This is a genomic window from uncultured Salinibacterium sp. (assembly GCF_963974405.1).
Lineage (GTDB): Bacteria > Actinomycetota > Actinomycetes > Actinomycetales > Microbacteriaceae > Rhodoglobus.
Map to the genome: position 1 here is coordinate 683,707 of NZ_CAXBBH010000001.1, position 54,727 is coordinate 738,433.

The 54,727-nt window shown below is 59.4% G+C and carries 67 protein-coding genes and 1 pseudogene (2 of these 68 running past the window's edge); 64 read left to right on the plus strand and 4 right to left on the minus strand.

The features are described from left to right. The 10 genes from AACZ26_RS03280 to tuf all read left to right on the plus strand — a co-directional run. Positions 1–976 carry the 3' portion of a hypothetical protein gene (locus AACZ26_RS03280; RefSeq protein WP_339619112.1) on the plus strand. The gene continues 770 nt to the left of window position 1, outside the view, so 976 of the gene's 1,746 nt are visible here — the last part of the coding sequence; its start codon lies off the left edge, out of view; its stop codon occupies positions 974–976. Beyond that, positions 973–1,776, plus strand: coding sequence for a prepilin peptidase (locus AACZ26_RS03285; RefSeq protein ID WP_339619114.1), 804 nt, complete (start codon positions 973–975; stop codon positions 1,774–1,776). Before AACZ26_RS03280 ends, AACZ26_RS03285 begins: the two co-directional genes overlap by 4 nt. 19 nt (positions 1,777–1,795) lie before the next feature. Then, positions 1,796–2,836, plus strand: a complete 1,041-nt coding sequence (pilM, locus tag AACZ26_RS03290) for a type IV pilus assembly protein PilM (RefSeq protein WP_339619116.1) — start codon at positions 1,796–1,798, stop codon at positions 2,834–2,836. Further along, positions 2,833–3,600 (plus strand): fimbrial assembly protein, encoded by a 768-nt coding sequence (locus AACZ26_RS03295; RefSeq protein WP_339619118.1) that lies wholly within the window; start codon positions 2,833–2,835, stop codon positions 3,598–3,600. Before pilM ends, AACZ26_RS03295 begins: the two co-directional genes overlap by 4 nt. Beyond that, positions 3,597–4,292 carry a hypothetical protein gene (locus AACZ26_RS03300; RefSeq protein WP_339619120.1) on the plus strand — a complete coding sequence of 232 codons (696 nt, stop codon included), beginning with the start codon at positions 3,597–3,599 and terminating at the stop codon, positions 4,290–4,292. Before AACZ26_RS03295 ends, AACZ26_RS03300 begins: the two co-directional genes overlap by 4 nt. A gap of 117 nt (positions 4,293–4,409) precedes the next feature. After that, positions 4,410–5,267 carry a hypothetical protein gene (locus AACZ26_RS03305; RefSeq protein ID WP_339619122.1) on the plus strand — a complete coding sequence of 286 codons (858 nt, stop codon included), beginning with the start codon at positions 4,410–4,412 and terminating at the stop codon, positions 5,265–5,267. Between the two features lie 350 nt (positions 5,268–5,617). Further along, complete coding sequence (gene rpsL / locus AACZ26_RS03310; protein WP_009773141.1) at positions 5,618–5,992, plus strand: 30S ribosomal protein S12; 375 nt, start codon at positions 5,618–5,620, stop codon at positions 5,990–5,992. Beyond that, entirely contained in the window at positions 5,992–6,462 is a 471-nt protein-coding gene (gene rpsG, locus AACZ26_RS03315; protein WP_100388182.1) for a 30S ribosomal protein S7, read from the plus strand. Before rpsL ends, rpsG begins: the two co-directional genes overlap by 1 nt. A gap of 90 nt (positions 6,463–6,552) precedes the next feature. Next, a complete protein-coding gene (fusA, locus tag AACZ26_RS03320) occupies positions 6,553–8,667 on the plus strand; it encodes an elongation factor G (RefSeq protein WP_339619135.1) in 2,115 nt (704 codons plus the stop codon). 109 nt (positions 8,668–8,776) lie between these two features. Then, complete coding sequence (tuf, locus tag AACZ26_RS03325; RefSeq protein ID WP_339619136.1) at positions 8,777–9,970, plus strand: elongation factor Tu; 1,194 nt, start codon at positions 8,777–8,779, stop codon at positions 9,968–9,970. 105 nt (positions 9,971–10,075) lie between these two features. On the opposite strand, the gene AACZ26_RS03330 is transcribed toward tuf, so the two are convergent. Continuing rightward, positions 10,076–10,924, minus strand: coding sequence for an IclR family transcriptional regulator (locus tag AACZ26_RS03330; RefSeq protein ID WP_339619137.1), 849 nt, complete (start codon positions 10,922–10,924; stop codon positions 10,076–10,078). Between AACZ26_RS03330 and hutH the strand changes: the two genes are divergently transcribed. The 26 genes and pseudogenes from hutH (at position 10,923) to AACZ26_RS03460 (ending at position 28,512) form a co-directional block, all read left to right on the plus strand. After that, positions 10,923–12,467: a histidine ammonia-lyase gene (gene hutH, locus AACZ26_RS03335; protein WP_339619138.1), complete on the plus strand. Its 1,545-nt coding sequence runs from the start codon at positions 10,923–10,925 to the stop codon at positions 12,465–12,467. The genes AACZ26_RS03330 and hutH overlap by 2 nt on opposite strands. 8 nt (positions 12,468–12,475) lie before the next feature. After that, on the plus strand, positions 12,476–14,140 hold the full coding sequence (gene hutU / locus AACZ26_RS03340) for a urocanate hydratase (protein WP_339619139.1): 1,665 nt from the start codon (positions 12,476–12,478) through the stop codon (positions 14,138–14,140). Next, entirely contained in the window at positions 14,127–14,984 is an 858-nt protein-coding gene (locus tag AACZ26_RS03345) for an arginase family protein (protein ID WP_339619140.1), read from the plus strand. The genes hutU and AACZ26_RS03345 overlap by 14 nt, the downstream gene beginning before the upstream one ends. Next, complete coding sequence (gene hutI, locus AACZ26_RS03350; RefSeq protein ID WP_339619141.1) at positions 14,981–16,210, plus strand: imidazolonepropionase; 1,230 nt, start codon at positions 14,981–14,983, stop codon at positions 16,208–16,210. The genes AACZ26_RS03345 and hutI overlap by 4 nt, the downstream gene beginning before the upstream one ends. 514 nt (positions 16,211–16,724) lie before the next feature. Then, positions 16,725–17,033, plus strand: coding sequence for a 30S ribosomal protein S10 (gene rpsJ, locus AACZ26_RS03355; protein WP_100388190.1), 309 nt, complete (start codon positions 16,725–16,727; stop codon positions 17,031–17,033). A gap of 40 nt (positions 17,034–17,073) precedes the next feature. Then, complete coding sequence (rplC, locus tag AACZ26_RS03360) at positions 17,074–17,724, plus strand: 50S ribosomal protein L3 (protein WP_339619142.1); 651 nt, start codon at positions 17,074–17,076, stop codon at positions 17,722–17,724. A 5-nt stretch (positions 17,725–17,729) separates the two neighbouring features. Then, positions 17,730–18,398, plus strand: a complete 669-nt coding sequence (rplD, locus tag AACZ26_RS03365) for a 50S ribosomal protein L4 (protein WP_339619143.1) — start codon at positions 17,730–17,732, stop codon at positions 18,396–18,398. Then, entirely contained in the window at positions 18,395–18,694 is a 300-nt protein-coding gene (rplW, locus tag AACZ26_RS03370) for a 50S ribosomal protein L23 (protein WP_010203832.1), read from the plus strand. The genes rplD and rplW overlap by 4 nt, the downstream gene beginning before the upstream one ends. A gap of 17 nt (positions 18,695–18,711) precedes the next feature. Further along, the gene (rplB, locus tag AACZ26_RS03375; protein WP_339619144.1) at positions 18,712–19,551 is read left to right on the plus strand and encodes a 50S ribosomal protein L2; all 840 of its coding nucleotides are present in this window, start codon (positions 18,712–18,714) and stop codon (positions 19,549–19,551) included. A 15-nt stretch (positions 19,552–19,566) separates the two neighbouring features. Beyond that, positions 19,567–19,848, plus strand: coding sequence for a 30S ribosomal protein S19 (gene rpsS, locus AACZ26_RS03380; RefSeq protein ID WP_009773127.1), 282 nt, complete (start codon positions 19,567–19,569; stop codon positions 19,846–19,848). Positions 19,849–19,872: 24 nt separating this feature from the next. After that, entirely contained in the window at positions 19,873–20,265 is a 393-nt protein-coding gene (gene rplV / locus AACZ26_RS03385; protein ID WP_100388194.1) for a 50S ribosomal protein L22, read from the plus strand. Then, positions 20,265–21,077: a 30S ribosomal protein S3 gene (gene rpsC, locus AACZ26_RS03390; RefSeq protein WP_100388195.1), complete on the plus strand. Its 813-nt coding sequence runs from the start codon at positions 20,265–20,267 to the stop codon at positions 21,075–21,077. Before rplV ends, rpsC begins: the two co-directional genes overlap by 1 nt. 2 nt (positions 21,078–21,079) lie before the next feature. Then, complete coding sequence (gene rplP / locus AACZ26_RS03395; protein WP_339619145.1) at positions 21,080–21,499, plus strand: 50S ribosomal protein L16; 420 nt, start codon at positions 21,080–21,082, stop codon at positions 21,497–21,499. Beyond that, positions 21,499–21,831 (plus strand): 50S ribosomal protein L29, encoded by a 333-nt coding sequence (rpmC, locus tag AACZ26_RS03400; protein WP_339619147.1) that lies wholly within the window; start codon positions 21,499–21,501, stop codon positions 21,829–21,831. The genes rplP and rpmC overlap by 1 nt, the downstream gene beginning before the upstream one ends. Positions 21,832–21,833: 2 nt before the next feature. Then, complete coding sequence (gene rpsQ / locus AACZ26_RS03405) at positions 21,834–22,130, plus strand: 30S ribosomal protein S17 (RefSeq protein WP_009773122.1); 297 nt, start codon at positions 21,834–21,836, stop codon at positions 22,128–22,130. Further along, positions 22,130–22,501, plus strand: a complete 372-nt coding sequence (gene rplN / locus AACZ26_RS03410) for a 50S ribosomal protein L14 (RefSeq protein WP_100388198.1) — start codon at positions 22,130–22,132, stop codon at positions 22,499–22,501. The genes rpsQ and rplN overlap by 1 nt, the downstream gene beginning before the upstream one ends. 2 nt (positions 22,502–22,503) lie before the next feature. Beyond that, a pseudogene (rplX, locus tag AACZ26_RS03415) lies at positions 22,504–22,845 on the plus strand (50S ribosomal protein L24); the annotation flags it as partial. Positions 22,846–22,934: 89 nt separating this feature from the next. After that, entirely contained in the window at positions 22,935–23,525 is a 591-nt protein-coding gene (rplE, locus tag AACZ26_RS03420; RefSeq protein ID WP_339619148.1) for a 50S ribosomal protein L5, read from the plus strand. Between the two features lie 73 nt (positions 23,526–23,598). Further along, positions 23,599–23,997: a 30S ribosomal protein S8 gene (gene rpsH / locus AACZ26_RS03425; RefSeq protein ID WP_100388201.1), complete on the plus strand. Its 399-nt coding sequence runs from the start codon at positions 23,599–23,601 to the stop codon at positions 23,995–23,997. A gap of 6 nt (positions 23,998–24,003) precedes the next feature. Then, on the plus strand, positions 24,004–24,540 hold the full coding sequence (gene rplF / locus AACZ26_RS03430; RefSeq protein WP_339619152.1) for a 50S ribosomal protein L6: 537 nt from the start codon (positions 24,004–24,006) through the stop codon (positions 24,538–24,540). Positions 24,541–24,542: 2 nt separating this feature from the next. Continuing rightward, positions 24,543–24,914, plus strand: a complete 372-nt coding sequence (gene rplR / locus AACZ26_RS03435) for a 50S ribosomal protein L18 (RefSeq protein WP_219950239.1) — start codon at positions 24,543–24,545, stop codon at positions 24,912–24,914. Further along, positions 24,911–25,636, plus strand: coding sequence for a 30S ribosomal protein S5 (rpsE, locus tag AACZ26_RS03440; protein ID WP_100388204.1), 726 nt, complete (start codon positions 24,911–24,913; stop codon positions 25,634–25,636). The genes rplR and rpsE overlap by 4 nt, the downstream gene beginning before the upstream one ends. Beyond that, positions 25,636–25,821, plus strand: a complete 186-nt coding sequence (rpmD, locus tag AACZ26_RS03445; protein WP_009773114.1) for a 50S ribosomal protein L30 — start codon at positions 25,636–25,638, stop codon at positions 25,819–25,821. Before rpsE ends, rpmD begins: the two co-directional genes overlap by 1 nt. Continuing rightward, complete coding sequence (gene rplO, locus AACZ26_RS03450) at positions 25,821–26,468, plus strand: 50S ribosomal protein L15 (RefSeq protein WP_339619156.1); 648 nt, start codon at positions 25,821–25,823, stop codon at positions 26,466–26,468. The genes rpmD and rplO overlap by 1 nt, the downstream gene beginning before the upstream one ends. A gap of 125 nt (positions 26,469–26,593) precedes the next feature. Continuing rightward, entirely contained in the window at positions 26,594–27,916 is a 1,323-nt protein-coding gene (gene secY / locus AACZ26_RS03455) for a preprotein translocase subunit SecY (RefSeq protein ID WP_339619158.1), read from the plus strand. Continuing rightward, on the plus strand, positions 27,913–28,512 hold the full coding sequence (locus tag AACZ26_RS03460; RefSeq protein WP_339619159.1) for an adenylate kinase: 600 nt from the start codon (positions 27,913–27,915) through the stop codon (positions 28,510–28,512). Before secY ends, AACZ26_RS03460 begins: the two co-directional genes overlap by 4 nt. A gap of 99 nt (positions 28,513–28,611) precedes the next feature. Here the strand turns inward: AACZ26_RS03460 and AACZ26_RS03465 are convergent, their stop codons facing one another. Beyond that, complete coding sequence (locus AACZ26_RS03465) at positions 28,612–30,531, minus strand: PTS sugar transporter subunit IIA (protein WP_339619160.1); 1,920 nt, start codon at positions 30,529–30,531, stop codon at positions 28,612–28,614. 126 nt (positions 30,532–30,657) lie between these two features. Between AACZ26_RS03465 and AACZ26_RS03470 the strand changes: the two genes are divergently transcribed. The 15 genes from AACZ26_RS03470 to glmM all read left to right on the plus strand — a co-directional run bounded on the left by AACZ26_RS03470 (position 30,658) and on the right by glmM (position 41,265). Next, positions 30,658–30,990: a PTS sugar transporter subunit IIC gene (locus tag AACZ26_RS03470; RefSeq protein ID WP_339619161.1), complete on the plus strand. Its 333-nt coding sequence runs from the start codon at positions 30,658–30,660 to the stop codon at positions 30,988–30,990. Beyond that, positions 30,983–31,249, plus strand: coding sequence for an HPr family phosphocarrier protein (locus AACZ26_RS03475; protein WP_100388210.1), 267 nt, complete (start codon positions 30,983–30,985; stop codon positions 31,247–31,249). The genes AACZ26_RS03470 and AACZ26_RS03475 overlap by 8 nt, the downstream gene beginning before the upstream one ends. A 57-nt stretch (positions 31,250–31,306) precedes the next feature. Next, on the plus strand, positions 31,307–32,836 hold the full coding sequence (locus AACZ26_RS03480; RefSeq protein ID WP_339619163.1) for a PTS mannitol transporter subunit IICB: 1,530 nt from the start codon (positions 31,307–31,309) through the stop codon (positions 32,834–32,836). Positions 32,837–32,847: 11 nt separating this feature from the next. Further along, positions 32,848–33,285: a PTS sugar transporter subunit IIA gene (locus AACZ26_RS03485; RefSeq protein ID WP_339619165.1), complete on the plus strand. Its 438-nt coding sequence runs from the start codon at positions 32,848–32,850 to the stop codon at positions 33,283–33,285. Beyond that, positions 33,282–34,415 (plus strand): mannitol-1-phosphate 5-dehydrogenase, encoded by a 1,134-nt coding sequence (locus AACZ26_RS03490; protein ID WP_339619166.1) that lies wholly within the window; start codon positions 33,282–33,284, stop codon positions 34,413–34,415. The genes AACZ26_RS03485 and AACZ26_RS03490 overlap by 4 nt, the downstream gene beginning before the upstream one ends. Positions 34,416–34,559: 144 nt before the next feature. After that, a complete protein-coding gene (infA, locus tag AACZ26_RS03495) occupies positions 34,560–34,781 on the plus strand; it encodes a translation initiation factor IF-1 (RefSeq protein WP_010203795.1) in 222 nt (73 codons plus the stop codon). 75 nt (positions 34,782–34,856) lie between these two features. Then, a complete protein-coding gene (rpmJ, locus tag AACZ26_RS03500; protein ID WP_129072182.1) occupies positions 34,857–34,973 on the plus strand; it encodes a 50S ribosomal protein L36 in 117 nt (38 codons plus the stop codon). Between the two features lie 194 nt (positions 34,974–35,167). Beyond that, a complete protein-coding gene (rpsM, locus tag AACZ26_RS03505) occupies positions 35,168–35,542 on the plus strand; it encodes a 30S ribosomal protein S13 (protein ID WP_197106439.1) in 375 nt (124 codons plus the stop codon). A gap of 51 nt (positions 35,543–35,593) precedes the next feature. Beyond that, a complete protein-coding gene (rpsK, locus tag AACZ26_RS03510) occupies positions 35,594–35,992 on the plus strand; it encodes a 30S ribosomal protein S11 (RefSeq protein ID WP_100388216.1) in 399 nt (132 codons plus the stop codon). 163 nt (positions 35,993–36,155) lie between these two features. Further along, positions 36,156–37,151 carry a DNA-directed RNA polymerase subunit alpha gene (locus AACZ26_RS03515; protein ID WP_100388217.1) on the plus strand — a complete coding sequence of 332 codons (996 nt, stop codon included), beginning with the start codon at positions 36,156–36,158 and terminating at the stop codon, positions 37,149–37,151. A gap of 38 nt (positions 37,152–37,189) precedes the next feature. Then, positions 37,190–37,690, plus strand: coding sequence for a 50S ribosomal protein L17 (rplQ, locus tag AACZ26_RS03520; protein ID WP_339619171.1), 501 nt, complete (start codon positions 37,190–37,192; stop codon positions 37,688–37,690). 73 nt (positions 37,691–37,763) lie between these two features. Continuing rightward, entirely contained in the window at positions 37,764–38,693 is a 930-nt protein-coding gene (locus tag AACZ26_RS03525; protein WP_339619172.1) for a tRNA pseudouridine synthase A, read from the plus strand. A gap of 206 nt (positions 38,694–38,899) precedes the next feature. Then, positions 38,900–39,346, plus strand: coding sequence for a 50S ribosomal protein L13 (gene rplM / locus AACZ26_RS03530; protein ID WP_339619175.1), 447 nt, complete (start codon positions 38,900–38,902; stop codon positions 39,344–39,346). 42 nt (positions 39,347–39,388) lie between these two features. Then, positions 39,389–39,877 carry a 30S ribosomal protein S9 gene (gene rpsI / locus AACZ26_RS03535; protein WP_100388230.1) on the plus strand — a complete coding sequence of 163 codons (489 nt, stop codon included), beginning with the start codon at positions 39,389–39,391 and terminating at the stop codon, positions 39,875–39,877. Positions 39,878–39,903: 26 nt separating this feature from the next. Continuing rightward, on the plus strand, positions 39,904–41,265 hold the full coding sequence (glmM, locus tag AACZ26_RS03540) for a phosphoglucosamine mutase (RefSeq protein ID WP_339619178.1): 1,362 nt from the start codon (positions 39,904–39,906) through the stop codon (positions 41,263–41,265). 66 nt (positions 41,266–41,331) lie between these two features. Here glmM and coaA read toward each other — a convergent pair whose 3' ends face one another. Then, positions 41,332–42,288, minus strand: a complete 957-nt coding sequence (coaA, locus tag AACZ26_RS03545; RefSeq protein WP_339619180.1) for a type I pantothenate kinase — start codon at positions 42,286–42,288, stop codon at positions 41,332–41,334. A 46-nt stretch (positions 42,289–42,334) separates the two neighbouring features. On the opposite strand from coaA, the gene glmS reads away from it, so the two are divergent. The 9 genes from glmS (at position 42,335) to AACZ26_RS03590 (ending at position 49,832) form a co-directional block, all read left to right on the plus strand. After that, on the plus strand, positions 42,335–44,185 hold the full coding sequence (glmS, locus tag AACZ26_RS03550; protein WP_339619182.1) for a glutamine--fructose-6-phosphate transaminase (isomerizing): 1,851 nt from the start codon (positions 42,335–42,337) through the stop codon (positions 44,183–44,185). A gap of 8 nt (positions 44,186–44,193) precedes the next feature. After that, the gene (locus AACZ26_RS03555) at positions 44,194–44,565 is read left to right on the plus strand and encodes a holo-ACP synthase (RefSeq protein WP_339619183.1); all 372 of its coding nucleotides are present in this window, start codon (positions 44,194–44,196) and stop codon (positions 44,563–44,565) included. Beyond that, positions 44,562–45,662: an alanine racemase gene (gene alr, locus AACZ26_RS03560; RefSeq protein ID WP_339619184.1), complete on the plus strand. Its 1,101-nt coding sequence runs from the start codon at positions 44,562–44,564 to the stop codon at positions 45,660–45,662. Before AACZ26_RS03555 ends, alr begins: the two co-directional genes overlap by 4 nt. Continuing rightward, positions 45,659–46,210: a tRNA (adenosine(37)-N6)-threonylcarbamoyltransferase complex ATPase subunit type 1 TsaE gene (tsaE, locus tag AACZ26_RS03565; RefSeq protein ID WP_339619186.1), complete on the plus strand. Its 552-nt coding sequence runs from the start codon at positions 45,659–45,661 to the stop codon at positions 46,208–46,210. Before alr ends, tsaE begins: the two co-directional genes overlap by 4 nt. Then, entirely contained in the window at positions 46,194–46,814 is a 621-nt protein-coding gene (gene tsaB / locus AACZ26_RS03570) for a tRNA (adenosine(37)-N6)-threonylcarbamoyltransferase complex dimerization subunit type 1 TsaB (protein WP_339619188.1), read from the plus strand. Before tsaE ends, tsaB begins: the two co-directional genes overlap by 17 nt. Next, a complete protein-coding gene (gene rimI / locus AACZ26_RS03575; RefSeq protein ID WP_339619190.1) occupies positions 46,811–47,302 on the plus strand; it encodes a ribosomal protein S18-alanine N-acetyltransferase in 492 nt (163 codons plus the stop codon). Before tsaB ends, rimI begins: the two co-directional genes overlap by 4 nt. A 47-nt stretch (positions 47,303–47,349) precedes the next feature. After that, positions 47,350–48,411 carry a tRNA (adenosine(37)-N6)-threonylcarbamoyltransferase complex transferase subunit TsaD gene (gene tsaD, locus AACZ26_RS03580; protein WP_339619192.1) on the plus strand — a complete coding sequence of 354 codons (1,062 nt, stop codon included), beginning with the start codon at positions 47,350–47,352 and terminating at the stop codon, positions 48,409–48,411. A gap of 100 nt (positions 48,412–48,511) precedes the next feature. After that, complete coding sequence (locus tag AACZ26_RS03585; protein WP_339619194.1) at positions 48,512–48,796, plus strand: DUF4190 domain-containing protein; 285 nt, start codon at positions 48,512–48,514, stop codon at positions 48,794–48,796. A gap of 82 nt (positions 48,797–48,878) precedes the next feature. Then, positions 48,879–49,832: a DUF4190 domain-containing protein gene (locus AACZ26_RS03590; protein ID WP_339619196.1), complete on the plus strand. Its 954-nt coding sequence runs from the start codon at positions 48,879–48,881 to the stop codon at positions 49,830–49,832. An 11-nt stretch (positions 49,833–49,843) separates the two neighbouring features. Here the strand turns inward: AACZ26_RS03590 and AACZ26_RS03595 are convergent, their stop codons facing one another. Continuing rightward, positions 49,844–51,034: an SAM-dependent methyltransferase gene (locus AACZ26_RS03595; RefSeq protein WP_339619198.1), complete on the minus strand. Its 1,191-nt coding sequence runs from the start codon at positions 51,032–51,034 to the stop codon at positions 49,844–49,846. 123 nt (positions 51,035–51,157) lie between these two features. Here AACZ26_RS03595 and groES point away from each other — a divergent pair, with 123 nt between their 5' ends. From groES to AACZ26_RS03615, 4 genes are all read left to right on the plus strand, one after another. Beyond that, positions 51,158–51,454 carry a co-chaperone GroES gene (gene groES / locus AACZ26_RS03600; protein ID WP_100388242.1) on the plus strand — a complete coding sequence of 99 codons (297 nt, stop codon included), beginning with the start codon at positions 51,158–51,160 and terminating at the stop codon, positions 51,452–51,454. 156 nt (positions 51,455–51,610) lie between these two features. After that, positions 51,611–52,555 (plus strand): EamA family transporter RarD, encoded by a 945-nt coding sequence (gene rarD, locus AACZ26_RS03605; protein WP_339619202.1) that lies wholly within the window; start codon positions 51,611–51,613, stop codon positions 52,553–52,555. A 56-nt stretch (positions 52,556–52,611) separates the two neighbouring features. Then, positions 52,612–53,913 (plus strand): ABC transporter substrate-binding protein, encoded by a 1,302-nt coding sequence (locus tag AACZ26_RS03610; RefSeq protein ID WP_339619204.1) that lies wholly within the window; start codon positions 52,612–52,614, stop codon positions 53,911–53,913. Positions 53,914–54,043: 130 nt separating this feature from the next. Next, positions 54,044–54,727: the 5' portion of an ABC transporter substrate-binding protein gene (locus AACZ26_RS03615; RefSeq protein ID WP_339619206.1), read on the plus strand. The gene runs 573 nt beyond the window's last position; 684 of the gene's 1,257 nt are visible here — the first part of the coding sequence; its start codon is at positions 54,044–54,046; its stop codon lies beyond the right edge, outside the window.

The window sequence follows — 54,727 nt, forward strand, 5'->3', positions numbered from 1 at the left end:
CGGCGGCCAGACTTTCGCTGATCCGCTCTGGCCCCAACCTGTCTTCAGCCCTGTGATCGGTATGCCGGCCACAAATTCGCAACATCTGCGCGAAACGCGCTCAGACCTCGTCACTGACGGCGTTCCTCGCCCCGGCTGCCTCTACACGGGTCCCACGGAAATCACGCTTTTGGCCAACGGCAAGATCAATGTGTACTCGCCTTGGACTATTGCGACCCGAATCACGGGCTCGCCTGCCTCCGGCGGTTCGCAGCCACCGGCCTGTGGAAATGTGAGTCGTATCAATAGTGCGGGCGGAGATACGTTCGATCTACCCGCGAGCAACGTCATCTACGTTCAGGATGTGCCGGCAGTGTACGGCGATCCCAACTATTGGGCGAGCAACGCGCGTCCCAGTGGCCTGAAGTGCGAGAGCATTTCGGGCAACCGCATCGGAAACGGCATCGGATACCCCACGTGGTACGAGACTGCCGCCAGCAGCGCCTACCAGTGTCGAGTGGGCGATCTCTTCGTCAAGGGAACGCTGCAGGGGCAGACCACGCTCTCCGCGGAGCACTACGTATATGTCACCGGAGACCTCAAGTACAAGAATGCCGAGGAGGACGTGCTGGGTCTCGTCGGAAACGACGCTGTGTGGGTGTGGAACCCCACGGACAGCTCGAATCGCACGCTCCTCGGCGACTACAACCGTCGAATCGACGCCGCGATTCTCTCCGTAGGCCACACTTTCGCGGTTCAGAATCCAGGAGCAGGATCGGGCCGCGGAACACTCACTGTCAACGGAGCAATTGCGCAGAAGTTCCGCGGAATCGTGCGTCAAGGCTCCGGCGGCTACACGAAGAACTATGTTTATGACACACGACTCAAATTCACCGCGCCGCCAAAGTTCCTCTCGCCGGTGACCACAGCCTATGGAGTGAATGTGTGGATCGAAGTTTCGCCAGCCTTTGAATCCAACGGTGCCCCGATCTCATGACCGTAACCTTGCTCCTTGTCATCTTCGCGGTGCTCCTGGGGCTCGCTGTCGGCTCGTTTCTCAATGTCGTCGTGTGGCGAGTTCCCCGCGGTGAAAAGCTGTCTTCGCCGCCGAGCGCATGCCCCAAGTGCGAGCACGCGATTCGGTGGTACGACAATATTCCGGTCTTCGGCTGGCTACTTTTGCGAGGGAAATGTCGCGATTGCGGGGAGCCAATTGCAGCGCGCTATCCGCTCGTTGAAGCTGGGACCGCGATCGCATTCGGTCTTATCACAGCTGTCGTCGGTGCCGACACCGACTTAGTCTGGGCGCTGCCGGCTTTGCTTTACCTCGCCGCGGTTTCGATCGCTCTGACACTTATTGATCTCGACACTCAAACTCTCCCAAACAAGATTGTGCTTCCCTCAATAGTTGTTGGTATCGCACTGTTGGCTTTGGCTAGCGGTGGTGCTAACAATTGGTCTGGCTTTATAGGCGCGCTTGCGGGGGGTGCGACGCTGTTCGTTTTTTACTTCATCATCGCGATCGTTTCGCCACGCGGAATGGGTATGGGCGACGTCAAGCTGGCAGCAGTTCTGGGGCTCTATCTGGGATGGCTCGGTTGGGGGGTGCTCGCTGTGGGTGCATTCGCAGCATTCTTGCTCGGAGGACTTTTCGCGATTGCACTGCTCATCGTTGGTCGGGCTCGTCGTCGCACGGCGATCCCTTTTGGTCCATGGATGATTGCTGGGGCATGGCTCGGCATCGCATTTGGCTCACAAATTTGGAACGGATATATGGTGGCGAGCGGTCTTAGCTGATCGCCGCCCGGGGGGAAACATGGGAAAGAAACTTGTAGGGCTAGATATCGGCTCGTCAGCTATTCGTGCTGTCGAAGTCGAGAACCCACATTTACCGCGACCGACAATTCTTCGATTCGGTGAGATTCCGCTGCCGGAGGGGGCGGTTCGCGCTGGAGAGGTTGTCGACTCCGCAACAGTCACGGCCTCGATCAAAAAGCTCTGGTCTCAAGCGGGAATTCGCACCAAAGATGTGGTTTTGGGAGCAGGGAACTCTAAAGTTCTCGCTCGCGACATTACTGTCCCGCGGCTTCCGCTGAATCAGGTGAGGGAATCACTTCCTTTCCAGGTTCAGGATTTGCTGCCGGTCCCTGCGACGGATGCGCTCCTTGACTTTTATCCTGCTGCCGAGACCGAGGGCGAAAACGGCCCCATGCTTTCGGGGATGCTTGTGGCAGCGATCAAGGCGCCAGTGTTGGTGAACGTGAACGCAGTGGTTGCAGCTGGACTTCAACCGCAGAACGTCGATCTTGCGCCTTTTGCGCTGACCCGCCTCTTTTCTGGGCCGGAAACAGCGAACCAAACTACGCTCCTCGTGCACATCGGGGCAGCGACCACCACCCTGGTTGCTCTCGATGGGCATGTGCCGCACTTCGTGCGGTTACTCCCCAGCGGTGGAGCAGACATCACTAAGGGAATCTCGCAGCGTATGGACATCTCCACGCGCGATGCCGAGGCGGTGAAGCAGTCGGTTGGAGTGGTCGCTGCACGTGCCACGGCTGAACAACGTCCGGCTCTTGAAGTGTCGTTCGAGTTGGTCAATGAGACTTTGCTCGCTATTCGGGCAACGATGCAGTACTTCCAGAACGCTCGGGAGAACCGGGCCATCGATCGTATTGTTATGAGCGGTGGCGGCTCACGGCTGCTTGGGCTCGTGGAGACGGTGACTGAGTTTACGAAGGTTCCGGCGTCTCAACCGGATCCGTTCTCGATGGTCACCGTTGCTCGTGGTCTCACAGGCACGGGAGACGTGCAAAACATGTCTATTGCTCTTGGATTGGTTACGGGGGTCTCCGCATGAGCGAGAAGAAACCAACTGCACGTCGCGAGGTAAAGATTGCAGTTGCATATCCGCCAATCGCGCACCTTCTTCCTCCTGAAGTCGGTCAGCGAAAAGCCGCGAACCGCGCACGAGGCCGTGCCATCTTTATGGCAATCATCGCGTTGGGAGTGGCAATTCTGGCTGCCGCGGGTGCCAACCTTGTCGCATTCCAGAGGGGGCTCACGCTGGAAAGTGCTCGAGCAACCACCTTGTCGCTTACGCAGCAGCAGGGGGAGTACAGCGAGGTTCGTGCGGCTAATCAGGCGCTGCAGTCCAGCAAAACAGCGCGCGTGTTCATCGCGTCTACCGAGGTCTCAATTCAAGCGCTGACGCTGGCTATGGGGTCGAAGCTCACCGAAGGAATGGTGATCTCGAACTACAACTTCGATACGGCTACTCCGATGCTGGGCTATGGCGACTCGGTTTCGCCGCTTGAACCGGAGCGCATGGCGGAGTTCACTATCGAGTTGGATGCTCCCTCGATGGAAGCAATCGACGCGTGGGTTCGTGCCGTCCCCGATGAATTCGGTCTTGCCGATGTGACCCTGGTTTCGGCGGAGCAAGAAGAAGGAGTCTTCAGCGCTCAGGTAGTGGTGTTCGTGAACTGGGAAGCATTACTTCACCGGTTCGACGAACTCTCAACCGACGGCGAGACTGCCGAGGCAGAGCCCGCCCCCGAAGTGACCCCGGAGCCGACAGAAACTCCTGCCACAGGCTCAACAGATGAGGAGAATGGCTCATGACCTTGACACGAATGTGGACGCTCATCGGCGCCGCCGCGGTGATTCTGATTTTGATCGCCGGTTACGCCGTGGGAGTCGCTCCCGCACTCGCCACCGCATCAAGCGCTGACGAAGAGATTTCAGCCGTCGAATTGCAGAACCAGATCAAGCTCAACGAGCTTAACGACCTCAAGAAATTGGCGGAGAACTCAGACAAACTCTTCGCCGACTTGGGTGCTCTGCGCACATCAATTCCCTCCACCCACGAGTCGTCGGTGTTCGCCCAGCAGGTTTCGGCGTTGGCCGTAGCCAATGGCGTCACCTTCGTGGATATCGCTTATATCAATGCGACCGCGGCTCTGTCGCCTGTCGTTGCTGCTCCGGCAGCGCCAGCTGCGGATGTGGAGGGCGCTCCTGCCGCGACAACAACAGAACCCGCCGCTCCTGCAGAAGAGTCAGGGGTGACCTCGGTGCCGTCGGTCGCGGGACTGGTTGCGATGGATGTCACCATCTCGGCAAGCGGAACGTACGAGGCTCTCAATGCCTTCATCGAGAGCGTGCAGTCGAACACGCGTTCCTTCTCTGTTTCGACCGCATCAGTCCAGATTGGCAGTGAAGCGGGAACATACGAATTGTCGTTGAACGGCTCCGTGTATGTGCTTCAGACGGCCGACTCTTCTTCACTGGCTACTGGCGGTGGTGAGGTCAACTAGTCTTCGGCGCCGTGCAAGTAGAACGCCACGACCTCTTGGTCGTGGCGTTCTTCTTATTTCTGGGTGTCGCGTCAGTAGACTGTGACAATCAGTCGCTGGCACGAGGAGGCAACAGTTATGACCGATCCATCTGTAGAGCGTGGTTCTTCGCCGGAGAACGACGACAACATTGAGGATGCTGTAGTGGTCGACGACTCTGCTCCCCGTGAACCGGCCGAGACCCAGGCTGCACCTCTAATTGATCCCATTGCTGAGCCCTCGCCCGTCGTGTCGCCAGTGATCCACGACGATTCCACTCTCGAAGCGGAGGCTGAGCCGATGGTCGAGCCCGCGCGCGCCTCCGCGCCCGAGATCGTCGCAGAGCCAGAGCCAGAGCCAGAGCCAGAGCTAGCTGGTGCCGCAACCACAGCAACCACGTCATCCACTGAACCACGCGTTGTTTACGTCACCGCGCCTACGCCTCCTAAGGTGGCTGGCAACCGAGGTTTCGGTATTTTTATCGCGCTCGCAGCTTCGCTAGTCTTCGCGCTCGTTTTCGCTATTGCGGTCGCGATAGTGAGTGCAGCCGCCACCGGCCGGGTTGCTCTTGCTTTCGTTCAGGCGCCATCGTTCTACGTTCCCGTCGCGTTCTTTGCTCTCGGAGCAATCATCATTGCCCTCATCGTGAATCGGGCCGGATGGGCAGCTCATGTTTTCTCGAGCATCCTCGTGGGTCTTCTCGTGTACTTCGGCACGATTGGCGCACTCCTGCTTATCAATGGAGTTGTTCAAAACACTCCAGAGCAGGCGCAAGCGATGTTTGCTGCGGCGCTAGTTGATCCCTTCGTGATTGTCGCTGGACTTCTCGGTCGGGAAGTGTCGTTGTGGACGGGGGCTCTCGTAGCCAAACGCGGCCGGAAAGTTACGCAACGCAACAGCGAAACACGCGCTCAGTGGGAAGCTGAACTCGCGGAGAAAACTGCTGCTCAGCGCTAAGGTCGCTCAGCCGGTCGCATGGGCAGTTCCGGAGCCTGCGTGTGCGCTGTGACCATTTGACCCCGGTACACCCGGGGGGCTATTCTTTCTGAGGTGTGCGCTTTGCCGTGCGCTTGAACGATGCCTCTTGGGGCTGGCCGCATAGCGGGGTTCGAGTGCAAGTAACTCCACACCACAGGGTTCAACCTTCTGGTTGACCCCCACGGCATATCCACAAATCACCGAGACAGTTCGTTTATTCGACTTGTTAGGGTGCGCGTGGGTCCAGATGAACTCGGTGTTCTGAGAAGAACATCGAATGCTAACCATCATGACGCTGTCACCGTGCAGCAAAAACAAGGAGTAATTGAGTGCCCACCATTCAGCAGTTGGTGCGTAAGGGACGCACGCCAAAGGTCGTCAAGACCAAGGCGCCCGCCCTTAAGTCCAACCCGCAGCAGCGCGGCGTTTGCACGCGTGTCTACACAACAACCCCGAAGAAGCCGAACTCAGCTCTGCGCAAGGTTGCTCGTGTCAAGCTTTCCAACGGTACCGAGGTCACGGCCTACATTCCCGGTGAAGGTCACAACCTTCAAGAGCACTCGATGGTGCTCATCCGTGGTGGTCGTGTAAAGGACCTCCCCGGTGTTCGCTACAAGATCGTTCGCGGAGCGCTCGACACCCAAGCCGTTAAGAACCGTAAGCAGGCTCGTAGCCGCTACGGCGCGAAGAAGGACAAGAAGTAATGCCTCGTAAAGGACCAGCACCTAAGCGTCCCGTAGTCGCGGATCCGGTTTACGGCGCACCCATTGTCAGCCAGCTCGTCAACAAGATTCTTCTTGACGGCAAGAAGGGCCTCGCCGAGCGCATCGTTTACGGAGCGCTCGCCGGTGTAGCGGAGAAGACCGGCCAAGATGCCGTCGTCACCCTCAAGAAGGCTCTCGATAACGTACGCCCGACCCTTGAGGTCAAGTCGCGTCGTGTCGGTGGATCGACCTACCAGGTTCCCGTTGAAGTCAAGTCGCACCGAGCCAACACGCTCGCGTTGCGCTGGCTCACGAGCTACGCAAAGGGTCGTCGTGAAAAGACGATGACTGAGCGTCTCACCAACGAGATCTTGGACGCATCGAACGGGCTTGGCGCCGCTGTAAAGCGCCGCGAAGACACCCACAAGATGGCCGAGTCGAACAAGGCATTCGCTCACTACCGCTGGTAGTCAGCACCTCACACTGAGGCGGGTCAGGCAAACCCTGATTCGCCTCAGTGCTGAGATTCGTTCTTCACTAACAAACTTTCGGAGGAACCTGTGGCACAGGAAGTGCTCACGGACCTAAAAAAGGTCCGCAATATCGGCATCATGGCTCACATCGATGCTGGCAAGACCACCACGACTGAGCGCATCCTGTTTTACACGGGTGTAAACCACAAAATCGGTGAAACTCACGATGGTGCATCCACGACTGACTGGATGGAGCAGGAGCAAGAGCGTGGCATCACGATCACGTCTGCTGCTGTGACCTGTTTCTGGGACAAGAACCAGATCAACATCATCGACACCCCAGGCCACGTTGACTTCACGGTTGAGGTGGAGCGTTCGCTCCGCGTTCTCGACGGTGCTGTTGCCGTGTTCGACGGTAAAGAGGGTGTGGAGCCGCAGTCGGAGACTGTATGGCGCCAGGCCGACAAGTACGACGTTCCTCGCATCTGCTTCGTCAACAAGATGGACAAGATGGGCGCGGACTTCTACTACACGGTAGACACCATCATCAACCGCCTTGGCGCTCGCCCGTTGGTTATCCAGCTCCCGATCGGACTCGAGTCTGAGTTCGAGGGTGTCGTCGACCTCGTCGAGATGCGTGCACTCACCTGGCGTGGAGACTCCAAGGGTGACGTACAGATGGGTGCCAAGTACGCCATCGAAGAGATCCCTGAAGACCTCAAGGAAAAGGCTGCGGAATACCGCACCGCTCTCCTCGAGGTTGTTGCTGAGACTGATGACGCCCTTATGGAGCGTTACTTCGGTGGCGAAGAGATCACCGTTGCGGAGATCAAGGCTGCCATTCGTAAGCTCACGGTTAACAGCGAGATCTACCCTGTTCTTTGTGGTTCTGCATTCAAGAACCGTGGCGTTCAGCCGATGCTCGACGCCGTTGTTGACTACCTCCCGTCGCCGGTCGACGTGCCTCCGATGGAAGCACACGCACCTAACGACGAAGAGAAGATCATCATCCGCAAGCCGGACTCCAGCGAGCCGTTCTCTGCTCTGGCGTTCAAGGTTGCTGTGCACCCCTTCTTCGGTCGCCTCACGTACATTCGCGTGTACTCGGGACACCTTGACTCTGGTGGAGCTGTTGCTAACTCCACGAAGGGTAAGAAGGAGCGCATCGGAAAGATCTTCCAGATGCACGCCAACAAGGAAATGCCTGTCGATAGCGTTACCGCTGGACACATCTACGCCGTAATCGGCCTCAAGGACACCACGACCGGTGACACTCTGTGTGACCCGAGCGACCAGGTCGTTCTTGAGTCGATGACGTTCCCGGAGCCCGTGATCGAGGTAGCGATCGAGCCGAAGACAAAGGCAGACCAAGAAAAGCTTGGTGTTGCTATTCAGAAGCTCGCTGAAGAGGACCCCACGTTCCGTACCGAACAGAACCAGGAAACTGGCCAGACGGTTATCAAGGGAATGGGTGAACTTCACCTCGACATCCTCGTGGACCGCATGAAGCGCGAATTCAACGTTGAAGCCAACGTTGGTAAGCCGCAGGTTGCGTACCGCGAGACGATTCGCCGCGTTGTGGACAAGCACGATTACACCCACAAGAAGCAGACGGGTGGATCGGGACAGTTCGCTAAGGTCCAGATCTCGCTTGAGCCCATGGAGGTCGAAGGAGACAAGGTTTACGAATTCGTAAACAAGGTCACCGGTGGTCGTATTCCTCGTGAATACATTGGCTCGATCGATCAGGGTTTCCAGGCATCGATGAACGTCGGAGTCCTCGCGGGCTTCCCGATGGTCGGCGTCAAGGGCATCATCCTCGATGGTGCTGCTCACGATGTTGACTCGTCAGAAATGGCGTTCAAGATCGCGGGAACCATGGCATTCAAGGAAGCAGCACGCAAGGCTGATCCAGTTCTCCTCGAGCCGCTCATGGCGGTCGAGGTTCGTACTCCCGAGGAGTACATGGGAGATGTCATCGGTGACCTCAACAGTCGCCGCGGGCAGATCCAGTCCATGGAGGATGCGACCGGCGTAAAGGTCGTTCGCGCCCACGTACCACTGTCGGAAATGTTCGGCTATGTCGGTGACTTGAGGTCCAAGACTTCAGGTCGTGCGGTGTACTCGATGACGTTCGACAGTTACTCTGAGGTTCCCCGCGCGGTAGCTGACGAGATCGTTGCAAAGAACAAGGGCGAGTAATCGCCGCACTACCAGCGCGCAACTAACATAGATACACACCAACTTGCGGAACATTCGGCAGTGATAAGTCGTCGGATGCGAAGCAACCGAGTCCTGAGGAGGACCCACAGTGGCTAAGGCCAAGTTCGAGCGGACCAAGCCGCACGTAAACATCGGAACCATCGGTCACGTCGACCACGGAAAGACCACGCTCACGGCAGCGATCTCGAAGGTACTTGCAGACAAGTTCCCTTCGGCAACCAACGTCCAGCGTGACTTCTCGTCGATTGACTCGGCTCCGGAAGAGCGTCAGCGCGGTATTACCATCAACATCTCGCACGTTGAGTACGAGACGACCAAGCGCCACTACGCTCACGTAGACGCTCCCGGTCACGCTGACTACATCAAGAACATGATCACCGGTGCTGCTCAGATGGACGGTGCAATCCTCGTGGTTGCAGCGACCGACGGCCCGATGGCTCAGACTCGCGAGCACGTTCTGCTCGCGAAGCAGGTTGGTGTTCCTTACCTGCTCGTAGCACTCAACAAGTCCGACATGGTTGACGACGAAGAGATCCTTGAGCTCGTTGAGCTCGAGGTTCGCGAACTCCTCTCCAGCCAGGGCTTCGACGGAGACAACGCACCTGTCGTTCGCGTTTCGGGCCTCAAGGCTCTCGAAGGCGACGCCAAGTGGGAGCAGTCGATCCTTGATCTCATGGATGCTGTTGACGAGAACGTTCCTGACCCCGTACGCGACAAGGACAAGCCGTTCTTGATGCCCGTTGAGGACGTCTTCACGATCACCGGTCGTGGAACCGTTGTTACCGGCCGCGCCGAGCGTGGAACGCTCACGATCAACTCTGACGTTGAGATTGTTGGAATCCGCCCGACCCAGAAGACCACGGTCACTGGTATCGAGATGTTCCACAAGCAGCTCGACGAAGCATGGGCTGGCGAGAACTGTGGTCTGCTTCTTCGTGGAACCAAGCGTGAAGATGTAGAGCGTGGACAGGTTGTTGTTAAGCCTGGTTCCGTTACTCCTCACACGAACTTCGAGGGAACCGCATACATCCTTTCCAAGGATGAGGGTGGGCGTCACAACCCGTTCTACGCGAACTACCGCCCGCAGTTCTACTTCCGTACCACCGACGTCACCGGCGTCATCACGTTGCCTGAGGGCACCGAGATGGTTATGCCTGGCGACACCACCGACATGACCGTTGAGCTCATTCAGCCCATCGCCATGGAAGAGGGCCTCGGCTTCGCCATCCGTGAGGGTGGACGTACCGTAGGTGCCGGTAAGGTAACCAAGGTTCTGGCGTAAGCTCAGTAACTAATTACGACGAGGGTCGAGCCGAAAGGCTCGGCCCTTCGTCGTTTAACCAGCGGTGTTATTTAGCTGGCCCCACCATTGAGCGAGCGGGGTCGATTAGCCGGCGCGTCCGGTAAGCCTGCTGGTGAGGGCGCGCGCAGCAGCCACCGTCGCAGCGCCAAGCTCGTCCCAGTGCTCGCCCACGGCATCCGTGCGGAAAGTGAGCCCGATCGCTGCTGTGGGGTAGTCGTTGCGGTCAAGCGCCGCGGCACCTACCGACGAGTAGTCGGCGGTAACGTCGCCAATTTCGCTCGCCCAACCGCGCGTGCGGGCGGTGTCCAACATCCGGTCGAGCTCTGTCAGAGTCTGCGGCCCTGCCGATTGCCGACGGGTCAGAGACGCCCGAGTCGGATACAGAGCGCGGACTTGGGGTGCGGTGAGCCGCGCGAGCATAGCGCGGCCGGTGGCGGTGAGATGGGCGGGCAGGCGCACGCCGACGGCAGAGACGGTCGTGGGAGCGCGGGCTCCCTGCACGCGTGCCGCGTAGCTCACATCCGAGCCGCTCAGTACCGCAAGGTGCGCTACGACCGGGATGGGTGCTTCGCGAGCGAGGCTGCGCATCAGCGGTGAGGCGAGAGCAGAGAGCCGTTCGCTGCGCAGCGCTGAGGTGCCAATTTCGGAGACGAGCGCACTCAGCCCGTAGGTGCGATCCTCGGGATAGTGCACGACGAAGCCCTCGTCGGCCATGACGGCGAGCAGTTGATAGATGGATGATCGGGGCAGGCCGAGCTCGCGGGCCAGGGCCGAGGCGGGCACCGGTCCTTTGCGAGAAGCGAGATGGCGCAGCACCGCCATAGTGTTCCGCGCTGCTGGAATGCTGGGCACGTTTCCCCTGTCTGAGATCTCAGACACCATATCGCGGATCGCTATCGCAGCAGAAGGGCGATCAGCGTTCACTGGGACCATGAATCCCGAAACTCCGCAGACTGTTTCTCTTGGCGTTGGCCCCGTCAGCATCGCCGAGGTCGTGGCGGTGGCGCGCCACCATGCGCGTGTGTCGATTACGCCTGACGCTATCGCCGAGATCGAGGCGTCGCGCGCCGTCATCGAGGCTCTCGCGAACGACGTTCGGCCGCACTATGGGGTGTCGACAGGTTTCGGTGCCCTCGCCACGAAACACATCGCTCGCGAGCAGCGTGTGCAATTGCAGCGGTCTCTGGTGCGCAGCCATGCCGCCAGCTCCGGTGCCGAGATCGATGCTGAGGTGGTGCGGGCGACTATGCTCTTACGCCTCTCCACGATGACAACCGGCCGTACCGGAGTGCGCCCCGTTGTCGCCGAAACCTATGCCGCACTGCTTAACGCCGACATCACTCCGATCGTGGGGGAGTACGGCAGCCTCGGGTGCTCGGGTGACCTCGCTCCGCTGGCGCATTGCGCGTTAGCGGTCATGGGCGAAGGCGACGTGCGCGTCGCGGGGGAGCTGATGCCCGCATCCGCTGCTCTCAAGGCCGCCGGCATTGAGCCGGTTGTGCTGCACGAAAAGGAGGGCCTGGCGCTCATCAATGGCACGGATGGGATGCTCGGCATGCTCTCGATGGCCATCACCGATTTGAGTGCGTTGCTCACCACCGCCGACCTATCCGCCGCTCTCAGTGTTGAGGGTCTCGCCGGAACAGATCGCGTCTTTGCCGAAGATCTTCACGCCCTCCGCCCCCACCCCGGCCAGCAGATCTCCGCCGGCAATATGCGCGCGGTGCTGCGCGATTCGGGAACGATCGCCGCCCACGCCACCAATGGTTTCACCCGAGTGCAGGATGCCTATTCCTTGCGTTGTGCTCCGCAGGTTCACGGGGCGGCTCGCGACACGGTCGATCACACGAGACGCGTTGCCGAGCGAGAGTTGCAGAGCGCAATTGATAATCCTGTCGTCACCCTCGACGGCCGTTTGGAGTCGAACGGAAACTTCCACGGGGCGCCCGTGGGCTATGCGCTCGACTTCCTCGCGATTGTGGCGGCCGACGTCGCAAGCATGAGCGAACGTCGCACCGACCGCTTCCTCGACAGCAACCGCAATGGTGGGCTGAACGCATTCCTTGCCGCGGATCCCGGGGTCGACTCAGGCCACATGATCGCGCAGTACACCCAAGCAGGCATCGTCAGCGAGATGAAGCGGCTCGCGGCTCCGGCATCCGTCGACTCGATTCCGACCAGCGCTATGCAAGAGGATCACGTTTCGATGGGCTGGAGTGCCGGTCTCAAGCTTCGTCGCAGCATCGACGGTCTCTCGCGCGTTCTAGCGATCGAACTGTTGACCTCCGCGCGCGGCATTGAGATGCGCGGCGAGAAGCCGTCCCCGGTATCGGCCGCCGTAATCGACACCCTGCGCGAGCGAGTGCCCGGCGCAGGCCCCGACCGTTACCTTGCCCCCGACATTGCCGCGAGCGTTGAACTCGTGCAGTCGGGTGCCCTTGTTGCAGCAGCACGTTCCGTCACCGAACTTCACTAGGAGCAGTCATGATTCAGGCACAGCGTGGTTCCACCCTCACTACTCTCGGCTGGCAGCAGGAGGGCGCTCTGCGCATGCTGCAGAACAACCTAGACCCGGAGGTTGCCGAGCATCCCGAAGATCTCGTCGTCTATGGCGGCACGGGCAAGGCTGCCCGCGACTGGCCCAGCTACCATGCGATCGTGCGTTCGCTCACGACGCTCAAGGGCGACGAGACGCTGCTCGTGCAGTCGGGCAAGCCCGTCGGTGTGATGCAGACGCACGAGTGGGCGCCCCGCGTGCTGCTCGCCAACTCCAATCTCGTGGGCGACTGGGCGAACTGGGATGAGTTCCGCCGGCTCGAGCAGTTGGGCCTCACAATGTACGGCCAAATGACGGCCGGATCGTGGATCTACATTGGCACGCAGGGCATTCTGCAAGGCACCTACGAAACTTTCTCTGCGGTCGCGGCGAAACGATTCGGTGGCACTCTGGCGGGCACCATCACGCTCACGGCCGGCCTCGGAGGCATGGGCGGGGCTCAGCCCCTCGCCGTAACCATGAACGACGGTGTTGCGATTTGCATCGATGTTGATCAGAGCCGCATCACTCGGCGTATCGATCACGGCTACCTCGACGTCGAGGCGAAGTCGCTGGCGCACGCTGTCGAGCTCGCCGTTGCAGCTCGCGATGCGAAGAAGGCGCTGTCGATCGGCGTCCTTGCCAACGCAGCTGCAGCCGTGCCTGAGTTGCTGGCGATGGGCGCCCCGATCGATATCGTCACCGACCAGACCAGCGCGCACGACCCCCTGGCGTACTTGCCGCTCGGCGTTGATTTCCACGATTGGGAGAGCGCCCGTAGCCACCCCGACTTCGCCCAGCGCGCTCGCGAGTCAATGGCGATCCACGTTGAGGCGATGGTGGGCTTCCAGCGCCAGGGTGCCGAGGTCTTCGACTACGGCAACAACATCCGCACCGAAGCGCGCGCGGCGGGATACGCGGATGCGTTTGCGTTTCCGGGGTTCGTGCCGGCCTACATCCGTCCGCTGTTTGCGGAGGGTAAGGGGCCGTTCCGGTGGGCCGCCCTCAGTGGCGAGGCCAGCGACATCCACAAGACAGACACGGCAATTCTCGAGCTGTTCCCCGAGAACGAATCGCTCGCGCGCTGGATCAAGCTGGCAGGGGAGCGGGTGCACTTCCAAGGTCTGCCCGCCCGCATCTGCTGGCTCGGCTATGGCGAACGCGACAAGGCTGGCCTCAAGTTCAACGAGATGGTCGCCTCGGGCGAGTTGGCTGCCCCGCTGGCGATTGGCCGCGACCACCTCGATAGCGGCTCGGTGGCGTCGCCGTACCGAGAGACCGAAGCGATGAAAGATGGTTCGGATGCGATTGCCGACTGGCCGTTGCTCAACGCGCTGGTCAACACGTCGTCGGGGGCAACGTGGGTCTCTATTCACCACGGTGGCGGCGTTGGCATTGGCCGGTCGATCCACGCCGGCCAGGTGACGGTCGCTGACGGAACCGAGTTGGCGGCCCAGAAGCTTGAGCGCGTTCTTACGAACGATCCAGGGATGGGAGTGATCCGTCACGTCGATGCTGGCTACGATGAAGCCATCGCGGTCGCTGATGATCTCGGCGTTCGCATCCCTATGAACGAGGCTCCACTCACGAAGGGCGACAATGCTGAGCGCTGATCCGCTGTGGCCACGGGCGGGAGACTGGGCTGCACCGGTTGCTGACGAGTGGGCGGATGTCGCGCTCATCGGTATGCCGACTTCGCGTACGTCGCTCTCGCCGACTCAAGCGCACACCACGCCTCAGGCAGTGCGGGAGGCTCTGCGGCGTTATGCCGCGCTGTCTGATCTGCGGATCGTCGACGCCGGCAACGTGCGCGAGCCTGACTTGAACGAAGCGGAGGCGATCGAGGCGGTCGCTGAGCTGCGAACCGAGCTTGTTGTCGCGTTGGGCGGCGATAACGCCGCAACGGTACCCACCGCCCTCGGACGCTGGGGATCACAGATCGCCACCGCTGGTCTCATCACGCTCGATGCTCACTACGACCTACGCGACGGAACGAGTAATGGTTCGCCCGTCCGCCGACTTCTCGAGGCAGGCCTCGACGGCAACCGCGTGGTGCAGATCGGTATCGAGCCGCTGGCGAACTCGCTGGCCTACGCCGAGCGCGCCCGTGAGGCCGGAATCACCGTCATCACTCGCGACGAACTGCGCTCGCGGTCGATGGACGATGTCATGGCACAGGCTCTGAGGATTGCGGGCGCCGCTGGTGGCCCCATCCACGTCGATCTCGACGTCGATGTCTGCGACCGCGCGGTTACTCCCGCTTGCCCCGCGTCAGTACCGGGTGGCATTGCGGCGATCGACCTGCGCGCTGCCGCACGGCTTGCTGCCGCGCATCCGGCCGTCTACTCACTCGACCTTGTTGAAGTGGATGCCGCTGCAGACTCTGCCGACGAACGCACAGTGCGCCTCGTGGCCCTCTGCGTTCTCGAAGCGATCTCCGGAGTGGCCCTGCGATGACGAATGCCACACAGCCAAGCACGGCGAAGTCGAGCACCGCGAACACGAGCACCGCGAACGCCAGCACCGTGATCACCAACATCGGACTCCTCCTTACCCATGACAACGAGCAGCCAGAGATCGAGAATGCTGCCATTGTTTTCGACGGCGGTCGCGTTGCTTGGTGGGGGCCAACCGAACAAGCCCCCGCTGCCGACGATCACGTGGATGCTGCGGGTCGGTGCGTGCTCCCGGGTTTTGTCGATAGCCACAGCCACCTTCTCTTCGCGGGCGACCGTTCGGAGGAGTTCGAAGCGCGCATGGCGGGTCGTCGCTATGAGGCGGGCGGCATCCGGCGCACCGTTGCGCTTTCGCGGGAGGCAACCGACGACGAACTGCTCGCCAACGCCACGGCGCTCGTCGCGGAGATGCGCCGTCAGGGCACGACGACGATCGAGATTAAGAGTGGTTATGGCCTGAATGTTCGTGATGAGCAGCGGATGCTGCGCCTCGCCTCAACGCTCACAGACGAGACAACGTTCCTCGGCGCCCATGTCGTTCCTGCGGAGTACGCGGATGACCGTGCCGGCTATGTTGCTCTCGTGATGGGAGAGATGCTGGATGCCTGTGCCCCACACTCCCGTTGGATCGATGTCTTCTGCGACAGTGGCGCCTTCACGGAGGCGGAGACTCGCGCGATCATCGCTGCGGGACAGGCGCGGGGGCTCGGAGCTCGCCTGCATGGTGCGCAGCTTGCCGAGTCTGGAGCTGTCCAGCTCGCCGTCGAGCTGGGGGCCGCGAGCGTTGACCACTGCACCTACCTTTCCGGCGCCGACGTCGACGCGCTCGCTGGCAGTGGCACCGTTGCTGGCGTGCTGCCGGGGGTTGAGTTCTCTACCAAACATCCGTTCGTGGATGCTCGGCGCTTGCTCGATGCGGGAGTGACTGTTGCTCTGGCTAGCGATTGCAATCCGGGCTCAAGCTTCACGTCATCCATCCCTTTCTGCATTGCGCTTGCGGTGCGCGAGATGGGAATGACGTCGGCGGAAGCGGTCGCGGCGGCGACGCTCGGGGGAGCGCGCTCGTTGCGTCGGGATGACGTGGGGCATTTACGCGTGGGAGCACGTGCGAATGCCCAGATTTTGGATGCTCCGCACTACCGTCATTTGGCGTACAGGCCCGGCGTTCCTCTGGTCGCCAGCGTCTTTATCGACGGGGATCACGAGCTCGTGCGTCCTTGGGCCTAGAGGCGGTGTTCGGGCCAATATTGTGGCTCCGGGTCGCTGGCAAAAGCGCCGTCTGCTGTAACGCTCCTGCGCCGCTGAGAAGTGGCCGTGAAATCCGACACGCCCGGGTTGCAGCAAATGCCTGGATGTGACAGACTCTTCTAGTTCAACATTTCGCCGCCTTGTGCGCGCGGATCACTCCCAGGCAGTGCATAGTTCCACAACGTGTGGCTCACGCAGAGCGTGAATCACACACCGTGTAGTAGCTAGGCCGCGGGGAGAGGAACCAAGCTTAACCAACTCCCCAAATATTCACTCGAGAGAGTGCGTGCTGCGGGAGACGCCTGTGCCGGTTCGCCGGCATATGTTCCTCGCGGCCTCGCGAGTTGGTGCAACAAGCAGTGACAGCAAGAACTTGACAGATAAATAGTGGTGCGAAAGCAGAAGTGCTGAGCGTCTCCGGGTGGCAACACTTGGTGTCGAACAGCCCAGGTGCACGCAGTGCCTCAACAGTACTAAGGGAAGAGAGCCAGTCATGGCGGGACAGAAGATCCGCATCCGACTCAAGTCGTACGACCACGAGGTCATCGACTCATCGGCACGCAAGATCGTTGACACGGTTACCCGCGCGGGTGCCACGGTAGTAGGCCCGGTGCCGCTGCCCACTGAGAAGAACGTGGTTGCGGTTATCCGCTCACCTCACAAGTACAAGGACAGCCGCGAGCACTTCGAAAAGCGCACCCACAAGCGGCTCATCGACATCATCGACCCGACGCCCAAGGCTGTGGATTCGCTCATGCGTCTCGACCTGCCGGCCGACGTCAACATCGAGATCAAGCTTTAGCTCGCGCAGTTATTGAGCGACTGAGCCGATAAGGAAAATAATGTCTACAACTAAGACGACCAAGGGTCTGCTGGGCAAGAAGCTCGGTATGACGCAGGTTTGGGACGAGAACAACAAGCTCGTTCCCGTGACCGTTGTCGAAATCACCCCGAATGTTGTTACGCAACTGCGTAGCCCCGAGGTTGATGGATACAGCGCTGTCCAGATCGCGTACGGCCAGATTGACCCTCGTAAGGTCAACAAGCCCCTCACCGGTCACTTCGACAAGGCAGGCGTTACGCCTCGCCGTCACCTCACTGAGATTCGCACCCCTGATGCCGCGGAGTACACCGTCGGCCAAGAGCTGGCTGTTGACATCTTCACCCCAGGTGCAAAGGTCGACGTTGTCGGCACGAGCAAGGGTAAGGGTTTCGCTGGTGTTATGAAGCGTCACAACTTCAAGGGTGTATCTGCAAGCCACGGTGCACACCGTAACCACCGCAAGCCTGGTTCCATTGGTGCCTCGTCGACCCCCAGCCGTGTCTTCAAGGGCATGCGCATGGCCGGTCGTATGGGTGGTGACCGTGTAACGGTCATGAACCTCGCCGTCCACTCGATCGACCTCGAGAAGGGACTCGTGCTCATCAAGGGCGCCGTTCCCGGTGCTCGCGGCCGTATCGTCTTCGTCCGCAACGCAGTGAAGGGGGCGTAGTACACATGGCTACCTCCATCGACGTCATCGACGTCATCGACGCCAAGGGCAAGAAGGTTGACTCTGTCGAACTTCCCGCCGAGATCTTCGACGTGCAGACCAACGTTCCCCTCATTCACCAGGTTGTAGTTGCACAGCGTGCAGCTGCACGTCAGGGTACGCACAACACCCTGCGCCGCGGTGAAGTTTCGGGTGCTGGTCGCAAGCCGTTCAAGCAGAAGGGAACCGGTCGCGCTCGTCAGGGCTCGATCCGTGCTCCTCAGATGAAGGGTGGTGGAATCGTTCACGGTCCACACCCGCGTGACTACTCACAGCGCACCCCCAAGAAGATGATTGCTGCTGCACTGCGTGGCGCACTGTCCGACCGGGCCCGCGGCGAGCGTATTCACGTCATCGACGCTCTGGCCGTTGACAACAAGCCTTCGACGAAGACTGTTTCAGCGTTGCTCACGAGCATCGCACCGAGCAAGAACGTTCTCGTTGTGCTTGAGCGCGAAGATGCAACCAGCTTGAAGAGCATCCGCAACCTCGACACGGTTCACGTTCTGTCATACGACCAGCTCAACGCCTACGACGTCGTCGTCAGCGACGACATCGTGTTCAGCAAGGGCGCTTTCGACGCGTTCGTTGCCTTCAACACCAAGTCTTCGAACAAGGAAGAGGTCAGCGCATGACCGTCACGTACAAGGACCCACGCGACATCATCATCGCTCCCGTGGTTTCCGAGAAGAGCTACAACCTGATCGACATGGGAAAGTACACCTTCGAGGTTGACCCCCGCGCGAACAAGACCGAGATCAAGCTCGCTATCGAGAAGATCTTCAGCGTCAAGGTCGACTCGGTCAACACGTTGAACCGCACGGGCAAGACCCGTCGCACTCGTTTCGGCATGGGAAAGCGCAAGGACACCAAGCGCGCCATCGTCACGCTCAAGTCCGGTTCTATCGACATCTTCACGGCTGTCGGCTAGGGACCAAGGAGAAACTAATGGCTATTCGCAAGTACAAGCCCACGACGCCTGGTCGCCGTGGTTCCTCGGTTGCAGACTTTGCTGAGATCACCCGCTCGACGCCAGAGAAGTCGCTTCTGCGCCCTCTGCCGAAGACTGGTGGACGAAACAATGCAGGTCGCATCACGACCCGTCACATCGGTGGTGGCCACAAGCGCCAGTACCGCGTAATCGACTTCAAGCGCAACGACAAAGACGGCGTAAACGCCCGCGTTGCCGAGATCGAGTACGACCCCAACCGCACCGCACGTATCGCTCTGCTTCACTTTGTTGACGGCAGCAAGCGCTACATCGTTGCTCCTAACAAGCTCAAGCAGGGCGACATTGTTGAGTCGGGCCCCGGCGCTGACATCAAGCCCGGCAACAACCTCCCGATGAAGAACATCCCCGTCGGTACGGTTATCCACATGATTGAGCTTCGCCCGGGTGGCGGCGCCAAGATGGCCCGCTCCGCTGGAGCCTCGGTTCGACTTGTTGCAAAGGAAGGCCCTTACGCTCAGCTGCGTTTGCCCTCCGGAGAAATCCGCAACGTTGACGTTCGTTGCCGTGCAACGATCGGCGAGGTCGGCAATGCCGAGCAGTCGAACATCAACTGGGGTAAGGCCGGCCGTATGCGCTGGAAGGGCGTTCGCCCGACCGTCCGTGGTGTTGCCATGAACCCTGTCGACCACCCCCACGGTGGTGGTGAGGGTAAGACGTCCGGTGGACGTCACCCCGTTTCCCCTTGGGGCCAGGCAGAGGGGCGCACTCGTAAGCGCAAACTGCCCAGTGACCAGCTCATCGTTCGCCGCCGCAATGCCGGCAAGAAGCGCAAGTAGTAGGAGAGTCAGAAGATGCCACGCAGTCTGAAGAAGGGCCCCTTCGTCGACGACCACCTCCTACAAAAGGTTGTCAAGGCGAATGAGGCCAAGAGCAAGAACGTAATCAAGACCTGGTCGCGCCGCTCAATGATCGTTCCAGCAATGCTGGGTCACACGATCGCGGTGCACGACGGTCGCAAGCACATTCCGGTGTTCATCACCGAAACCATGGTTGGGCACAAGCTCGGCGAGTTCTCGCCCACCCGTACCTTCCGTGGACACGTGAAGGATGACAAGAAGGGTCGCCGCCGCTAACGCGGTGGTGGAGGAGGTAGAGAAATGGTGGAGTCGATCGCACGCGTGCGTCACATCCGCGTGACCCCCATGAAGGCTCGTCGCGTCATCAACATGATCCGCGGCAAGCAAGCACAGGAAGCACTGGCAATTTTGAAGTTCGCACCTCAGGGCGCGAGCGAGCCGGTCTACAAGTTGGTCGCATCTGCAATCGCCAATGCGCGAGTCAAGGCAGACGCTTCGAACACGTTCCTGGACGAACAGGATCTGATCATCTCGAAGGCTTACGTCGACGACGGTGCAACGCTCAAGCGTTTCCAGCCGCGTGCCCAGGGCCGCGCGTTCCAGATCCTGAAGCGCACAAGCCACATCACGGTCGTGCTGGCCACGCCAGACCACGTCGTTGAAGCCGAGGCCGACAAGGCAGGGAAGAAGTAATGGGACAGAAGGTAAACCCCTACGGTTTCCGTCTGGGAATCACCACCGACCACGTGTCGCGTTGGTTCTCTGACAGCACCAAGCCGGGTCAGCGTTACAGCGACTACGTTGCGGAAGATGTAAAGATCCGCAACTTGCTCAAGTCGAACCTCGACCGCGCAGGCGTTGCTCGCATTGAAATTGAGCGCACCCGCGACCGCGTTCGCGTCGACATTCACACTGCCCGTCCGGGTATCGTGATTGGCCGTCGTGGCGCCGAAGCAGAGCGCATTCGTGGCGAGCTCGAGAAGCTCTCCGGCAAGCAGATTCAGCTCAACATCCTCGAGGTCAAGAACCCCGAGGCTGAGGCTCAGCTCGTTGCTCAAGGAATTGCCGAGCAGCTCGCTGCTCGTGTTGCTTTCCGTCGTGCAATGCGTAAGGGCCTTCAGGGTGCTCAGCGCGCCGGCGCCAAGGGTGTTCGCATCCAGGTTTCGGGTCGTTTGGGTGGCGCAGAAATGAGCCGCTCGGAGTACTACCGTGAAGGTCGCGTTCCGCTGCACACGCTTCGCGCAAACATCGACTACGGCTTCTACGAGGCCAAGACCACTTTCGGTCGCATCGGTGTCAAGGTGTGGGTCTACAAGGGCGACATCACCAACAAGGAGCTCGCTCGCGAGCAGGCTAACCAGAAGTCGTCGCGCCCTGAGCGCCGCGATGGTGGAGACCGTGGCCGCCGCACCGGCGGTGGACCGTCGTCCGCACCGAAATCTGACGCACCCAAGGCAGAAGCCCCCAAAGCAGAAGCCAAGGCTGCAGCAGGAGTTGAGGCATAACAATGTTGATTCCCCGTAAGGTCAAGTACCGCAAGCAGCACCACCCCTCCCGTAGCGGCCACGCTACCGGTGGAACCACGGTGTCGTTTGGCGAGTACGGTATTCAGGCTCTGACGCCCGCATACGTTACGAACCGCCAGATTGAGGCAGCTCGTATCGCCATGACGCGTCACATCAAGCGTGGTGGAAAGGTGTGGATCAACATCTACCCCGACCGCCCGCTCACCAAAAAGCCCGCTGAAACCCGCATGGGTTCCGGTAAGGGTTCGCCCGAGTGGTGGGTCGCCAACGTCAAGCCAGGTCGCGTGCTCTTCGAGCTCAGCGGTGTGGACGAGACTGTTGCGCGTGAAGCACTCACTCGTGCTATTCACAAGCTGCCCCTCAAGGCACGCATCATCAAGCGCGAGGAGGGCGACGCATAATGGCGATCGGATCCAAGGAGCTAGCCCCTGTCGAGCTAGACACTTTTGAAGACGAACGACTCGTTGACGAGCTGAAGAAGGCGAAGGAAGAACTCTTCAACCTTCGTTTCCAGGCCGCAACCGGTCAACTGGAAAGCCACGGACGTATTCGCGCTGTCAAGCGCGACATCGCTCGCATCTACACGGTTATCCGTGAGCGCGAGTTGGGCATCCGTGCAACCCCTGCTGCTGTTGAGGCTCCTGCAAAGGAAACCAAGAAGCGCAGCACCAAGAAGGCAGACGCAGCGACTGAAACCGCAGCGGACGCCACTGACGAGACGAAGGAGGCGTAGTCATGGCCAAGGTTGAAGACAAGAAGACCGCGGAGACCGCCGAGGTCGCTCGTGGGTACCGTAAGACCCGCCGTGGTCTAGTAACGAGCGACAAGATGGATAAGACCATCGTCGTTATCGTTGAAGACCGCGTGAAGCACCCGTTGTACGGCAAGGTTATTCGCCGTAACTCCAAGGTGAAGGTTCACGACGAGGCCAACACGGCCGGCGTTGGTGACTCCGTTCTAATCAGCGAGACCCGTCCGCTCAGCGCCACAAAGCGCTGGCGTCTGGTCGAGATCCTCGAAAAGGCTAAGTAATGCTTCAGCAGGAATCCCGAGTAAAGGTTGCCGATAACACCGGCGCCAAGGAGCTCCTCACGATTCGCGTTCTCGGTGGCTCAGGCCGTCGTTACGCAGGTCTCGGCGATGTCATTGTGGCAACCGTCAAAGACGCGATTCCTGGCGGAAACGTCAAGAAGGGTGAGGTCGTCAAGGCTGTCATCGTTCGCGTAATCAAGCAGACTCGTCGTCCAGACGGCTCATACATCAAGTTCGATGAGAACGCGGCTGTAATCCTCAAGTCCGATGGTGGAGACCCCCGTGGTACCCGTATCTTCGGACCGGTCGGCCGCGAGCTTCGTGACAAGAAGTTCATGAAGATCATCTCGCTCGCACCGGAGGTGCTGTAGTTATGGCAAAGATTCGCAAGGGTGACCTCGTACAGGTCATCAGCGGCCCGACCCAAGAGCGCGGCGGAAGCCGCGGCAAGCAGGGTCGCGTCATCAGTGTTATCGCTGGAAAAGACCGCGTTGTCGTGGAGGGTGTCAACTTCGTCACCAAGCACGTCAAGGTCGGCCAGACTCAGCGTGGAACCAAGACCGGTGGTATCGAAACGATGGAGGCACCGATTCACGTGTCGAACCTCGCTCTCGTTGACCCCGAGACCAAGCTCCCGGCTCGTGTTGGCTTCACCGTCACCACCGATGACCGCGGCAAGACCACGCGCGAGCGCTACTTCAAGAAGTCGCGTCGCGTAGAGACCAAGAAGTCCACGGCAGCCAAGGCTGAGCCGAAGGCTTCGAAGAAGGATGCCGAGAAGGCAACCGAGAAGGACGCAGACTAATGACGACGACTGCACCTGCAGCTGGCAAAATCCAGCCGCGCCTCAAGCAGAAGTACCGCGACGAACTTGCGGAGCAGCTCAAGAAGGACCTCGGTCTCTCCAACGTCAACCAGATTCCCAGCATCGTCAAGATCGTTGTGAACACTGGTGTTGGTGAAGCTGCTCGCGACGGAAAGATCATCGATGGAGCCGTCAAGGATCTCATCGCGATCACCGGCCAGAAGCCTTACGTAACGAGTGCTCGCAAGTCGATTGCTCAGTTCAAGCTCCGTGAAGGACAGCCCATTGGCGCTCACGTCACCCTTCGTGGTGACCGCGCTTGGGAGTTCCTTGACCGCCTGATCACGCTCGCGCTTCCTCGTATCCGCGACTTCCGTGGTCTTTCGGACAAGCAGTTCGACGGAAACGGTAACTACACCTTCGGCCTCACGGAACAGTCCATGTTCCACGAGATCGATCAGGACAAGATTGACCGCGTTCGTGGTTTCGACATCACGATTGTTACCACAGGCAAGAACAACGAAGAGGGTCGCGCACTTCTCAAGTCGCTCGGTTTCCCCTTCCGTTCAGCTGAGAACGCATCTAACTAATCACGTAACACCGATCGACCAGGTCGGCCTTCGTGTAACGGATGCCGAAACCAGACGAGACAGGAAACACATAATGACAATGACAGATCCGGTCGCTGACATGCTGACCAGACTGCGCAACGCCAATTCGGCGCACCACGACAGCGTTTCAATGCCTTCGAGCAAGCTGAAGTCGCGCTTGGCAGAAATGCTCAAGGCCGAGGGATACATCCTCGGCTGGAGCAACGAAGACGCTCGCGTGGGCCAGACCCTCACGATCGAACTCAAGTACGGACCCGCCCGCGAGCGTTCCATCAAGGGAATCAAGCGCGTATCGAAGCCTGGTCTTCGTGTATACGCTCGCTCGACCGAAATCCCCAAGGTTCTTGGCGGACTCGGTGTGGCGATTTTGTCCACCTCCTCTGGTCTGTTGACCGACAAAGAGGCGACTCAGAAGGGCGTAGGTGGGGAAGTCCTCGCCTACGTGTGGTAACCAAAAATGTCACGTATCGGAAGACTTCCTATTGATGTCCCCGCTGGTGTCACCATCACCATCGACGGCCAAGACGTCACTGTAAAGGGCCCAAAGGGTGAGCTCGCGCTCACTGTCAAGGCTCCTATCGCTGTAGCACTCGAAGACGGTCAGGTTCTCGTAACCCGTCCCGACGACGAGCGCGAATCGCGTTCGCTTCACGGCTTGACCCGTACGCTCATCGCTAACCAAATCGTTGGTGTCACCACCGGTTACACCAAGGGCCTTGAAGTCGTTGGTACTGGTTACCGTGTCACCGCAAAGGGCAGCTCAGTTGAGTTTGCTCTCGGGTACTCGCACTCGATCACCGTTGACCCGCCCGCAGGCATTAGCTTCGCGGTCGAGGGCAACAACAAACTAGTTGTCAGCGGCATCGACAAGCAGGCGGTTGGCGAAGTAGCAGCCAACATTCGTAAATTGCGCAAGCCAGAGCCCTACAAGGGCAAGGGTGTGCGCTACGCCGGCGAAGTTGTTCGTCGCAAGGCCGGAAAGAGTGGTAAGTAGACATGGCTCTCGGAACCAGAGGTAAGAGCAAGTCGGCCGCTAAGGGCCGTCGTCACGCACGTCTCCGCAAGAAGGTTGTGGGCACCGAGGTGCGCCCCCGTCTCGTGGTTACGCGCTCAGCGCGTCACGTATTCGTCCAGGTTGTTGATGACTCGAAGGGCATTACTGTCGCTTCAGCATCGACCATGGAGTCGGACATGCGTACGTTCGATGGAGACAAGACCGCCAAGGCACGCAAGATCGGCGAAATGGTCGCCGAGCGCGCGAAGCAGGCCGGTGTTGAGGCCGTCGTATTTGATCGTGGTGGAAGCCGTTACGCAGGTCGCGTAGCAGCTATCGCCGACGGAGCGCGAGAGGGTGGATTGAACCTGTGAGCGACAACGTGGACAACAAGACAACGAACAAGGAGCAGGCCGTGGCCGCTGAGGCGACTAGCGCCATCTCCGTACCTGAGGTCGTCGTAGACGCCCCAGCAACCGACGTAACGAGCGAGCCCCGTGAGGCCCGTCGTGGCGGTCGTGAGCGTGGACCAGACCGTGGTGGCCGTGGCGGAAACAACAGCCGTGACAACGACAAGAACCAGTTCTTGGAGCGCGTCGTCACCATCAACCGTGTATCGAAGGTAGTCAAGGGTGGTCGTCGCTTCAGCTTCACCGCTCTCGTCGTCGTCGGTGACGGTAACGGAATGGTCGGAGTCGGCTACGGCAAGGCTCGCGAAGTTCCCCTCGCAATCTCCAAGGGTGTCGAAGAGGCGAAGAAGAACTTCTTCCGCGTTCCTCGCGTCGGCGCCACGATCCCTCACTCGGTCCAGGGGGAGGCTGCTGCAGGCGTAGTCCTGCTGCGTCCCGCATCCGCTGGTACCGGTGTAATCGCTGGTGGTCCCGTTCGCGCCGTACTCGAGTGCGCCGGTATCCATGACGTACTGAGCAAGTCGCTCGGTTCTTCGAACACGATCAACATCGTTCACGCGACAGTTGAGGCACTCAAGCAGCTCGAAGAGCCTCGCGCGGTTGCCGCTCGTCGTGGTCTCGATGCAGAACACGTAATCCCGGCTCGCTTGCTGCGTGCCGAGGCTGAAGCTAAGGCAGGTGTCTGATGGCTGGTCGCCTGAAGGTAACCCAGATCAAGTCCAAAATTAGTGAGAAGCAGAACCAACGCGACACGCTGCGCAGCCTTGGGCTGAAGCGCATCGGTTCCGTGGTTGTGCGCGAGGACAACTCGCAGAATCGTGGTTACGTCAACACGGTCGCTCACCTTGTCAAGGTCGAGGAGATTGACTAATGGCTGACGAGAAAGAAACTCCAAAGAAGGCCGCAGCCCCCAAGGCTGCAGCCGCTAAGGCACCTGCTGCCAAGAAGGCTGCTCCTGCAAAGGCTGCTGCTGACAAGGCTCCGGCTGCAAAGGCATCCACCACGAAGGCTCCTGCTAAGTCGACTGCTGCTAAGGCATCGACCGCAAAGAAGTCTTCGAGTGACGATGTTGCAAGCCGCCCGCAGGTTCTGAAGATGCACCACCTCCGTCCCGCTGCCGGTGCCAAGAAGGACCGTATGCGTGTTGGTCGTGGTGAGGGATCCAAGGGTAAGACTGCGGGTCGTGGAACCAAGGGAACGAAGGCGCGTTACAACATGCGTCTCGGCTTCGAAGCTGGAAACATCAACTTCGTAATGCGTGCACCTAAGTTGCGCGGATTCAAGAACCCGTTCCGTGTTGAGTACCAGGTTGTAAACCTTGAGAAGCTCGCGGAACTTTACCCCAAGGGTGGCGACGTAACCGTTGCAGATCTCGTGTCGAAGGGCGCCGTTCGCAAGAACGAAAAGGTCAAGGTTCTTGGTCAGGGTGATATTACGGTTAAGCTGAACGTTGTAGTTGACAAGGTCTCCGGCTCTGCCGAGCAGAAGATCGTTGCAGCCGGCGGTTCGGTTCAGTAACTGTCACTACGACAAACGTTAGTGTCGCGTAGGCCACACCGGTGGCAAACGCAGGCAGGTTGAGTGGGGAATCCCGCATCGGGGTTCCCCACTCGCCCGTAGTACATAGATAAATCGGAGGCCTTGTGTTTAAAGCTGTCGCGCGGATTGTCCGCACGCCTGACCTTCGCAGGAAGATCGGGTTCACGCTAGGCATCATCGCGCTGTTTAGGCTTGGCTCCTTCATCCCCGCGCCGTTCGTTGACTTCGGTAACGTTCAGGCCTGCCTTGCAGCGAACTCTTCCAGCGGCGGGCTGTACGACCTCATCAACCTTTTTAGCGGTGGGGCGCTCCTTCAACTTTCCGTATTTGCACTCGGAATCATGCCGTACATCACGGCGTCGATCATCGTGCAACTACTTCGCGTGGTCATCCCGCACTTCGAGACTCTTCACAAAGAGGGCCAGTCAGGTCAAGCGACGCTGACTCAGTACACCCGTTATCTCACGATCGCTCTCGCGATTCTTCAGTCGACGACACTCATCACTGTTGCCCGAAGCGGCGCACTGTTCCAGTCGGCTGGTGTTGCGGAGTGCAGCCAGCTCATTACGAACGACGCGTGGTACGCAATCTTGCTCATGGTTATTACCATGACGGCCGGTACTGGCCTCATTATGTGGATGGGTGAGCTGGTTACCGAGCGCGGTATCGGTAACGGTATGTCGCTGCTGATTTTCACCTCGATCGCAGCCACGTTCCCGAGCGCGCTCTGGGGCATCTACGTCAGCAACGGTATCGAGACCTTCGTTCTCGTGCTTCTCATGGGAATACTCATTATGGGAGCTGTCGTATTCGTCGAGCAGTCCCAGCGTCGTATCCCCGTGCAGTACGCCAAGCGTATGGTCGGTCGTCGCACGTATGGCGGCAACAACACTTACATCCCTATCAAGGTCAACATGGCCGGTGTGATCCCCGTGATTTTCGCATCGTCACTCTTGTACCTCCCCGCTCTGATCGCGCAGTTCAACCAGCCACAAGCTGGAGAGACTTCCGCAGCATGGGTTGTCTGGGTCCAGAACAACCTGGTCTCTGGTGATAGCCCGATTTACATGATCGGCTACTTCCTGCTCATCGTCGGCTTCACTTACTTCTACGTGGCAATCACGTTCAACCCTGAAGAAGTAGCCGACAACATGAAGAAGTACGGCGGCTTCATTCCAGGTATTCGCGCAGGTCGACCGACCGCTGAATACCTTGACTACGTACTTACTCGTGTGACCCTGCCCGGCTCGCTGTATCTCGGCCTTGTGGCAATGATCCCGCTGATCGCATTCGTGGTCATCGGGGCCAACCAGAATTTCCCATTCGGCGGAGCTAGCATCCTGATTATCGTTGGTGTCGGTCTTGAGACTGTCAAGCAAATCGATTCCCAGTTGCAGCAACGCCATTACGAAGGTTTGTTGCGTTGACACGACTCCTCCTGATTGGTCCCCCTGGCGCTGGAAAAGGCACCCAGGCTGCTCGTCTCGCCGAGATCTACGGCGTTCCGGCAATCTCCACTGGAGATATTTTTCGCAGCAATGTGAAGAACGGAACCGAGCTCGGAAACAAAGCGAAGGCATTCATGGATGCCGGAGACAACGTTCCCGACTCCCTGACAAACGCTCTCATTCGTGATCGCCTTGAGGATGACGATGCCAAGAATGGCTTCCTCCTCGACGGCTACCCGCGCACAACAGACCAGGTCCGTGAACTCGACGCTTTCCTTGCGACCCACGGCGCTGCGCTCGATGTCGTTGTCGAGCTCGAAGCCGACCCCGAGATTGTTATCGGACGTCTTCGTAAGCGTGCTCTCGAGCAGGGCCGTAGCGACGACACCGAAGACGTCGTACGTCACCGCCTTGAGGTGTACAGCGAGCAAACAGCCCCGCTGATCACGACGTACGCTGATCGTGGCGTGTTGGTAACTATCGATGCGCTCGGCGAAATCGATGCCGTAACGGCACGAATCACTGAGGCGCTGTTCGATCGCGGAATCTCAGCGACTGACGCTGGTTCGCGCTGACTCTTGTACTGAAGAAATCCCCGCTGCCTAGGGCCGCGGGGATTTTTCTTTGACCTGCACGCTGCGACACCGGAGCGTGCAGTTCGCAGCGTTGGACGCCTAATCCTCTATGCCCCGCACGAGTTCATCGATAAAGGTGGGGAAGTCCACAGCCTTTTTGACGAGCTGTTGGACGTAGTCCCTATCCGAGAAGACAGTAACGAACTGGTCGAACACTGTTTGGAAAGTCGTTCGTCCCGCTGCGCTGAACGCGATTAACGCAATCACATTGACGCGGTTCTCTCCCCACGGCATAGGCGTCTCGTTGATGACGATGCTGATCGCAGTGCGGTGGGCGTTCATAGTCATTGCGTGGGGGACCGCGAGGGTGTCAGTGAACGCGGTTGACGACATCCGTTCGCGTTCTATGGCACCGGTGATGTAGCTGTGGTCAATGACGCCGGCCTCGATCATCCGATGTCCCAGAGCAGCAATCATCGCTTCTTCGCTGGGTGCCGTGAAATTGCGGAGAAAGAGTGCGGGGTCGAAGAATCGAAGCAGCTCATCGGTGAGTTGACGTCGTCGACGCAGGCGACGCACCCGTCCTATAGCTCGGCGAATGGCATCGACGTCTGTCTCAGTGAGAAAAGGCTGGATCAGAATAACGTTGTCGGCGAAAGACCGAAGATCGATCGTCGTCAGCACAAGGTCGGTCGAGAGCTCGGCAAGATCCACATCGGTTCGCGTGATGACGATGCGGAGTTGCAGTTCGTCTCCCAGAACCGCCTCGATACGCTCACGAAGGATGACGTGGAGGTCGTGATAATTGGGGCAGACAAGCGCAGCGGTGAGGCGCACTTCGCGTTTCGCCTGACGCTCAAGGTGTGAGCCGACGTGAAGGGCGATGTAGGAGATCTCATCGTCGTGAATAACAATCCCCTCCTCGCGCTGCACCTCGGCGGCGATAAACACGGCGAGTTCATAAATCATCGGATAGGTGGTCTTGATCGACCGCGTCATCGGATTTCGCGAATACGAGAGGTCCTGCGCTCGCACGATGAGATTGCGCACGTGAAGTGACAGTCGCATGATGAAGTCGTCATCGTCGAGGTCGATGAGGTACTCCTCGCCCACGTGCTGCACCGTCCGCCGTACGCGAGATGTGAGTTCGTCGAGGTCAACATCGGCGGGGAAACCTGCTCCTGCAGGTCGAGTGATAACTCGGGTAGTGAGCAGAAGCTCAATCTCGTGGACATCGTCTTGGCGCAAGTTTGCGCCAAAATGTGTCGTAATGAGTGCAGCTAGGTCGCGCGAAAAAGTGGCTACCTCGTTCACCGGTTTGGCAGTAGCTGCCGAATCGGTGGTAGTGAGTTCGGTTCCTGCTGGCGAAGTTCGGTCCGCCGCGATCGCTACGTGGAGAAGTACGTGGTTGATCCCGTACTCATTAACGAAATACCCATGCGAGTCGAGAAGTTCGAGTAGTGCAGTCTTGAATGAGCGAAGATCGGACGACTCGAACTCGCGCTGAATACTCTCAAGTTCCAAAAATCCCTGAGATTCCTCGTGACGAAACATCTTGCTGAGCAAACGACGCAAATTGGGTTCGGTTCCGGCCAAGATCACAAGTGGACCTCGGCGCGTGAGCGTGAGCCCCGACTCTTCAACGACGGCTTTGACTTTCCGGAGGTCTGCTTCAATTGTCGACTCGCTCACGAAGAAGCTCTCGGCAAGCGCATGGATATCTGAGCCCTCGGGAGCATCTCCGAGGCGGCGAACCAGATGGTACTGACGATCGCGCGGGCGCTCTGCATCGCGGTTGGACGCTCCCTTGAGGAACTCGGCATAGTTGTCGCGATTGAGGCGATAGCCCGATGTCGAGGACTCAATGACTTCTAGGGGCAGCGCAGACGACTTGACGGCGGTTACATAACTGCGCACGCTGCGAGTAGTGACGCCGAGTTTGTCTGCGAGCTCGGCAGCCGTCACCCACGCCTCTGACTGAGCGAGGAGTTCTATGAGTCGCGCGTGGTTATCGAGCATGAGGTAACCATTCTTGCGTATGAACGTTTCCGCCGGGGCGGAAGCTTAACTACTGGAGCTAAGGGCCTTGCGCCAGCGACGATAGTGAGCGAAGGAAGTTCGTGGTTTTCGCGAGGAGGCGATCAGGTGTCTACAGTGCTGGTTCTTTGCGGCGCGGGTGCCTCGAGCACCTTCTTGGCGCACGCACTTCGCCGTCAGGCAAACGTTCGTGGTCTTACTCATACGTTCACACCGGCCAGTATCGCAGCGCTCAACATGCCACTCGCTTCCGTCGACGTTGTGTTGGTGAGCTCACACGTCTCAGATTTCTTCGACCAGGCCGAAGAAGCCGCGGTGGCGATTGGCGCGCGAGCGATCCAGCTTCCGGTGATCAACTTCAACGCGGCTGGGGCAGATATCGCCCTCGACCTCCTCGATGCCTTCCCCCACGCGACAACAGAAAGCAGCAACAATGGCTGAACAAACTATCCGAGTGGCATCGTCACACGGGCTCCATGCTCGTCCTGCGTCACTCTTCACCCAAGCGGCAGCGGCTTCCGGCCTCGATGTCACGATCGCGAAGGGTGACAAATCAGTCAACGCGTCGAGCATCCTGAGCGTTATCTCGCTCGGGGTAAGCCATGGAGACGAGGTCACCATCTCCGCGGAAGGCGATGGTGCAGATGCCGTCATCGCAGAGCTGACCGAAATTCTTAGTACAGATCACGACGAAAACTAGCCGTGCTCATTTGCTTCCCCTGCAGTATCCCAACATCACAGATATCGGAGTAAAAAAATGACAACGTCGTCTACGACCGCCAAGACTGGCGGTGCGCGCGTAGGGGTCCAGAAATTTGGAACCTTCGTCAGCGGAATGGTGATGCCCAACATTGCGGCATTCATCGCGTGGGGCTTCATCACCGCTCTGTTCATCCAAACAGGCTGGTTGCCGCTGCTCGGCATCGACCCGGTGTGGGTGCAGCAACTCGGCGGGTGGAGCCTCGACCCTGACGTAGAGAACACAGGCCTCGTCGGTCCAATGATTACCTACCTCTTGCCTTTGCTCATCGCTAACACCGCCGGCCGTATGGTCTACGGAGTTCGCGGTGGAGTCATCGGAACGATTGCAACGATGGGGGTCATCCTCGGTGCAGGTATTCCGATGTTCCTCGGTGCCATGATTGTCGGCCCCGGCGCGGCGTGGATTATGAAGAAGATCGACGGACTCTGGGCTGGCAAGATTCGTGCTGGCTTCGAGATGCTCGTCGACAACTTCTCCGGCGGAATCGTCGGCATGATTCTCGCTATCGGAGCGTTCTTCCTGATCGCTCCGATCGTGACCGCGATCAGTAATGGCTTGGAGACGGTTGTCGAGTTCCTTGTTCAGAATGGTCTGTTGCCGTTGGCGAGCATCTTCGTCGAACCAGGAAAGATTCTGTTCCTCAACAACGCCATCAACCATGGCGTATTCACGCCGCTGGGAACCATCCAGGCACAAGAGACCGGACAATCAATCCTCTTCCTCATCGAGGCAAACCCCGGTCCCGGTTTGGGAATCCTGCTTGCATTCCTCGTATTTGGAGTGGGTCTGATGCGCGCAAGTGCTCCTGGCGCGATTCTGATCCAGTTCGTCGGCGGTATCCACGAGATCTACTTCCCCTACGTTCTCGCCAAGCCGCTCTTGGTCGTGGCTGCAATTGCCGGTGGAATGACAGGTGTCCTGACGAACGTGATCTTCCAATCCGGACTGCGGGCGCCTGCAGCGCCTGGATCGATCATTGCGGTGCTCGCGCAGACCCCTCCGGGAAGCTTCCTGGGAGTCATCCTCTCCGTTGTCTTCTCCGCAGCCGTCTCGTTCGCAGTCGCTTCGGTGATCATTCGGGCCGGTCGCAAGCGTGACCTCGAAGCGCTCGCTAATGGCGACGACGCACTCGCCGCTGCCGTGGCGAAGAACGAAGCGAACAAGGGCCGCGAGAGCGCCGTTGGAGACCTGCTCAACGCGAACAGCGCAAGTGCTGCAACCGCTGGTGGTGCTGCGACAGCAACCAAGATCCAGAACGTTGTCTTCGCGTGTGACGCTGGGATGGGTTCAAGCGCTATGGGTGCAACTGTGCTGCGCAACAAACTCAAGAAGGCGGGCATCGAGGGAATCACTGTGACGAACAAGGCGATCTCGAACCTTGATGGTTCGGAAGACCTCGTGATCACGCAGAATCAGTTGACCGCACGAGCCTCGGAGAAAGTTCCCGGCGCGATCCATGTTTCAGTTGATAACTTCATGAACAGTCCCAAATACGATGAAGTCGTTGACATGGTGAGCAAGTAAGAGGAGAAATCATGAGCAAGGTACTCGAGCTAAGCCAGATCAAAGCGGATGGCACCGCACGCACCAAAGAGGACGCAATCGCTGAGGCGGCTGAGATTCTCATTACCGCCGGTGCAGTAACGCCCGAGTACCTTGGCTTCATGAAGGCTCGTGAAGAGTTGACGTCAACCTTCATGGGTAACTTCTTGGCCATCCCGCACGGCACGAACGAGGGCAAGGACACGATCCTGTCGTCTGCGCTCTCGTTCGTGCGGTACGCGGACCCCATTGATTGGGATGGTAACGAAGTTCGTTTCGTCGTCGGCATCGCGGGCAAAGACGGTGGGCATATGGACACTCTCGCCGCCGTTGCGACCATATTCAGTGACAACGACGAAGTGCAGAAACTCATCGATGCCTCCGACGAAGAGGAGCTTCTTGCTCTCCTGGGTGAATTGAACAACGCATGAAGGTCGTTCACTTCGGGGCAGGCAACATTGGCCGTGGTTTCGTTGGCCTCATTCTGCACAAGGCGGGTTACGAGATTGTGTTCGCGGATGTTGCGGCGCCACTCATCGACGCTTTGGCCGCCGCAGACAGTTACAAGGTCCATGAAGTCGGGGAGCAGCCTCACACCTGGACGGTAAACAACTTCCGCGCTCTCAACAGCGCAAGCAACGAAGCGGCAGTGATCGATGAGATCGCGACCGCTGACATGGTGACGACGGCGGTGGGACCGAACATCCTGAAGTTTGTTGCCCCGCTCATCGCGAACGCGATCAAGAATCGCGCTGAAGATCTGCCTCCGCTTCAGGTGCTCGCGTGCGAGAACGCGCTGTACGCGACGAACAATCTTCGCGCTGAAGTAGCAATTGCGGTGGATGCTGAAATGCTTGCCGCGCGGGCCATCTTCGCGAACACTGCTGTGGACCGAATTGTTCCCGCCCAGGATGCTGATGCCGGGCTAGACGTTACAGTGGAGGACTTTTTCGAGTGGGCGATTGAAAGTGCCCCTTTCGGAGACAACGTTCCCGAGATTGCCGACGTGCATTTTGTCGAGGATCTTGAGCCGTACATCGAGCGAAAACTATTCACGGTGAACACCGGTCACGCCACGTTGGCGTACCACGGTCGTGCCCATGGCGCGCAGACTCTGGCAGCCGCGATGGATATCGACGCTGTCTCTTCAGAGGTTGCTGCAGTTCTCGCTGAGACGAGTGCGATGCTCATCGCAAAACACGGATTCGATGCAGCAGAGCACGCCGAATACGTCTCGACCTGCACGCGTCGTTTCAGCAACCCTTACTTGCCGGATACGCCTGAACGCGTCGGGCGCAGCCCATTGCGCAAGCTCTCGCGCAATGAACGATTTGTCAGCCCAGCCAGCGAGCTTGCGGAATCCGGAACCACGCCAAGCGCACTCTTGCGAGCGATGGGAGCGGCCCTGCAGTTCGATGTTGCAGAAGACCCTGAAAGCGTGCGGATGCTCGAGCTGAGGTCATCGCTTTCCGCCGCCGAATTTGTGACACAGGTAATGGGTCTTCGTGACGGTGACGCCCTCTATGCCGACGCCGTCACAATGGTCAGCGAGCAATCCTAGACCCAACTTGGCGAAACGCCCGGGATTAGCGTAGGCTTGCTCTTTGGTGTTTCAGGCCGATTTTTTCGCGCCTTGGCTTTCTTGAAAGCCGCTCACCACAATCCACGCAGACCAGCGAACCACACTTATAGCGACGAAGAGGCTATGGCCAAAAAAGACGGTGTCATTGAGATCGAAGGAGCAGTAGTCGAGGCTCTGCCCAACGCGATGTTTCGTGTTGAGTTGACGAACGGCCACGTTGTGCTCGCGCACATCTCCGGCAAAATGCGACAGAACTACATTCGAATCCTCCCTGAGGACCGTGTAGTTGTAGAGCTGAGCCCGTATGACCTGACTCGCGGCCGTATCACCTACCGCTACAAGTAGATCGCGCTGGAAAGTAACGTCCACTCCGCCCTTGCGGGCTAGTGGAACGAAGACAGCGATTCACAAGGAAAAATAATGAAGGTTAACCCCAGCGTTAAGCCCATCTGCGACCACTGCCGCGTTATTCGCCGCAACGGACGCGTCATGGTTATCTGCAAGTCGAACCCGCGCCACAAGCAACGCCAGGGCTAAGGTTCCGCGAGCAGGTCGCACCAGTTGCGGGTGTGAAGCAAGTAATTGCTGAACACCGCAGCACACAACTCAATACAAAGAACTAGCAACACCAGATCTGACGTCAGCGCACGCTGGCCGCGGGGACACCATCGGTTGGAGGCCGGTGCACAGGTGCTGCTACAGACCTCCACTCATCAACAGGAGAAGCCACTATGGCACGTCTAGCCGGCGTCGACATCCCACGCGACAAGCGTGTAGAGGTCGCACTGACTTACATTTACGGTGTTGGCCGCACGAGGGCACTCAAGACCCTCGCCGACACCCAGATCAGCGGAGAGATCCGTGTTCAGGATCTCACCGACGATCAACTCATCGCGCTGCGCGACTACATCGAAGGAAACTTCCAAGTAGAAGGTGACCTCCGTCGTGAGGTTGCAGCAGACATCCGCCGCAAGGTTGAGATCGGCAGCTACCAGGGTATCCGTCACCGCAAGGGACTGCCCGTTCACGGACAGCGCACGAAGACCAACGCTCGTACCCGTAAGGGCCCGAAGCGCACCGTAGCCGGCAAGAAGAAGGCCCGATAGACCCTGGGTTCAACCCCAGCGTCGTCGCCATCAACGTTTTAGGAGAAAACAATGGCAGCACCAAAATCGGCCGCTCGTAAGCCGCGTCGTAAAGAAAAGAAGAATGTTGCTGTGGGCCAGGCTCACATCAAATCAACGTTCAACAACACCATCGTTACCATCACCGACCCCACCGGCGCAGTACTGAGCTGGTCGTCGTCAGGCGTCGTCGGCTTCAAGGGATCGCGCAAGTCGACCCCTTACGCTGCACAGATGTCCGCTGAGTCGGCTGCACGCCAGGCTCAGGAGCACGGTGTCAAGAAGGTAGACGTTTTCGTCAAGGGACCGGGTTCAGGTCGCGAAACTGCGATCCGTTCACTGCAGGCCGCTGGCCTCGAAGTGGGTTCGATCAACGACGTAACACCGCAGACGCACAACGGTTGCCGTCCGCCCAAGCGTCGTCGCGTTTAGTTTCACGCCGTACTAGCGAGGCAACTCTCTAGTGCTGGCGTCGTGGCGAGGGCCCTTGTGGCCCTCGCTCACAGTTCCAGCGCACAACTCAATACAACGTCGGGCCAGCCACCCGTCGCCCACAAGTGTCATATAGCGGACACTTTGCCGAAAGGAATTACCAGTGCTCATTGCACAGCGTCCCACCCTTGCTGAGGAGAACATCTCCGAATTCCGTTCACGGTTCGTTATCGAGCCGCTTGAACCCGGTTTCGGTTACACCCTCGGAAACTCACTTCGTCGCACCCTTCTTTCGTCGATCCCCGGAGCAGCTGTTACCAGCATCCGTATCGATGGAGTCCTTCACGAGTTCAGCACCGTCGCCGGTGTTAAAGAAGACGTGACTGAGGTCATCCTTAACATCAAGAACCTCGTAGTCTCCAGCGAGCACGACGAGCCCATCACCGCTTACCTGCGCAAGCAGGGTTCAGGTGAAGTTACCGCGGCTGACATTTCTGCGCCTGCCGGTGTAGAGATCCACAACCCGGAACTCGTCATTGCAACGCTCAACGACAAAGCCAAGTTTGAACTTGAGCTGACCATCGAGCGTGGCCGTGGCTACGTCACCGCAACGCAGAACCGCAGCGAGTTCAGCGAAGCCGGCCAAATTCCGGTCGACTCGATCTACTCGCCCGTACTCAAAGTCACGTACCGCGTCGAGGCAACTCGTGCCGGTGAGCGCACTGACTTCGACCGTCTCGTGGTGGATGTCGAAACCAAGTCGGCTATCACTCCTCGTGATGCAGTGGCTTCGGCCGGCCGCACGCTGACCGAACTGTTTGGACTCGCTCGCGAGCTCAACACGGCGGCAGAGGGTATTGAGATTGGTCCTGCACCGGTTGACGCCGTGCTCTCGACCGAGCTCAGCATGCCGATCGAAGATCTTGATCTTTCGGTGCGCAGCTACAACTGCCTCAAGCGCGAAGGCATCAACACCGTTAGTGAACTGGTCGCTCTGTCGGAGACCCAGCTCATGAACATCCGTAACTTCGGTCAGAAGTCGGTTGATGAAGTGCGCGACAAGCTTGTCGAAATGGGTCTGTCGTTGAAGGACAGCGTTCCCGGATTCGACGGAGCACACTTCTACGGCGGATACGCCGACGACGAGACCAACGCTTGAGCCGCTGGCTCGAACCTTTGACACTGGAGAACTAGAAAATGCCTACACCTACTAAGGGCCCGCGACTCGGCGGTGGACCGGCGCACGAGCGCCACATGCTCGCCAACCTGGCCGCAGCCCTGTTCACGCACAAGAGCATCAAGACAACGGAAACGCGCGCCAAGCGCCTGCGTCCCGTTGCTGAGCGTCTGATCACGTTCGCGAAGAAGGGTGACCTGCACAACCGTCGCCGCGCGCTCGGAATCATCGGCGACAAGACCGTCATTCACGAACTCTTCACGGTCATCGCACCGCAGGTTGAGAACCGTGATGGTGGTTACACCCGCATCACGAAGCTTGGTTTCCGCAAGGGTGACAACGCTTCGATGGTTCAGATGGAACTCGTTCTTGAGCCCGTAACGCCTAAGAAGAAGGCGCCGAAGGCCGCAGCTAAGGCTGAGCCCAAGGCTGCTGCAGAAGAGCCCGCCGCCCAGGAAGCTCCTGCTGAAGAAGTTGTCGCCGATGAGGCTGCAACCGAAGAGACTGCAGAAGAGAAGTAACTTTCTTCGCTTGAGAAGACCCCGGTTCCGCTTCGTGCGGGCCGGGGTTTTCTTGTTGAAATAGGGTTGAACTATGACTGAAGAGGTACCAGACGGCTCGCCGCTTGCGCCGGACGCAACCCCTTTTACTCGACTGCGCCTCGACATTGCCTATGACGGCACCAACTTCTTTGGTTGGGGAAAGCAGCCGCCGCCGCTGCGCACCGTTCAGGGCACCATCGAGGATGCTCTAGCGATCATTTTCCGCCGCTTCGGGGTAATCCCGCAGTTGGTTGTCGCTGGACGCACGGATGCTGGAGTGCACGCCACAGGGCAGGTTGCACACCTTGACCTGACCGAGTCTCAATTGCGGAGTCTTGATCGCCCGCGGCGCGGCAATATGGGGGGACGGCGGTATGACGGACCAGCCTCCTTGGCGCGCAGGATTAACGGAATCACTGGTCTCGAGTCAGACATCTTTGTCATGCAGTCGGTGATTGCACCGGAAGGTTTCGACGCACGCTTCTCGCCACTCTGGCGACGCTATGAGTACCGCATTGCCGACAACCTCTCGCCGCGAGATCCCCGCCAGCGCAATCACACGCTCTGGTACCCGGCCACTCTGGATGTCGACGCCATGAACGTAGCGGCGAATGAGCTCCTGGGACTTCATGACTGGGCCGCATACTGCAAGCCACGTGACGGGGCAACGACGGTTCGCACCCTAGAGCGATTCAGCTTCCGCCGTACCGAGGAGGGCATCATTTTGGCTGAAGTGCGCGCTGACGCTTTCTGCCACAGCATGGTGCGGTCGCTAGTGGGGGCAGGCGTGTATGTCGGGCAGGGCAAGATCGACAGCGCGCGCCCCGCCGACATTCGCGACGAACGTTCAAAGGGGAGCGAGTTCAAAGTGATGCCGGCGAAAGGGTTGTCTCTCGTTGAAGTGGGCTATCCGCCGGATGCCGAACTAGGCGCACGCGCAGAACTCACCCGTTCGCGTCGAGAGCTGTTCGACGAGGGCTGAGAGGCCAGCTCGGCCACGAGCTATCGCCCTCCGTCATCGCTGGCGTTTGCCGCGAAGCCGGAGTTCCGCTATTGTTGACCCTTGGTGTCTGCACTACAGGGTGCGACATCCGATCATGAGCCCTCCACCGGAATTGTTTCCTTCAGAAACAACCATCGGAGCGGGATTCACGAACACCTCACTCGATCAATGAAAGCAGCACTATTGTGACGCGCACATATTCGCCCAAGCCCGACGACATCAAGCGGGAATGGGTCATCATCGACGCAGCCGACATCGTCCTCGGTCGTCTCGCCAGCCACGCAGCCATCCTGCTCCGCGGAAAGCACAAGGCTACCTTTGCTCCGCACATGGACATGGGTGACTTCGTCATCATCATCAATGCTGAGAAGGTTGCCCTCACCGGCTCCAAGCTCAAGCAGAAGAAGGCTTACCGCCACTCCGGTTACCCGGGTGGGCTCACGGCCACCACGTACTCCGAGCTGTTGGAGAAGCACCCCACGCGTGCGGTTGAAAAGGCCATCCGTGGAATGCTCCCCAAGAACTCGCTCGGTCGCGCTCAGCTGACAAAGCTCAAGGTTTACGCAGGTGCTGAGCACCCGCACGCTGCTCAGCAGCCCACGCCGTACACCCTCGACCAGGTCGCTCAGTAGCGCCCGCGCTTTACGAAGCAAAGAATTAAAGGACTTATTACAGTGGCTAAGATCGAAGATTCAATCACCGAGGGTGCACCCGAGTCGTACACGACCGAGTCGGCAGCAGTAGAGGCGCCCAGTGCTCCTCGCCCCGTTCTCACCGTTCCCGGCGCAGCCGTAGGGCGTCGCAAGCAGGCTATTGCCCGCGTGCGTCTCGTTCCCGGTTCGGGCACCATCACGGTCAACGGCCGTGAGCTTGCCGAGTACTTCCCCAACAAGCTTCACCAGCAGCTCATCAACGATCCGTTCAAGATCCTTGACCTGCTCGGCGGCTACGACGTCATCGCACGCATCACCGGTGGTGGCCCCTCGGGTCAGGCCGGCGCACTGCGTCTCGGCATCGCTCGTTCGCTCAACCAGATTGACGAAGAGAACAACCGCGCTGCCCTCAAGAAGGCTGGCTTCCTCACTCGTGACGCTCGCGTCAAGGAGCGTAAGAAGGCTGGACTCAAGAAGGCGCGTAAGGCTCCGCAGTTCTCGAAGCGCTAACCCGCTTCGCCTGCTAGCGGCAACGTATGGCACGTCTTTTTGGTACAGATGGCGTTCGCGGACTTGCGAACAGCGATCTTACCGTCGAGCTTGCACTCGGCTTGGCTCAGTCGGCAGCAGTCGTACTGGGCCAAGGCCGAGTTGCTGATGGTCGGCGCGCTTCAGGCCGCCGACCCATTGCAGTTGTCGCACGCGACCCCCGCGTATCCGGCGAATTTATTTCCGCCGCAGTATCCGCGGGGCTCGCGAGCTCGGGCGTCGATGTCTTCGACGCCGGAGTAATCCCCACCCCGGCAGCAGCGTTCCTCGTTGCCGATTTCAAAGCCGACCTCGGAGTAATGATCTCCGCGTCGCACAATCCCGCTCCTGACAACGGAATCAAATTCTTTGGCCAGGGCGGCACCAAACTTCCCGATGAGGTCGAAGACCGCATCGAAGCGGCTCTCGCCGCTCCGAGCCTCGCTCCCACCGGCGTAGAAGTCGGCCGCATCCGCCGTTTCTCTGATGCCGAAGATCGCTACGTCGTTCACTTGCTGTCGACTCTGCCGAACCAGCTCGCCGGCATCCACGTCGTTCTCGACTGTGCTCATGGCGCCGCATCTGGCGTTTCACCTCAAGTATTTACGGATGCCGGGGCCAAAGTCACTGTGATCGGTGCTGATCCCGACGGAATCAACATCAATGACGGTGTCGGATCAACCCACCTCGACAATCTCGCTTCTGCCGTGCTCGCGCACGGCGCTGATGTCGGTATTGCGCACGACGGTGACGCCGATCGCTGCCTTGCTGTCGATAAAGAAGGCAACGTCGTCGATGGCGACCAAATCATGGCGATCCTCGCCGTGTCGATGGCAGAACGTGGTGTTCTCCACGACCGCACTCTTGTGGCGACAGTCATGAGCAATTTGGGTTTGCGCCGCGCGATGGCCGAGCACAACATCTCGATGCTCGAAACGAAGGTGGGCGACCGCTACGTGCTTGAAGCGCTTGGTGCCCACGGTCTGTCGCTGGGAGGCGAGCAGTCTGGCCACGTCATTATGACAAAGTTTGCGACTACAGGCGATGGCATTCTCACCGGTCTTCACCTCGTGGCCGAAATGGCTCGCACGGGCAAGACCTTGGCTCAGCTCGCGGCCGTAATGACCGTGTATCCGCAGGTCCTTGTCAACGTTCGCGGGGTCGACCACCACTCGCTCGGATCTGACGCCGTCATCGCTGATGCCGTTGCCGCGGTCGAAGCCGAATTGGGTGACACGGGGCGCGTGCTATTGCGGGCATCGGGAACCGAGCCCATGGTTCGCGTGATGGTTGAAGCCGAGCACCAGGAGATCGCGCAGGAGATGGCTGACCGTCTCGCCGCGATCGTGAGCGCCCAGCTCGGCCACTAGCGCTCAGCCGCTACAGCTCAGTCGCCTCAAGCGCTGCCTTCTTTTTTGGCACCACGCCACGGGACCTTAGGTCTTGCGCAATAGCACTTTCGAGACCGCGTGATTAGCGTCCTTGCGCAGAATGAGCGAGGCCCGCGGACGCGTCGGACGTACGTTCTGGATGAGGTTGGGCTCGTTCGTGCGCTTCCAGACTTCGCGGGCCCGAGCGCGCGCCGCTGCTTCATCGAGGTCGGCGAAGCGATGAAAGTAGGAACGCGGATTACTGAAGGCGCCGCGTTGAAGTCGCAGGAAGCGCTCTTCGTACCAGTGCGCAATATCGCTCGTACGGGCATCCACATAGATGGTGAAGTCGAAAAGATCGCTCACCGCGAGGCTCTTGTCTGCAATGGGCGGCTGGAGCACATTGAGACCCTCGACAATGAGAACATCGGGCTTGCGCACGGTAACGGCCGCATCTGGGATGATGTCGTACGCCAAGTGTGAATAAAACGGCGCCCGCACTTCGCGTTCACCCGCTTTAACCTTGCTTACAAAACGCAAGAGGGCACGGCGGTCGTAACTTTCGGGGAAACCTTTTCGTTCGAGGATGCCGCGGCGTTCAAGCTCGGCGTTGGGGTGCAAGAACCCATCGGTTGTGATGAGTTCGACTCGAGGCGTGCCCTCCCAACGGGAAAGAAGCTCGCGGAGCAGTCGAGCGATGGTGGACTTTCCCACGGCGACGGAGCCGGCAACCCCAATCACGAAGGGAGTGCTCGTAGTGGATGCTCCCAAAAATTGGGTTGTAGCGGCGTGGAGCCGCTGCGCGTTCTCGGCGTAGAGATTGAGGAGGCGGCTGAGAGGAAGATAGACCTCCGCTACCTCAGTGAGATCGAGTTCATCGCCGAGTCCGCGCAACTCAATGAGCTCCGCCTGAGTAAGGGGAACTTCCATTTTTGGGGCAAGTTCAGCCCAATCGCTCCGATCAATTTCAAAAAAGGGAGAGATGTGACCGTGTCCGGAGCCATGTTCGTGCATCACGTTCATCCTAACTGCGCACAGATACCCAGCTTGGGGAACTAAACTCGTTTCTATGTGTGGAATTGTGGGTTACGTCGGTAACAACAAAAGCCTTGAGGTTCTCCTCGGCGGACTTAAGCGTCTCGAATATCGGGGTTATGACTCCGCGGGTATCGCGATCATTGACGAGGATGGGGAACTCGGAACGCGCAAGCGTGCCGGCAAGCTTCAAATGCTCATCGACGATCTCGACGCGTCACCGCTCAGCAACGGAGCAACTGGTATCGGGCACACTCGGTGGGCGACTCACGGTGGCCCCACCGATGTGAACGCGCACCCGCATCTGGGGCGCGACTCGAAGCTCGCACTGATCCACAACGGAATCATCGAGAACTTCTCCGAGCTTAAGAACGAACTGCTGGCCGAGGGCGCGACCTTCGCTAGCGAGACTGACACCGAGGTGGCGGCACTCCTTGTCGGGCGCGAATACGAGAAGCGCGGAGACCTCACTGAGGCTTTGCGTGCTGTCGTTGCACGTCTTGAGGGTGCCTTCACTCTGCTTGCCGTGCACCAAGATCAGCCCGGCGTGGTTGTCGGCGCTCGCCGCAATTCGCCCCTCGTCATCGGCTTGGGCGACGGAGAGAACTTCCTCGGCTCCGACGTCGCCGCTTTCGTTGAATTCACGCGTCGCGCCGTTGCTATCGGTCAGGACCAGATCGTGACGATCCGTCCTGACTCTGTTGACGTTATCGACTTCGACGGCAATCCCGTTGAGGTTGAGGAGTTCGACATCGCTTGGGATGCCTCGGCATCTGAAAAGGGTGGTTGGTCGAGCTTCATGGCTAAGGAAATCAGCGAGGAGCCGGATGCCGTAGCCAACACCATTCTTGGTCGCGTTCAAGACGGCCTGGTCAAGCTCACTGAATTCGAGCCGCTCGGCGATGAGATCATCTCCAACATCGATCGCATCGTCGTTATTGCCTGTGGAACAGCCGCATACGCTGGAATGCTCGGCAAGTACGCCATTGAGGCGTGGGCTCGTGTACCTGTTGACGTTGAGCTCGCTCACGAGTTCCGTTACCGTAACCCGATTCTGACTGAACGTACGCTCGTCATCTCGATTAGCCAGTCTGGTGAGACGATGGACACGCTTATGGCGGTCAAGTTCGCGATGGAGTCCGGCGCGAAGGTTGTTTCCGTGTGCAACACGCACGGAGCGACGATTCCGCGCGAGTCGCACGCTGTTGTTTACACTCACGCTGGTCCTGAGGTTGCTGTGGCATCCACAAAGGCTTTTGTCGCTCAGGTAACCGCGCTCTACCTGATTGGATTGCACATCGCTGGTGTGCGGGGCACTCTCACCGACGAGGCCATTCGCGAGAACGTCGCGGAGCTTCAGGCTGTGCCCGACAAGATCTCTGAGGTTCTCGTGACCTCGCAGTCGATCAAGCAGCTGGCGCATTGGATGACGGACACCCAGTCCGTGCTCTTCCTCGGTCGCCACGTTGGTTACCCAGTTGCACTTGAGGGCGCGCTTAAGCTCAAGGAGCTGGCCTACATCCACGCTGAGGGCTTCGCTGCTGGCGAGCTCAAGCACGGACCTATTGCGCTCATCGAGCCGGGTCAGGTCGTGTTTGTGATTGTTCCGAGCCCGCGTGACCCCAACTCGCTGCACAAGAAGGTTGTCTCGAACATTCAAGAGATCCGTGCGCGTGGCGCTCGCGTCATCGCGATTGCGGAGAAGGGCGATGCTGCCGTGCTTCCCTTCGCTGACGAAGTGATCCCGATTCCGTTGGCTGGTTCGTTCTTCGAGCCGCTACTGGCTGTGATCCCGCTGCACATCTTCGGTATGGAGCTCTCTGCTGCGAAGGGACTCGACGTCGACCAGCCTCGCAACCTCGCGAAGTCTGTCACTGTCGAATAGGTTTCACCGTGATTGTGGGGATCGGTGTGGATGTTGTCGACGTCGCTCGTTTTGAGCGCGCGTTGCAGCGCACACCGACCCTCACATCGCGGCTGTTCTCTGAGAGCGAACAGCTCAAGGAGGGCAAGCCGCGGCCGCTTCGCTCCCTCGCGGGAAGGTTCGCGGCGAAAGAGGCCCTCATCAAAGCGCTCGGCGACTCGAGCGGTGTGACCTGGCATGACATGCAGGTGGTTTCTGATGCGCTCGGAAATCCCTCGTTTGAACTCCAGAATTCGACGAAGGCTATCGCTGATCGTCGAGGAATTACGTCACTGCACTTGTCCATGAGCCATGATGCCGGTATCGCAATCGCCTACGTCATTGCGGAGGCCACCCCATGAGCGACCTCCGACTCGCCACGATCAACACGGCAGCCATCAGCCACAACATCGAGGTTCTACGAACCCTCGTCGCGCCAGCGCAAGTAATGGCGGTCGTCAAGGCTGACGGGTACGGCCACGGTGCGATTCCCAGTGCGCGTGCAGCGCTCGAGGGAGGCGCCGACTGGCTCGGCGTCGCTGATGTGAGCGAAGCGTTCTCGTTGCGCGAGGCAGGTATCAACGCTCCGCTCTTAGCGTGGTTGCATCAGCCGGGGGCGGCCTTTGGTGATGCGGTGCGCGCGAATATTGACCTCGGCGTGAGCAGCATTGCGCAACTGAACGAGGTGGCTGCGACATCCGAGACCGCCTCTGTACACGTGAAAGTCGATACTGGGCTGCACCGCAATGGTGCTTTTTTGGATGAATGGCAGCAGTTTTTTGAACTCGCTGTCGCCCACGAACTCGCGGGCCGGATTCGCGTCCGCGGACTCTGGAGCCACTTAGCCAATGCGGGGGCCGAGAACGATGCAGATCAAATAGAGCAGTTTTCTGCAGCAATCAGAATGGCGCAGTCGGTGGGACTGCGGCCCGAGCTTCGTCATCTGGCTGCCTCAGAGGGCGCAATCAAACATCCGGCGGCTCGCTTTGATCTCGTGCGTGTGGGCATTTCGGGTTACGGTCTTGCGCCGGCAGGCGATGTGGATGCCGCAGCTCTCGGTCTTGTGCCAGCGATGACGCTGAGCGCGCCGGTGATTTCGGTAAAGCGAGTTTCGGCGGGTTCGGGTGTTTCGTACGGCTATTCGTATCGGTGCGAGCGCGATACGACTCTTGCGCTTGTTCCTCTTGGTTACGCGGATGGTGTCCCGCGTCATGCCTCGAACCGGGGGCCCGTCTCGATCAATGGTGCTGTCGGCCGGGTTGCCGGGCGAGTGGCCATGGACCAGATTGTGGTCGATATGGGTGATGCCGCCGTCGCGGTGGGAGACGAGGCTGTGCTGTTTGGCGACCCGGCACTCGCTCTGCCGAGCGCGGATAACTGGGCTGCGGCTGCAGACACCATCAACTACGAAATCGTGACCCGAGTGGGTCCGCGCGTGACCCGCAGGTATGAGTCGTGACCACCTTCACGATTGCCTCTCCTGAGCGGATGGCTGAGCTCGGTGTCGTTATTGCCGCGCAACTTGAGGCAGGCGACCTCGTTTTGCTCAACGGAGAGCTGGGGGCGGGCAAGACAACGTTGACGCGGGCAATTGGCGAGACTCTGGGCATTCGTGGCACTGTGACGAGCCCGACTTTTGTTCTTGCGCGCACACACCCGCGACTGGATGCTTCCGGGGCTGAGATTTCGGTCGATGAGGCGCCGCCGCTCGTGCATGTCGATGCCTACCGGCTGGGGAGCGCGGTGGAGCTCGATGATCTCGATATCGATTTTGATGCGTCAATTGTCGTTGTCGAGTGGGGTGCTGGATTGCTCGACGGTGTGAGCGATAGCTGGCTCACAGTAGACATTGCCCGTCCGATCGGTGCGGGCTCTGACGTCGATGGTCATGGAGACGGTTCCGATGACGATTTCGCCGAAGAGCCGGTTGAGCCGCGCACGGTGACCGTAACGGGGCACGGTCCCCGATGGGCAGACATGGAGTGGATCAATGCTGTTAGCGATTGATACCTCGGCGGGCACAACCGTTGCGGTTGTTGACGATGACGGGATAGTGCGCGCGGAACACAATTCTCTCGACACCCGTAAACATGCTGAGGTGGTGGGCGACTTCATCCACGCGAGTCTTGTTGAGGCTGGAATTGCTGTAACCGACCTGACCGGTGTGGTTGCGGGGATGGGGCCGGGTCCCTTCACGGGTTTGCGCGTCGGTATCGTTGCCGCTCGAGCATTCGCCTTCGGGGCAAAGCTGCCGCTGCTGCCCGTCGTCACACATGATGCCTTGGCTCTCGGCGAGACTGCACCCGTCGTTATCGCCACGGACGCACGCCGCAAAGAGCTCTACTGGTCAACCTATGAAGGGTCGGATGTCGCGGGGCTGCCGTTGCGCGTCGCTGGCCCTGCTTTGGCTCCTGCTGCTGAACTCGCGTCGAGCGTTCCGAACTTCGAACACTTCGCGCTCCGGGACACAGAGCCGGTGCATGCCTCGCGCCTTGCACGCCTTGCATATTTGCTGCTCCAGAACGACCGTCCTTTTGCTGGCGAAGACGCGCTCTATTTGCGTTCGCCCGATGTCACCCTCTCCGCAGGGCCGAAACGAGTTACCTCATGAGTTGGCAGTTGCGCCGCGCCACTATCGATGATCTTGACGGCATCATGGCGATTGAATCACGCGAGTTTGCCAACGATGCGTGGTCGAGCGACATGATGCGGGCCGAGCTTGGCGACAACCACGGTTACTACCTCGTGGCGACTCCGCTTGTGGAGCCGGCCGTGGTGACTGCCTACGCCGGCTTGCGTGCTCCGCACCGCTCGGGTCAAGCCGACATCCAGACCATTGCTGTTGCAGCGGATGCTCGCCGCCAAGGGATCGGTCGTGCGTTGATGCACGCGCTCATGGTTGAGGCTCGCGATCGTGGTGCCAGCGAACTCTTTCTCGAGGTGCGCGATGACAATCCTTCCGCGCAGCGAATGTATGACTCGCTCGGCTTTGAGCGCATCGCGGTGCGGCCGAATTACTATCAACCGGATGGCGTGGACGCGATCGTGATGAAACTGACTATTCCCGAGCCGAAGCTCTCCCCGGCGGTTGGCCGGTGAGCCTGAGTGGAGAGAGTGCGACTGTGGTGTCGGCGCTCTCAGGAGAAATGCCGAGTAACACTACGAATCCGCTCGTGTTAGGAATCGAAACGAGCTGTGATGAGACGGGCATCGGAATCGTTCGTGGCAACCACTTATTGGCGAACGTGATTTCTTCGTCGATGGAAGAGCACGCGCGCTATGGGGGAGTGGTGCCGGAGGTTGCTGCGCGAGCTCACCTCGAAGCGCTCCAGCCAGCACTGGAGCAGGCGCTCGCCGAGGCGGGTGTGGAACTCTCGGAGCTCGACGCTATCGCGGTGACGAGCGGGCCAGGGCTGGCAGGGGCGCTCATGGTCGGGGTCGCGGCGGCGAAAGCGCTGTCTGTAGCTACCGGCAAGCCTCTTTATGCCGTGAACCACCTTGTCGGCCATGTCGGTGCAGATGTGCTCCGCGATGACGGCACTGAGATCGATTTGCCGACCATTGCGCTGCTCGTCTCCGGTGGGCACACGTCGCTGCTGCACGTGCGGGATCTGGTCTCGGATGTCGAGTTGTTGGGCGAGACTATCGACGATGCAGCGGGCGAGGCGTTCGACAAGGTCGCTCGCTTGCTTGGCTTGCCCTATCCAGGCGGCCCTCACATCGACCGGATCGCGGCTGCCGGCGACCCCACAGCGATTCGTTTTCCTCGCGGTCTCAGCTTGCCGAAAGATCGCGAACGCCATCGATATGACTTCTCCTTCTCTGGGCTCAAGACGGCGGTTGCGCGCTGGGTGGAGCGCGAGCAAGACGCCGGCACAGACTTTTCGAAGGCGGATGTCGCGGCCAGTTTCCGCGAGGCCGTTGTGGATGTTCTGCTTACTAAAGCTGTCGCGGCGTGTGTAGATCGCGATGTGCCTCGCCTCCTTCTCGGCGGCGGTGTCGTTGCGAACGCTCGTGTGCGAGAACTGGCGGCGGAACGGTGCACGGCGGCCGGTATCCAATTGCGAATTCCTCCGTTGTCGCTGTGTACCGACAACGGAGCGATGATTGCAGCCCTGGGCGCCCAATTGGTGATGGCAGGCAAAAGACCCTCAACTTTGGGCTTTAGTGCTGATTCCACGCTGCCTGTAACGCTCATTCAGGCGTAACGCGCTCATGAAATCTGGCCAGAACGCGTTGACAGGGTTCTTTCAGGCTGAGAATATGGGTGCGCCGCAATCGGCCACCTAATCTAAGGAGCACTCCGCTATGTCAGAACCCACCCCTTACGCTGCAGCACCTGGTGGCGCACCGGTAGCAAAGTGGAACGTACTCTCCATCATTTCTTTGGTGGCGTCAATTATCTTTTTCCACCTTGTCGGCATTATCACGGGACACATTGCGCTCAGCCAGATCAAGAAGACTGGTGAGCAGGGCAAGGTTCTCGCGATTATCGGCCTCGTGCTCGGATACCTCGGAATTCTTGGCGTGATCATTTTCACGATCGCCGTAGTCGGCTTTGCCGCACTGGGCACCAGCAGCTACACCTACTAGATCGTTCTAGGCTTAGCAAAAAGGGCCAACGCACATGTGCGTTGGCCCTTTTGTGTTGAGGAACACTTGCTAAAGTGTGGGCATGGCTACCAATAAATCAGACGGTTCAATCCCGCCGATCACTTCGCCCGCCGCATCCTCCACGTCGGATGTTCCGCTAGCGAAGGCCACTCCGTCCGCGAAAAAGCCCGCAGCCAAGAAAGCGCCTGCCGCTACTTCGGCCGCGGCCGCAAAGTCGACTAGCGCAGCTAAGAAGCCAGCGGCGAAGGCTGCTGCTCCCGCGAGCGCGGCCAAGTCGAGTACGGCTAAGTCTGCAGCCGCGAAGAGCGCCGCCCCTAAGTCGCCTACCGCTAAGTCAACAACGGCCAAGGCTGCAACGACTAAGGCCGCCGCAACGAAGGCCGCCGCAGCTAAGACTTCTGCTGCCAAAGCTGCAGCAGAAAAGACTGCTTCAGCGAACGGCCCTGCTTCCTCGACGGCCCCCGCCGCGGCGAACGTTCCGGCCGCCGCAACTCCTCCGGCACCGGCCGTCCCGGCGAGCACTGCCGCGAGCGTTCCCCCGGTTCCTCCCGCTCCGTCTGCTGCGTCTGCTTCCGCCGCTAGCGCGGCCTCCGAAGCTACAGCTGCTCCGGTAGCTCCCGAAGCAGCTCCGGCTTCAGCCCCTACCGATCCTTACGCCGCAGCGAGCGGAACGCCGATTCCCGGCTACGCGAACGGTGGCACGCCGGGCCAAGCCCCCTACACTCCCGCTCCGGCAGGCCCCTCGCAGGGGCTGTCGATTGCCTCAATGGCAACGGGAATCGGAGGCGTCGTGCTTTCTTTCATGATGATCGGTTTCTTGCCCGGCGTTGCGGCCGTCATCATGGGCCATATGGCTCAAAAGAAGCAGCCCCATGCGCGACCGTTCTGGTTGACGGGGCTGATCACGGGTTATATCTCGGTAGCAATCGGTCTCGTTACCGCAATCTTCTGGGTGGGCATCATTGTGGCGATCATCGCCGCAGCTTCTGAAAGCGCTAACTACTACGGTTACTAGCTAGCGGCAGCTCACTCCGCGGCAGGGTTCACGCGCTGCGCGAGCAGCGCGCGGCGTTTACCGCCGACGCGGGTGAGGATAAGTGTTGCGCTGTTCTCGCCCTTGAGCGAGAGTGATGTTCGAAAAGTCGCGGGGTCGATATCGACCCCGCGCTTTTTGATTTCAAGAGTGCCTATCTTGCGGCTCGCGAGCTCCTTCTTGAGGGAGCGCTTGTCGAGAGCGAAATCGGCCACGATCTCGAAGCAACTCGCGAAAGGTGTCGCGACTGCGGCATCCGCGCTGAAGTAGGCGATGGAACTGTCGAGCATGCGCCCGTTGAGCTGGCGCACCAGATCCCCGATAAGCCGCGCTCGGATGACCGCTCCGTCTGGTTCGTAGAGGTATTTCCCGAGTTCTCCCGCAGCTTCGTCTTCGCTGTCGGCGCTCGCTGTCAGTTCTGCGGTGCCGTGATCGCCGATCACAAGAGCAGCGCGACGGATGCCTGGGCGGGCGACGGCACCGAACCAGAGCCCTAATTCGACAACGTCGCGCCCGACGGAAATCCACTGCGCTTCGGCGGCGTCGGGAATAAGGTCGCGGTCGATTCCCGGGCCCAGCTTTATGCCGGTGGGGTAGCGCTCGGCGAGACCGAAGGCGAAGTCGAGGGAGGGCGTCCAGTCGGCGGGATTACTGAGGCGTACCCGGGCATCGCGGCGGGCGGGATCGAGGTAGATACCGTCAATTCCCACCAGATCAGTCGTTTCTGCATGGCCGTGGATGACCTGCGCATTGTTCCATGGCGCGAGGTTGAAGCTAGCAATCGCGGCTGTTGTTTCGTCGCGATCAACGGCTGTTACGTTGAGCTCAAGGGCGGCCAGAGCAAGGGCATCGGCTCCGATACCGCAGCCGAGGTCCGCTACCCATTTCACTCCCGCGTGAGAGAAGCGGCCGGCATGCTGGGCAGCAACGGAGAGTCGAGTGGCTTGCTCGAGGCCGGCCTCGGTGAAGAGCATCCGTTCGGCGAATGGGCCAAACTTGCCGATCGCTTTTGTGCGCAATTTGGACTGACTGAGCACTGCCGCTACGAGATCGGGACTGTGCCCGGCTTTACGCAGCTCCGAGACAGTGCGCACAATCTCGTCACTGGAAGTCCAGGCTGGCAGTGAATCCAAGAGGCGGAGCCCTTCGGGGGAGAGTAGCTCGCGCAGTTCGCTCTGGTTCATTCTCTAACCGTATCCGCATCCGGATTGGCACTCACGTTGATCGAGTGCCAACCAAGCCGTATAGTTGATCTGGCACTCCTAGAGGGAGTGTGCCAGCCCAAGCACTTTAGAAAGAGGTCAAACGTGTCGGTGTCCATTAAGCCGCTCGAGGATCGCATTGTAATCAAGCAGGTTGACGCAGAACAGACCACCGCGTCTGGGCTCGTTATTCCTGACACTGCGAAAGAGAAGCCCCAGGAAGGCGAAGTTGTCGCCGTAGGTCCCGGTCGCATCGATGACAACGGAAACCGCGTGCCGCTCGACATCGCGGTCGGTGACAAGGTCATCTACTCCAAGTACGGCGGAACCGAGGTGAAGTACGGTGGAGAAGACCTTCTCGTGCTCTCGGCTCGCGACGTTCTCGCAGTAGTCGTTCGCTAACGCGAGACTCATTTCTCGTCCGCCGTTCGCGGCAGGACAGCTCGAAAGCCCAAGGCCTAGGCCTTGGGCTTTCGTCGTTTCTGGAGATGGGTGGCACGCAAAGTTCGGGGGAGGCCAGTGGCGTCAATCGCCCAGCGCCAGCCCTAGGATTTAGAAGTGACTTCCCCTTCGCCCACCACCGACCGAGTGTCATCCAGCGGTCTTGGTTTTGCTGTCTCCGCTTACGTGCTGTGGGGCGCAATGCCGATCGTATTTTTCTCCCTGCGCGAGTCCGGCGCGATCGAGATTGTGGCCTGGCGAATTGTGTTGTCGCTCGTCTTCTGTGCCGCTTTGTTGGTGGTGACTCGAGGCTATGCGCGTGTTCTGGCGATCATCCGAGACCGCAAGACCTTTTGGACGCTTGGCCTCGGAGGCGCCTTTGTTGTCGTCAACTGGCTTATCTACGTGTACGCGAGCCTCAATGGCCACGTTGTTGAGGCCTCGCTTGGCTACTTCGCGAACCCCATCGTTACGGTGTTGCTCGGGGTCGTGATCCTGCGCGAACGCTTGCGTCCCCTGCAGTGGGTCGCGCTTGGCATCAGTGCGTTTGCGGTCCTTGTGCTGTCTATCGGCTACGGTAGCTTTCCGTGGATCGCCCTCGGCCTTGCCTTCAGCTTTGGTTTCTATGGCCTGGTTAAGAAGAACGTCGGACGGAAGGCGGATGCTGTGGGCGGTTTGGCTGTCGAGACTGCCTTCTTGGCGCCGGTCGCGATGGTCGTCCTCATCGTGCTTCTCGCCAATGGTCAACTCGCGGCAGGCACCGCAGGCCCGGCACACCTCACTTTGACCCTCTTCCTAGGTGCGATTACAGCTATCCCCTTGATACTTTTCGCGGCGGCCGCTCGTCGACTCCCGCTCACCTATATGGGACTCGCGCAATACTTGGCACCGATTTTGCAACTCATCGTCGGCGTCTTCATTTTCCATGAGGCAATGCCGCCTGAGCGCTGGTTGGGCTTTGCCATTGTGTGGCTGGCCTTGGCAATTCTTACTTTTGACCTTTTCCGGCACTCGTCTCGCACTCGGGTCGGTTCCGCCGCCGAGGCCCCTGGCGCACCGTAGTATTCCTCTGAAGGTGTGCGATCGCCCGAGGTCTGCGCCGTGGGAAAGGTAGTGCCATGACGAGCTTTGACGTAACTCGACGTGCGATCGTTGCTGTGTCGCTCGTGACGGCTCTCGCGGCGTGCAGTTCTCCGGCTCCGCTCGCGACTCCGACAACGATGCCGTCTGACGCGGGTTCGTTTTCCTCGGCGACCCCTGCCCCCTCGATAACTCCCGCGGGCGACGGCATTATGCGCATCGGCACCATTTTTCCAACGACGGGCACGTTCTCGTTTCTGGCAGCGGCTCAGAAGGCTGGCGTTGCTGCAGCAGTGAAGGAGATCAACGCCGCTGGGCGAGTAAACGGTGAACCGGTCGAAGTCGTTGCAGTCGATTCAGGAGAGGCGAAGAAAACGACGGTGGAGTCAAACTTCAAGACTCTTGTAGCAAAGGACGTCGACGTTGTTATTGGCCCGTCGTCTTCCGTTCTTGCACAGCGTGCAATTGCGCTTGCGATGGATGCCAAGATTCCGGTGATCTCGCCCGCGGCAACGCTGTCGAGTCTCGATGACGTTTTCGATGATGGCTATTTCTTTCGCACGATTCCTGCGTACGACCAGCAGGGCTACGCTCTCGCTGAGGCGCTGGCAGGCGGCAGCGCTGCGAAGAAAATTGCCTTTGTTTACATAGCGGACGAGCAGGGAACGGCACTGCACGACACTTTCGTCTCGGCGCTCGCGGAGCGCGACACTGAGCTTGTTGCTGACGAGGTCTTCACCGGTAGTACGACAAATTTCGATGCGATTGTCGCGAACCTCAGAAAGGTCGAACCCGATGTGGTTGTGGTGGGATCGACGTACGACTCTCAGAAGGCAACTAGGGCTGCCATTGAGAAAATTACCTCTGCCGGTTTTAAGAGCTCAGCGCTGTGGCTCACTTCGCTGAATACCGGTGACTATTCACAAGCATTCAAGAACGGCACTCTCAAGGGCGTGCGTGGAGTGATCGAAGGGGTTCAGCCCTCCCGATCATTCATCGCGACGCTCAAGGAGACGAACCCCAAACTCACGAGCTATCGCTACGCAGCGGAAGCCTACGACGCAACAATGCTTGCCGTTCTCGCCGCAATCGTCGCTCAGGATGACGCGGGCGAAGCAATCGCCGGGACGCTCTATGACGTTTCTAAGGGAGGCGTTAAGTGCTTGAACTTTGCGGAGTGCCTTGAGGTGCTCAAGACCACGAACGACATCGACTACGACGGAGTTTCTGGTCCGGTCAACTTCACCCCCGAAGGTAATGTCGAGCCCGCATTCTGGGGCTACTACGCGTACAACGGCGAGAATAAGTTTGTCTACACGAGCGGCGCAATCTTCGGTTAGTTTGAGCGCCGCCTGTCTTGGTGACGCTGTTTCGGCGTCAAATTGGCTCTCCCGAGTTCGTTTTTTCAGGATTGCCCATTACCGTAACTATGCCGCTCTCTGTGTCGAGCGGTAGATAGGAGCGACTGTGATGACTTCCATTCCCGTTGGATCACCCGTGTCGCGCCGAGCCCGTCGTGGGTTCGCGACAGTTGCTGGCGTGCTCGCCGCAGTGCTCGTCTTGAGCGGATGCTCGGCTGAAGAGCCTGCAGAAGAACGTTCAGCGCCCAAAGATTTGACCCTCACGATTGGTGCGCTCGTTCCGGAATCCGGAGCGCTCGAAAAGTTTGGCCCGGCCGTTTCTGCCGCAATCGCTCTGGCGGCCCAAGACGTCAACGACGCAAACGCCAACCTCACGGTGAACGTGGAGACCCGTGATTCTGGAGACTCCACAGGAACTACTGCGGAAGACGCTGCAACAGAACTGCTTGCCGCTCGCGCCACGGTGATTATTGGCGGACTCTCGAACGGTATCTCGAAGAAAGTGATTGACAAGATCACAGATGCGGGAGTCGTGGAGATTTCTCCCGCCAACGATTCTCCTGATTTTTCCAACTACGACGATAGCCAGCTGTATTGGCGCACTTCGCCTTCGTGCGCACTTGAGGGCTCAGCCCTTGGCGCTGAGATGGCGGACCGAGTTGATGGCTCAATTGCGATCCTTTCCGAAGACGTTTTGTGTGGCGCGGTACTTCCCCGCTCGGTGAGCGAGACCTTCTTGCGCGGTGGTGGCGAGGTTCTTTACCAAGAGAGCATCGACGAAGACGCGACAGGT

Excerpts from the sequence above, each read along its gene's own strand:
- AACZ26_RS03465 (WP_339619160.1), bottom strand. The coding sequence starts at position 30,531 with ATGCTCGATAACCACGCGCGACTCATAGAACTCCTCGCTCAGTCAGAG.
- pilM (WP_339619116.1), top strand. The coding sequence starts at position 1,796 with ATGGGAAAGAAACTTGTAGGGCTAGATATCGGCTCGTCAGCTATTCGT.
- rpsM (WP_197106439.1), top strand. The coding sequence starts at position 35,168 with ATGGCACGTCTAGCCGGCGTCGACATCCCACGCGACAAGCGTGTAGAG.
- rpsJ (WP_100388190.1), top strand. The coding sequence starts at position 16,725 with ATGGCGGGACAGAAGATCCGCATCCGACTCAAGTCGTACGACCACGAG.
- tsaD (WP_339619192.1), top strand. The coding sequence starts at position 47,350 with ATGCCGAGTAACACTACGAATCCGCTCGTGTTAGGAATCGAAACGAGC.
- rplF (WP_339619152.1), top strand. The coding sequence starts at position 24,004 with ATGTCACGTATCGGAAGACTTCCTATTGATGTCCCCGCTGGTGTCACC.
- rpsS (WP_009773127.1), top strand. The coding sequence starts at position 19,567 with ATGCCACGCAGTCTGAAGAAGGGCCCCTTCGTCGACGACCACCTCCTA.
- rpsQ (WP_009773122.1), top strand. The coding sequence starts at position 21,834 with ATGGCCAAGGTTGAAGACAAGAAGACCGCGGAGACCGCCGAGGTCGCT.
- AACZ26_RS03295 (WP_339619118.1), top strand. The coding sequence starts at position 2,833 with ATGAGCGAGAAGAAACCAACTGCACGTCGCGAGGTAAAGATTGCAGTT.
- hutI (WP_339619141.1), top strand. The coding sequence starts at position 14,981 with ATGACGAATGCCACACAGCCAAGCACGGCGAAGTCGAGCACCGCGAAC.
- rimI (WP_339619190.1), top strand. The coding sequence starts at position 46,811 with ATGAGTTGGCAGTTGCGCCGCGCCACTATCGATGATCTTGACGGCATC.
- rplN (WP_100388198.1), top strand. The coding sequence starts at position 22,130 with ATGCTTCAGCAGGAATCCCGAGTAAAGGTTGCCGATAACACCGGCGCC.
- AACZ26_RS03480 (WP_339619163.1), top strand. The coding sequence starts at position 31,307 with ATGACAACGTCGTCTACGACCGCCAAGACTGGCGGTGCGCGCGTAGGG.
- glmS (WP_339619182.1), top strand. The coding sequence starts at position 42,335 with ATGTGTGGAATTGTGGGTTACGTCGGTAACAACAAAAGCCTTGAGGTT.
- rpsG (WP_100388182.1), top strand. The coding sequence starts at position 5,992 with ATGCCTCGTAAAGGACCAGCACCTAAGCGTCCCGTAGTCGCGGATCCG.
- AACZ26_RS03475 (WP_100388210.1), top strand. The coding sequence starts at position 30,983 with ATGGCTGAACAAACTATCCGAGTGGCATCGTCACACGGGCTCCATGCT.
- AACZ26_RS03305 (WP_339619122.1), top strand. The coding sequence starts at position 4,410 with ATGACCGATCCATCTGTAGAGCGTGGTTCTTCGCCGGAGAACGACGAC.
- rplV (WP_100388194.1), top strand. The coding sequence starts at position 19,873 with ATGGTGGAGTCGATCGCACGCGTGCGTCACATCCGCGTGACCCCCATG.
- rplC (WP_339619142.1), top strand. The coding sequence starts at position 17,074 with ATGTCTACAACTAAGACGACCAAGGGTCTGCTGGGCAAGAAGCTCGGT.
- AACZ26_RS03345 (WP_339619140.1), top strand. The coding sequence starts at position 14,127 with ATGCTGAGCGCTGATCCGCTGTGGCCACGGGCGGGAGACTGGGCTGCA.
- rplE (WP_339619148.1), top strand. The coding sequence starts at position 22,935 with ATGACGACGACTGCACCTGCAGCTGGCAAAATCCAGCCGCGCCTCAAG.
- hutU (WP_339619139.1), top strand. The coding sequence starts at position 12,476 with ATGATTCAGGCACAGCGTGGTTCCACCCTCACTACTCTCGGCTGGCAG.
- tsaB (WP_339619188.1), top strand. The coding sequence starts at position 46,194 with ATGCTGTTAGCGATTGATACCTCGGCGGGCACAACCGTTGCGGTTGTT.
- AACZ26_RS03330 (WP_339619137.1), bottom strand. The coding sequence starts at position 10,924 with ATGGTCCCAGTGAACGCTGATCGCCCTTCTGCTGCGATAGCGATCCGC.
- glmM (WP_339619178.1), top strand. The coding sequence starts at position 39,904 with ATGGCACGTCTTTTTGGTACAGATGGCGTTCGCGGACTTGCGAACAGC.
- infA (WP_010203795.1), top strand. The coding sequence starts at position 34,560 with ATGGCCAAAAAAGACGGTGTCATTGAGATCGAAGGAGCAGTAGTCGAG.
- coaA (WP_339619180.1), bottom strand. The coding sequence starts at position 42,288 with ATGAACGTGATGCACGAACATGGCTCCGGACACGGTCACATCTCTCCC.
- rpsK (WP_100388216.1), top strand. The coding sequence starts at position 35,594 with ATGGCAGCACCAAAATCGGCCGCTCGTAAGCCGCGTCGTAAAGAAAAG.
- rplP (WP_339619145.1), top strand. The coding sequence starts at position 21,080 with ATGTTGATTCCCCGTAAGGTCAAGTACCGCAAGCAGCACCACCCCTCC.
- rplD (WP_339619143.1), top strand. The coding sequence starts at position 17,730 with ATGGCTACCTCCATCGACGTCATCGACGTCATCGACGCCAAGGGCAAG.
- AACZ26_RS03490 (WP_339619166.1), top strand. The coding sequence starts at position 33,282 with ATGAAGGTCGTTCACTTCGGGGCAGGCAACATTGGCCGTGGTTTCGTT.
- rplQ (WP_339619171.1), top strand. The coding sequence starts at position 37,190 with ATGCCTACACCTACTAAGGGCCCGCGACTCGGCGGTGGACCGGCGCAC.
- AACZ26_RS03595 (WP_339619198.1), bottom strand. The coding sequence starts at position 51,034 with ATGAACCAGAGCGAACTGCGCGAGCTACTCTCCCCCGAAGGGCTCCGC.
- AACZ26_RS03590 (WP_339619196.1), top strand. The coding sequence starts at position 48,879 with ATGGCTACCAATAAATCAGACGGTTCAATCCCGCCGATCACTTCGCCC.
- rpmC (WP_339619147.1), top strand. The coding sequence starts at position 21,499 with ATGGCGATCGGATCCAAGGAGCTAGCCCCTGTCGAGCTAGACACTTTT.
- alr (WP_339619184.1), top strand. The coding sequence starts at position 44,562 with ATGAGCGACCTCCGACTCGCCACGATCAACACGGCAGCCATCAGCCAC.
- AACZ26_RS03585 (WP_339619194.1), top strand. The coding sequence starts at position 48,512 with ATGTCAGAACCCACCCCTTACGCTGCAGCACCTGGTGGCGCACCGGTA.
- hutH (WP_339619138.1), top strand. The coding sequence starts at position 10,923 with ATGAATCCCGAAACTCCGCAGACTGTTTCTCTTGGCGTTGGCCCCGTC.
- rplO (WP_339619156.1), top strand. The coding sequence starts at position 25,821 with ATGGCTGACGAGAAAGAAACTCCAAAGAAGGCCGCAGCCCCCAAGGCT.
- AACZ26_RS03485 (WP_339619165.1), top strand. The coding sequence starts at position 32,848 with ATGAGCAAGGTACTCGAGCTAAGCCAGATCAAAGCGGATGGCACCGCA.
- rpmJ (WP_129072182.1), top strand. The coding sequence starts at position 34,857 with ATGAAGGTTAACCCCAGCGTTAAGCCCATCTGCGACCACTGCCGCGTT.
- AACZ26_RS03285 (WP_339619114.1), top strand. The coding sequence starts at position 973 with ATGACCGTAACCTTGCTCCTTGTCATCTTCGCGGTGCTCCTGGGGCTC.
- AACZ26_RS03610 (WP_339619204.1), top strand. The coding sequence starts at position 52,612 with ATGACGAGCTTTGACGTAACTCGACGTGCGATCGTTGCTGTGTCGCTC.
- AACZ26_RS03300 (WP_339619120.1), top strand. The coding sequence starts at position 3,597 with ATGACCTTGACACGAATGTGGACGCTCATCGGCGCCGCCGCGGTGATT.
- AACZ26_RS03525 (WP_339619172.1), top strand. The coding sequence starts at position 37,764 with ATGACTGAAGAGGTACCAGACGGCTCGCCGCTTGCGCCGGACGCAACC.
- rpsH (WP_100388201.1), top strand. The coding sequence starts at position 23,599 with ATGACAATGACAGATCCGGTCGCTGACATGCTGACCAGACTGCGCAAC.
- rplB (WP_339619144.1), top strand. The coding sequence starts at position 18,712 with ATGGCTATTCGCAAGTACAAGCCCACGACGCCTGGTCGCCGTGGTTCC.
- rpsC (WP_100388195.1), top strand. The coding sequence starts at position 20,265 with ATGGGACAGAAGGTAAACCCCTACGGTTTCCGTCTGGGAATCACCACC.
- rpmD (WP_009773114.1), top strand. The coding sequence starts at position 25,636 with ATGGCTGGTCGCCTGAAGGTAACCCAGATCAAGTCCAAAATTAGTGAG.
- rplR (WP_219950239.1), top strand. The coding sequence starts at position 24,543 with ATGGCTCTCGGAACCAGAGGTAAGAGCAAGTCGGCCGCTAAGGGCCGT.
- rplW (WP_010203832.1), top strand. The coding sequence starts at position 18,395 with ATGACCGTCACGTACAAGGACCCACGCGACATCATCATCGCTCCCGTG.